Origin of the sequence: Enterococcus sp. 2201sp1_2201st1_C11_2201SCRN_220225 (assembly GCF_040925905.1) — a bacterium.
In the GTDB taxonomy this organism is placed as follows: domain Bacteria; phylum Bacillota; class Bacilli; order Lactobacillales; family Enterococcaceae; genus Enterococcus_C; species Enterococcus_C asini_A.
Genome location: NZ_JBCOJC010000011.1, coordinates 1 through 52,433, shown reverse-complemented (window position 1 = coordinate 52,433; position 52,433 = coordinate 1). Strand labels below are relative to the sequence as shown.

Here is a 52,433-nt window from a genome sequence, read left to right as displayed (position 1 = left end):
GTCCTAAAAGTTGGCGCACATCATAATGAATGTCATCCGGATTGCCAAAATAAGAAAGCACTTGGTCAATGGTGTGGCAACCGTGGCCGTATAAATAACTGGATTCCACTGAAAAATCCGTGTTCTCAGGAATCTCTGGTCGATAGTAATCAAAGTGCATTTCCAGCTCCAATAAATCCCCTAAACGACCGGATTCAATCACTTTTTGTACCGTCAAAAAGTCAGAATCAAAGCGGCGATTTTGATAAGCTTGCAAGAACAAGCCTTTTTCTTTGGCTAAAGCAAAAAGTTCTTGGGCTTCTTCTAAAGTTTCTGTAAAAGGTTTTTCCACTAAGGTATTTTTCCCAGCCAAAAGACATTGTTTGGCCAGTTCATAATGACTGGCTACCGGCGTACAAATCGCCACCAATTGAATTTCTGAATCATTTAACACTTCGTTAAGATCCTGGGTGTATTCTGCCCCTTTAACCGGCGCCCAGGTGTCTGTTTTTCTGCGAGCATAGATTTTTTTCACATTGATTTTGCCTGTTTTCAAAGCAAAAGGCACGTGGTAGCGGTTGGTGCTTTTCCCGTTACCGATATAAGCCATGTTAAGCATGAAATTCCTCCTCTAAATCAGATAACTTTATTATATGAAAAAATTCGCAACAAAACAGCCTTTTTGCTTGATAAAATAAAATTATGACCGGAGAATTTCCGCTTATTTTCTTGTCCTCATTGCCCAAAAAGACTAGAATAAAAGAAAAACAGGAGGATTTCCATGGCCATCTTTCGTAAACCTACATTAGCTGAACCCTTTGAAAACTTCGTAGCTGCTTTGATTAGCCACTTAAACCAAAAAACGGGAGAAAGCATGTCATTATGTTCTTTAAATGAACTGGCTCGCAGCCAAAGCATTTATACCTATGCTTATTTTGGTACATTGGGCTTTCAAAAAGAAAACTTAAAACCAGCTGAAGAAGTGCTAGTTGCTAAAGAACTCAGGGGTTTAAAAGAAATCACTCAAAAAGAATGGCAGGCGGAATTTAGCGCAAGTAATCCAAAAAAATCCCTTTTAGCTGCCTATCTTTCCAGCAAAGATCGTTATTTTAATTTGTATGTCACCCCTACTAATTTTCAAATTACCGCAAAACTAGCGGAAGATATTTTGCCAGAGACGAAAGTTTACCAAAAAGATGAAGCCGGCCCTTTTGTCTTAGATACTATGAAAGAACTGCTCTATTGCACCTACCGCTTGGATTTGGCTTTGCATCCTAAACTTGAGGAAAATCATCTTGCGGAAGAAAAAATCGCGCCAGAATTGACCTTGCCGCCAGTGCGGGCCTTGCTTTTGGCTATCGAAAATCAGCAAATGGGTGAGCTGGAAATTCAATATTTGTTCACTTGGCTTTTGCAGTACAGCGCCACGATTACCGCCACCAGCACCTTGTACGCCTCCTATTCTCAAGCAGATTTACCGGCTGAAGTCTTGGAAAAAACCGCACCTTTAGTCAAAAAATTAGTGACAGAAATCACCACATTTCCTCAGACGCTGGATACAAACGCCACTGATTCTTTACAGATCAGCAACCAATTATTAACACAGATCCCCGAGCTATTTGCGGAAGCCCAAGAAAAAATGGCCGCATTAAATGCCAAATTAAAAGACGGCAACCAAGAAGATTCCTAGTCACTTTTCACAAATTCATTGGAGTATTTGTCACTTCCAGGGCATTTTATTTCTCATTTTTCACAAAGAATGCTACACTGCTTATGTATATAAGGCGTGTTTTTTGAAAATTTCACGCACCTAGGAGGAAAAATGATGAACAAAGAAGAATTGATTCAAAAAGTAAAAGATTTAATCGGCGAAGGCAATGTAGAAAAGGCACAACAATTTGTAGAAGACCACAAAGACGAACTTGGGGATTACGCTGAAAAAGCCAAAGACCTAATCACCAATTTCAATCCTGATGACTTTGCAAAACAAGCCAAAGATATGGTTGATGACGCCAAAGCAGCCGCTGGCGAATCTGATGGTATCGTAGACAAAATCAAAGACTTATTCGGCAAAAACTAATTTTCGTTGCTACAACTCCCTACTGCTTACTAGCGGCAGGGAGTTTTTTGTATAGGCGATTATACAAAAAAAGGGGATGTGACATAAGTAACTAATAAACAAAAAATAGTGAACGTTTTGATTTTAAGTCAAATAAATGTACGTTTGAAAATTAATCGTGAAGAAGTCGTGTTTCAGTCCGTAGAAGAAACATTACCATACGTGTTCAGAGAAAAAGTGAATTACGGTGACTTAGCTTGATGAAATCAAGGTTAGTCACCGTTTGAAATTTTTAGAAATGAAAAGACGAGACTCTTCCTATGTTCCTTCATGAAAGAGTCTCGTCTTTTGCTTTCGTCTCACGTATAGTAATGTTCGGTTCGGAGGACTGGAATACGACTTTTGTCACAGCACCTTCAACGCTTAACTTCACACTTGCCAGGACAATTGGTAATCAGGCAATCCAACATTTGCAATAGGCTCCGGCTTTTCTTCCGTAAAGACAAAGCGCAGACGATTGGGATAAACATAGACGATCAAGTGGGTCTTTTTCAAATCGGTCACTTGGTAAATCTGCTCGGTGTTGAACTGGTCTTTGAAAAGCTCTTTTAACGCCACTTCCAAACCAGCATTGATAAAAGGATTCAACATACTATGCCCTCCTTTGCCAAAAGCAACACTTTTCTTTATTATACCCCGATTTAAAGGGAAAATGTCGGGTTTAAGCCTTGTAAATTGGAGTAAATTGTACTCATAAGCGTGAAAAATCCACCAAAGCTTTTTAAACTATCCACTGTCCTATCGATTTTTCCGTGCTTCAGCTTGTTTCCGTAATTTTTTCTGGGCTTTTTTCGATCCACGGTCGATGTCTTTTTGAAATTTTCGCTCATGGAAATCGGTAAATAAGCTTTCCAAATCGTAATCTGCAGGATATAAAACCGTGGCGGCTGTAACTAATTTTAAGCGTCGCAACGGAACTTCTCGGAACGCTTTATCCAAATAAACCCGTGCCATCTCTTGTTCTAATTCCTCATAAAACAAGGCCTTTTCCTTAGTTTCCGTTAAGAGCACCCTGTCGCCTTTTGCAAAAATCAGCGTGCTCTCGTTTTGGCTTTCCGTGCTCTTGGCAACCTTAGCTGAAGTCTTTTTGCGCATTTTTAATTGAACTTGTTGCAACTCATAGGCTTCTCCTGCTAAATACCCTTGGGCTCGTTGCAAGACAGATTCCGGCAATGCTTTTTCTTTGGCAATCCAAAAGGCATTACTAGCGCCAACTTGATCCATTAACAGTTGGTATTTCGGCTTTAAATTTACCTCATCAAAGGCCATGGCGGCGGTGCGGAAATCGGGATGGGCCAAAGCGAAGTCTTTAATTTCCCCGTAATGGGTGGTAGCAATCACCAAGGCTCCTTTTAAATACAGCTCTTCCATAATGGCAATCCCCAAAGCCGCACCTTCTTTAGGCTCCGTGCCACTACCAATTTCATCTAAGAGCACCAAGCTGGCCGGTTTTGTTTGCCTTAAAATCTGCGCCACATTGTCCATATGTGCCGAAAAAGTGGAAAGCGCATTGTCCAGATTTTGTTGATCGCCAATGTCGATAAAAATTTCCTGTAAAATCGGCACTTGGCTATTACCCCCGTGTTTTAATAAAATCCCAGAAGCCGCACACAAACAGGCTAAGGCGACGGTTTTCAAGACCAGTGTCTTCCCGCCGGCGTTAGGTCCGGTGATAATCAAGCCACGAGACTTTTCTCCTAGACTTACCGTTAGAGGTACCGCTTGTAGGCCTAATAAAGGATGGTACAAATGATCCAAATGCAGCACTTCTTGGTCATTGACGGCCACGGGTTTTCCTTCAATGCGCCGAGAATACTTACCCCGGGCAAAAATAATATCCAGCTCTCCAATAATCTCCCGGCTATAGCCGATTTCCGTTAATTTATCAGCAATCAACCCGGTCAGTCCTGCTAAAATTTGGTAGATTTCCCCAGTTTCTTCTCCTCGAGCTAAAATCAGAGCATCGTTATTTTTACTCACCCCAGTAGGTTCGATAAAAACGGTGGTACCGCGACTGGAACGTTCGATAATCGTCCCGTTAATTTTAGACTGAAACTCAGCTTTTACCGGCAAAGTTTGGCGTCCTTCTTTTTCAATCACTAAGCGATCTTGTAAGTATTTCGCCGTGGTAGGATTTTTCAAGTGCTTTTCTAAGGTTTGATTAATCCCAGACTCCAACTTGTGAATCCGGCTGCGCACTTTTCGCAACCCCCGCGAGCTCTCATCTTTGACGTGAGCGCCATTGATGGCTTGTGTAATCGCCTCACAGACTTCGGTGAAATCTCCCAGCCCGGCTGTATAGCGGTGCAAGGTGGGTGTCTGGTATTGATTTTTTTCAAATAATTGCTTAATCAAGCGAAAACTCCGAAGAAAATCACTGTACTCCGTCAATTCCCCGGCCTCTAAAACCATCCCCCGCTCAATTTTTGAGGTCAAATGTTCAATGGTCCGCATGCCCATAAAAGGTACGTGTTGCCCAGAGCTTAGGAGCACCATGGCTTCTTTTGTTTCGGTTAAACGCTTTTGGGCTGTCTGTAAATTATTCGTTGGCCTGCGGTTGTCAAAATCTTTTTTGGCAAAATCACTGATTATATTGCCTTTAATTTCTGCTATAATCTGGTCAAAACCAGTTTCTTCATAAATAGGGATCATCTTTTGCTTTCCTTTCTTCAGGCAAGCTGTAAAACCCGACTTCGTTTCAGAATGGTGGTGATTATTTTCAGAGGGTGTTTTTTTATCCGACTTGTTACGTTATTCTATCTTAGCTTTTCATCTAAGAGCATCCAGCACAAGGGTAAAAAAATGCACAAAAAAGGAGACAAAACGAGCCTGTCTCCTTACATCACTGAAATAATCAAATCGCTCAGGTATCTACAGGCATGCCAAATAAAACTGTCTATTTGGCTTCAATTGCTAAGTTAGATACCGACTACACTCACAAAACATCCTACTTTCTTCTGAAACGATTTTCAAAAATAGTGTACACTATTTAACTGTCCTTTTCAAGTCTAGTGTAAGTCCGAAAAATCATGCTCCACCACTTCTTGCAAATGAAATTGCTCTTGCTCAGAATCAAAGTCAAAGCGTAAAATACCACAATTAGTCAAACGCTTTAACGAAGGAATCTCTGTAGTATGCTCCCACAAGCGCATAAAAGCCCGAATTGCCGCTGCATGGGCCACCACCAAAATTTGCTGGCCTGCCGTTTCTTTCGCAATTTTTAGCATAGCAGCATTGAAACGCTCTTGGACTTCGGTTTCTCCTTCGCCTTCAAAGGTTTTGAAAAAATCCCCATAAGGTTGCGGTGGGTTTAAAAATTCATCTTGACCTTCATAGCGGCCAAAGTTCCATTCTTTCAAGCCTTTCAAACGCGTATAGGGTTGCGTTGTAATGATTTCTAGAGTATCACTGGCCCGCTCTGCCGTGGAGCAAAAGGCCTCATCAAAAGTAATCTCGTTATTTTTAAAATATTCCTTAGCCACTAATGCTTGCTGAGTCCCTAATTGGGTCAATGGGGAATCGCACCACCCTTGTTTTTTATGCAGACGATTAAATAATGTCTCCCCGTGGCGCATTAAATAGATGGTTGTCATTGTCCACCACTCCTTTTGTCCATTGTACCAAAATTAGCCAAAAGCGCCTCTATTTAGTCTGGAGTTAAAAGTGAAAGTGGGAATAAGGCGATTAAAGTCCTCTCTGGCACCCATTTTTCTAAAACTTCCTCTATTGGGCTCGGTTGTAAATCCAGTCCAACTCGTCCTCACTCACAGCAAAACGCGGATCTAGACGAAAACGGTTGGGGGCAATTAAATACATCTCCCGCTGATTAGCAAGCCACATTTCCCGGTCGGAACGTTCTTTAAGGCGGACTTTATCTTCCTGATTCTCTGAGGAAAAATGCAATTCCCTTTGTGCTGGCGATAGGTTTTCCATTGCCTGGGAGTTTTTTCTCCTTGCTGACTGCTCACGGACCCTCCCCGCTGACTGGCCGGAACCTTCGGGACCCGTCCCAGCGACTTGTGAAAAATTAACGGAATGATTGGTAAGAAACTGCTCGTTTTTCAGTTGAGGTTCTTCGGCGCACAACAAATCCCATTGATCCTCTCCTGTAGATAAACCTTGTTTTCCTTGAAAAGCATCCTCAGAAATCGACGCTTGCGGCTGACTTTCTGCTAATTTCTGAGAAGGGTGCCCCAAGTCAGCGCTCTGGTCTAACTCTGAATTTGCTGTTGCGATTTGCGCTGTACTTGCAGGCTGAGATTCTAGGAAATCCGGCTGAAAGGCACTTTTTTTAGGTGTATCGGCATAGCTATCGGTCTTTGACGCCAACTTGTCATCAAGCTTTTTCTTACAGACCTGCTTCTTTTCTGTTGACGTTATCAGTTCGATCCGCGGTTCATCCGTTAAATCCACCACCACATATTCTTTCACCAAGCGACGGACTTTGCGCTTTCGAGTCGCCGCCAAAAAGCGCGCTTGAATTCCTGACGACGTCAAAATCCCTTGGGTTTCTAGGAGTTCTCCATCAAAAAAGCCCACTTGTGCCGCTTTTGCTACGACTTTTTCCACCACATCTTCGGTCAAATACAACTCCATCGCCGTTAAAAAGCACAATTCCTCATCCCATTTTTCATAATAACCGTGATCTCGGTAAATCAAACTCAGCAAATACACCAAAATCCCCACTGCTTCCATCCCGCAAGCCATGCGCACCCGCCGCACTTTTACATCCCCTAAAAAATTCACATCTACAGGAAAATAATCTAAGCCTTGTTTTAATGGTCGTACCATGTCAATCCCTCCGCTCTTTTAGCTTTCACTATTAACACGAATAAAACTAGCGTTATGTCAAAGAGTAAAATAAATTCTAATTATATTTTAATCAAAACAAGTCGCTGGCCGCCTGTCGCCTTGTTTTTCACGCTTGCTTATTATTATGCCTAGTATAGATATGGCAGGCGGCGACGAGCCTTTTCTTTTCTTTTCTTTACTTTACTTTCACTTTTCTTTACTTTGGCGATTATGGACGTCCATAACCCCGCAATCCTGTTCTTAATGGGAATAACCAAGAACAAACTAGTTTTCAGCCGCAAGTAATTGCCAGCAATCCTTCATATTCTCTTCACAACTCTTCATCAAAACTCCTAGTAAATTCCTTAGGAGCTTAAAGAGTCTTTTGTAGACTAAAGTCGTGGATGAACACGGAGTTTTACTTTTACGGTATCCAGCAAGTGGCTAGATACTTTATAAAAGATGCAGGTTCGAGTCCTGCCATCCACTTAATTGGTTATACATTGAGTGACAAAATATGATTGCAACGCTTTTTAGAACGGTTTTAAGAAAACTGCGATTTGTTCATTTTTATGGGCCAAAAAATGATTTTTCTAAAAAATAAATATTGCGAGTTGAGATTTTCTAGGAGCCTGATGGGCTTCTTTTTTATTTAAAATACATCTCCTCATTAACATATAGCTCCTATCAAATGCTCACACTCGATTCGATGTCTCTTAAAAAATACGGTGGTTTGCTGATTTGATAAACTTATTACTCTCAATCCGTATTGATATGCTACACTTTAATTATCAAGATGAATTGAGGTGTAGCTATGAAAAAGTGGTTAGGATTTATAATGATTGGGGTTATGTTTCTAATTGCAGGGTGTGGCTCGGCGATTTCCACTGAGGATTTAAAGGCAAATGATTGGTTGGTTGATTCAAAAGATGATGAAACGCCTAACATGATTATCTCTTTCTCAGATCATGTTATGTCTTTCAAAGTAGATACTTCTACTATTAAATCATCAGCTGACGATGAATGGGAAGCAATGGGCGAAGAATTAGCTAAGCAAATATTTGATCAAATGAACTATAAGCTAGAATACGAATTGAACAAGGATGAAATGAAAGTTCAAGATGGCGAGGACAGCGAAGAATATATTTACTACAAAGTAACGAAGGAAGATAAAAATATAGTCTTAACTCCTAATAAAGAAAAAAAATCTGATGATGACCAGGAAATACTAGTCTTACAACCTCATGAAAAAGTTAAAGAAGATTCTACTGAACAATCCAGCATTAGCACAGAAGCCGAAAATAACCAGAATACTGCGAGTACCTCTACCGAAGAATTGAACTATTCCCAACAAACAACATTCTCTAATGGAAAATTAGAAACTCCTCAATTTACTCTTACCATTGATAAGACTCAAGTAAGTAAAGATGCTACGGCTAATGAGGACGGCCTGATCATTTGGTACACTGTCGAAAATAAATCTAATACCAATCTGATTCCAGAAGAGTTATTAGGAAATCTTTCATTTAAACAACGTGACGAAACATCCGAATATGATATTCCCACTGACTATAACGGATTCAATTCAGCAGAAGGATTATTCCCAATGTACAACGAGGACGGAACATCAATTGAAGATATCGACAAATACAATGAAGCTATTCAAAAACAAAATGAGTTCTCTGAGACATTCGAGAAAAAAGCCTATTCCGAATTATTGCCAGGCGCGACGGTTCAAGTTGTAGAGGGCGTTCTCCTCCATAATACAGAATATCCGGTCACAGTAACTCTACAAGACTTTTTATTAGGAGAAAGCGGTGTAAATACTTCTGAAGAATACACTATCAATTTGACTAATTCGGCCACAGAGAACTCAATTTCTGAAACCTCAGTAAGCGAAGCCACTATTATTGTGAATAATGAGGAAGATGCAAAAAATGCTATTATGAACAAGTATAAATTTACAGATGATAGCGTGCTAATCACACCTTGGGGCATGGTTGAAAATGACTATCTATTTAAAGGGCGGGATAAGAAAATGATGGAAGATGGTGGTAGTGGAACAATTGGTTTCTTCCGTGTCACCCCTCAAGGAGAAGTATTCGATACTGATCCACAAGGAAATAGATATTAATATAGTTGCAACAACGCCAAGAAATCTAGCATTTTGGCTTTTAGCTCCTTAATCACAGGTTAATGCTTATCTCACAGATCTATATTACCGTGAATACTATTCGATAAATAAAAAACGCAAACAACATAAAAAGGCCGGTGCTGAGAACACCGACCAAATAACCTCATTTCTGAGATCCACAAGACAATTATATCAAAGAAACGGGGAATGAAAATGAAAAAAATGGTCGCACTGTTTGTTGTCCTGTTAACTACACTATCTCTTTCTGCGTGTGGTAAGAACAAAACTGAACCAAAGGAAGAAAAGGTGTATGATGAAGAGTTTGTTCAAACTCTCTCAAAAGCACTGCACGATCGCTGGACGTATCAAGAAACTGATGAGTATTTAGAGCTTCAAGAAAAAAATGAAGCCGATGCTTTAATTTCTGCTACTGAGAATGAGTTGAAGCCTATTCAAGATGAAGATTACCCTAACAAGAAATTTACAGATTCTAAGTTAAAAGAATTAGCAATTTCATATGAAAATCTTCTAAGCGATTCAGTCAATGAACTAAAAAAAGCAAGCTCTACAACGTTCCTTGATAAATTTAACGAATTGTATACAGAAAGAACAAAGTTACTCGTAGAAATAAACGAACTCAAAAAAATTCCTTTTGAAGGTGATGATAAGGATAATTTCCAAGAATTGTTAAACAGCGGAAATGAGTTCAAAGAACAAGAAGCTTTTGATACCAAATTAGAAGTACTGTTGTCAACTATTCAGTTCAATCAAAAGCCTCAAGAATATGAAAATTCATGGAAAGAATACGAAGCAATTGTAGAAAATAATACTGGAACAGCTATAAAAAGCTTCTCTGCTAATATTTACCTCGAGGACGCAACAGGTACTCGAATTGATACACAATACATCAATGCTTCAGATTGGGCAGCCGGTCAAAAAGTGACCTTTGGCTTCACAACAGACAAAGAATTTTCAAAAGTTACAATTTCCAAAAATTATATTGAATTAGTAAACTAAAACTTTTAGAAAAACAGATATGATGTGAACACCGTCAACCCTGATTACAGAAGAAAAATTAGCACTACAAAAAATACGAGAAACAATAACAATATCCAAGATTCTTTCATGAAGAAAGTTATGCAGCGCTAACGTAATCGCGGATGGTCGTGGGATGATATTTTTACAATCGACTTTAGCTGTGATATATCAATATTTCTAGAAATCGGTTTTGTTTTTGACAAATATTTTCTCAATAGCTTTTTAAATAACAAAAAACAGGCATCCTTTTCACAAGATGTCTGTTTTGTTATGCTTATTATTTTTACAGTTTTGCCATGGCTTTCTCCAGTGGCTCCCAATCCCAAGGTTTTGGCTGGTCAATGACTTCTACAATCGCTGCCAGCTCTCCATTAGGATTTTTCTTTCCTTGTTTGTACATGGCTTTCATCAAAGTTCGCTGAGGAAAACTAAGTTCTTCTAAAACCAAGGTTCCCTGTAGCATGAGATGCTCTGTCACTACAAAATCAGCTTTACTTTGGGCTTTGGTTACTGCTTCTTGTCGCAATTTTTTTGTTTCTGCCAACTCGGGGTCCATAAGCCCTACCATCACCATCGTCATATGTTGTGCTTTGGCTAACTCTTTGGCTACTTTTTCTAAGCCAAGAATTTGTCCAGCATAGATACTTCCCACATAGATAACTTCTTGATTTGCGGTCAAGTTTGGACTTCTTTATAAGAAACTACCGGATACCCTTTTACTTCGCCGATTTTTCTAGCTACCGCCTCCGCTTTGCCGGACTTACTAGCATAAATAACAACTTTCTCCATTTTTCACCTGCTTTTCACTATTTTAAAATATGTTTTTCTTAACAGTTAAAACTCGTTTTCTGACATTGCTCTCTTACTTCTTTTCCACCTGTGCTACTTTCCAACGGGTAATTTCCCCGATTAACTCATAGGGAATTTCCTGACTGTAGGGAAATTGCACCGCGCCTTTACTGGTTTTATAGTCAGTTAATTGGTTGGCAAAATGACTGATCGCTTCCGGGGTAGGATAAAAACCTAGATGATGTTTGAAATTAGCAAAGTGCACCACGTTTTCTCCTTGCCAAAACGTGGGCATCCCATAACTAATTTTTTCGATTGCTTCAGGTGCCCCTTGACGAATCAACTGGCGCACTTTCGTCAAAATCTCTTGGCGGGCTAAAGGTTGAGCGTGAAGATAAGCGTCCACAGCTTTTGCTCCAGCTTTGAGTTCTGCGGCTGTCGGTGTTTTCTTAGTCTTTTTAACGTTTTTCTTTACTGGTAACACCCCATTTTGCTTGGGCATCTTCGGGTCTCGTTCTTGAATGGTTACTTGAATAGTATCTCCAGCTTGTTTGCCAATAGCCGCCCGAATGTCTTTACGTAAGCCGATAATATGCCCCGGAGTTTTCATCCGCACCAGACTGCCATCATAGGCAAAGCCATCAAACGTTGCCGTCACTGCTACTCGCCCTTTGCCAAATTCTTTTTTCACATCAAAGGGAAATTCGATATACGCCCCATCCAAATCCGGCACTTTTTTAATCACCGCTTCAAACTTATAAATTTTCGGATTCATCTTATGCCTCCTTACTGTTATATTACCTAACAATTTCTTCCTCTTAAGCATAACAAAATCTCCTGGAATCCCCTAGTAAAAAGAAGACACAGCTCCAACGACTAATGAACTCAGACTAGATCTTTGAATAGAAAATGCCTGTCAATCCAATAGGAATTCACAGGCATAACTTTCCTTATCGTAAAATATCAATCAAATCTTTCTTCGCTGCTTCTGATGCCGGCATCACGGAAAAGACTAGACCAATCCCGGTAGAAACGCCCACGGCTAATAAAACGGTAAATAAATCCACCGATACTGAAATATTCACAAAGCCACCGATGATATAAGCCAGCGCCATGCCTAAAAGATAGCCCACCACGCCACCGATTAAGGTCAAGGTCATCCCTTCTAGGAGAAATTGCAGTCGAATCGCCCCCCGCGTTGCTCCTAATGCTCGGCGAATTCCGATTTCTTTGGTGCGCTCGGATACGGAAATGTACATCATATTCATCACGCCCACACCGGCAATAAACAAGGAAATTCCCGCTACCGCCCCGATAAAGTAGGTAATGGTGCTTAAAACCTGGCCTACACCTTCTGTTAACAAAGCGGTATCAAAGACTTGGTACTCCCCTTGGTCTTTTTGGGAGCCATTTTCCTCTAAGGTATCGATTGCCTCCGTGGTGACATCCCCGGGGTTAACGCCGTCTTCTAGCGTCAGTTGCAAGGTGCTTTGGTCTTGAGTTTGACTTTGATAATGCGCGTAAGCTTTTCGTGGCACTAAAATATTGGACTCCGGCATAGAAAACATACTGGATTGCTCCGTGCCTTCAAAGACTCCTACGATTTGAAAGAGTTGCCCTTCTAGCTCCAAGCCTTGATTTAGCGCTTTTTCTGAAGAACCAAAAAGGGCTTCGGCGGTGATGGAGTCAATCATCGTCACTCGGTTTAAGACCTCGTTGTCGTATTTTGTCAAAGCTCGCCCGACTAGCGGTTCTTTTTTACTTTGGGAAACCACTTTGATTTCTTTATTGACCTTTTTATTTTTTATTGGCAACTCCACATAATAAGTGTCCGTCTCATATTGCAAATAGTCAGCTTTCTTGACTCCTTGGATATTTTCGACCAGTTGCAAATCTTGGTCATTGAAAAAATTCACATTGGCCTCATACATCATATTGTCACTGGGGGTGTATTGGACTTCCACTGTGACTTCTTCGGAATCGCTTTGGGTGATGCTTTTAATCGTATCCCGCTCAAAGCCACGGCCAATAGACAAAATAGCAATCACCGCCGCAATCCCAATGACAATGCCGAACATAGTCAGCAGACTGCGCTTTTTATTTTTTAGAATTGCTCGTAGTGAGGAACGCCAATTAATCATTAATTTCATAAGGCAGTCAGCTCCTTATCTTCTATAATAGCGCCATCGCGAATGCTGATGAGCCGACTGCAATAAGGAACTACCTCGGGATCATGGGTGACCAGTAAAATCGTGGTGCCGTCACTTTGATTTAAGTCGTGAAACAAGCTCATGATTTCTTCTGAGGTTTGCGTATCCAAAGCGCCGGTAGGTTCATCGGCAATCACAAATTTCGGCTGATTGACTAATGCTCGAGCAATGGCCACCCGCTGTTGTTGCCCGCCGGAAAGTTGCTTCGGATATTTGTCGGCTTTATCTGCGATGCCCACTTTTTCCAAAACCGCCATGACTTGTTTTTTCGTTTGGTGAAAGCCGTAGCCCCCATAAAGTAGCGGCAGTTCCACATTTTCGTACACTGTGTTGTTTTCAATCAAACTAAAATTTTGAAAGACAAAACCTACTACTTGATTGCGAATTTGGGACAGGCGATTGTCAGCAGAAGTCACCAAGTTCTCCCCTTCAAAAAGGTATTCTCCGCTAAACTTCGTATCAATAAAGCCCAAAACATTGATCAACGTGGATTTACCGGAACCAGAAGGCCCCATAATTGCCACCATTTCTCCTGCATCCACATGGACATTAATATCCTTTAATACGTGGAGGCTTTCATCGGCGGAACGATAGTATTTATTGATCTTGCGTAAATCAATCATCAGCCCACCGCCACTTCTTGTCCATCTTTCAGGTCTTTGTCAGGATTTGTCACAATTTGATCTTTTTCATTTAAGCCTTCTGTCACAATCAAGAGGCCATTTTTTTCAAGGACGGTGACAGCTTGTTTGTGGGCTTTGCCTGATTTAACCACATAAACAAATCGTTTTTCCCCGTCTTTTACCAGACTTTTTGAAGGAATCCGCAGTTCATCTAGGGGCAATGTGATTTGCACCGTATAACCATATTGCAAGTCTTTTGCGGGCTTCACTGAAAAACGATAGCTGGCACTGGTGGTACTTGTGCCACTATCTGCTCCTTGGGCAGTTGTAGTCTCAGGTAATTTATCCACTTGAAGGATGGTACCGTCGATTTTTTCGTCTCCATTAGTAGGCTGGATGGTGACTTTTTGTTCGGCTTGCAAGCGCTCATAGTCGTATTCCGATACACTAGCTTCAATCACCGTCGTCGGGCTGACAATGGTCACCACTGGCACCGTGGGATCACTTTTGCCTTTTTCATTGATATAAGCCATGCCTTTCATGCCGGCTGTAATAGTATGGGTAACTTTGCCCCGGATTTTTTCCGTCATTTCATTGGCAGAAGTCAAATCCAGATTAGCTGATTCCAGTGCTTGTTGGGCTTGCAGGACCATTTCTTTTTGGCTTTTGACTCCTTCATTTAGCGAATCAACTTGAGCCAAAAGTTCTTGTTTTTTCAGCTTGCCTTCTTCGGTGGTCTCTTCTTGGGCATTGGCTTTGTCCACCGCCTCATTATAGGCTTTAATTGCTTCATTTTGTTTTTCGTAAGCTAAGTCTAAGGATTCTTGGGCGTTTTGAACTGCCAGATTGGCCCGAGCCAAGCTTTGGTCTTGCTCGTCGGCTTGTTCTTGCACCGTACTGTTTTCATAGCTCAATAATACGGTTTCGTTGCTGACTTCTTGGGCATTGCTCACCCCAATATTCGTAATCGTCCCCAGGCTTTGATCGTAGTAAAATTCTTGGGTTTTCTCCGCCTTGACACTGCCTTTAAACAACAACGGCGCAGCTTTTTCCACTTTCGTCGTTTCATAGGTAGCTTCGGTTTCTGTCTTTTCTTTAGGACGATTGGCAAAAACGGTCACCCCGATTAAAAGAGCTAAAACCAAAATTCCCCCAATAATACTCAAACGAATCTGCTGTTTTTTTGATAATTTTTTCATAACGTCTCCCTCAGTTGTTGGTTTCCGTATCCCCTTTAAACAAATTAATCAAGGTAAACAATGGCGGAATGGCGGTAATCAACACACTGACTACCCCAGAAATCGCCGTAATTGCTCCTAGCTGTAAGCCTTCAATCAATTCCACTTGTGGTGTGACAAACTGTCCGAATAAGAAGTTTAACACCATCATGGCAATGGCTACATAATAAGGATATTTCGGTGCACTTTCACCAGCGGCTAAGAGTTGATTGGCCTTGAAATAACGAAAAATCAAAAAGACCAACACCCCAAAATTGAAAATTAAAAAGCCTCGGTACGCAATTCCCGTATTGTAATCAAACATTTTCTGGGCATACTTTTCATACACACTGTAATCTTCCAGAGTATCCGTAAAGGATTTGACAATCGATCCAATCCCCAACAACGCGGAAAGGCAACTGGTAATCAAGATGAAAAAATTCCACTTCTTCGCTTTCCCTAAATAATTTTTTGGCTCTTTCATTTTCTCCACACTCCCATTTCAAAAACTTTTTTTCCCACCATTGTGATGGTTATCACTAATTGTAGCGCAAATAAAAATCTCGTCCACCCATGTTAAATTTTCGTGATAAAAAACAGATCATTTTAAGAAAAATGCTTATGAGATGTACTTTTTGCTTTAATTAAAAGAACTAGACATTTTCTTCGGGTACTCTTTTTTCCAAGACAAAAACCCCCGTCGCGACGAAACGACGGGGGGTAAGAGGAAATACAATTATTAAATATGAATTGGCAAACCTAACGCCAATTCTGCGGTATCCATGGTGATTTCACCTAGTGATGGATGAGGGTGAATCGTCAAAGCGATATCTTCGGCGTTCATGCCAGATTCAATGGCTAGAGCTAATTCTGAAACCATATCAGAAGCGCCGACACCGGCGATTTGGGCACCGATGATCACATTGTCATCGACAGTGGTCACCAAACGCATGAAGCCTTCTGTTTTGTCCAAAGAAATGGCCCGACCGTTACCGGCAAATGGGAATTTGAAGGCTTTGGCATCGTAGCCTTGTTCCTTGGCTTCTTTAATGGTTAACCCAACGGAAGCTAACTCAGGATCGGTAAAGGCCACGGCAGGCATAGCAGTGTAATCCACGGCCACTTTTTTACCAGAGATTGCTTCTGCGGCAATTTTTGCTTCATAGCTGGCTTTGTGAGCAAGAGCTGCACCAGGAACGATGTCGCCAATGGCAAAGATGTTCTTCACATTGGTGCGACCTTGTGCATCTACGGTAATCAAGCCTCGTTCGCCTACTTCAACACCGGCTTGTTCTAGACCTAAATCGTCAGTGTTTGCCCGACGACCCACGGTAACCATGACATAGTCTGCTACGACAGATTGTTCTTTGCCGTCCGCTTCGTATTTCACAGTAACGCTATCGCCGTTGTCAATGGCTTCTTTGGCCATGGCACTGGTAATCACTGTGACACCTTTTTTCTTAAAGTCGGCTTCCACTACTTTTACCATATCTTTTTCATAGGTTGGCAAGATTTGTGGGGAACCTTCTAAAATGGTCACTTCAGCACCAAGGTTGGCATAAGCGCTACCTAGTTCGGCACCGATGACGCCGCCGCCAATAATGACGAATTTCTTCGGTACTTCTTTTAAGTTCAAACCACCAGTGGAATCCAAAATGCGGCCGCCAAACTTGAAGCCTTTGATTTCAATAGGACGAGAACCAGTAGCGATAATCGCATTATTGAAGGAATAGGTTTGGGCAGAATCAGGATGAATTACCCGCAATGTGTGGTCATCTACAAAGAACGCTTCTCCCCAGATGATTTCCACCTTGTGTTTTTTCAATAACATTTCCACGCCACCGGTTAATTTAGGTACCACTTGGGTATCTTTCCAGTTTTGGGTTTTGGTAAAGTCTAATTTCACGTTTTCGGCGGTTACACCAAAAGTTGATGAATCTTTGGCTTCTTGATAATGGTGACCGGCAGCAATCAAGGCTTTGGAAGGGATACAGCCCACATTCAGACAAACCCCACCGATAAATTCCCGTTCAATAATGGCAACTTTTTGGCCCATTTCAGCGGCGCGAATGGCAGCTACATAGCCGCCAGGTCCCGCACCGATTACTACTGTATCTAATTCAATGGCAAAATCTCCAACTACCATACTTTTCTCATCCTTCCATCAACATCAACTCAGGCTCAGCCAAGAGTCGTTTGATGTTGTTCATTGCTTTTTGTGCAGTGGCGCCGTCCACGATTCGGTGATCGAAGCTTAGAGAAAGTTTCATCACGCGACCTACGACGATTTCTCCTTCAGCGTTGACGATTGGTTGTTGGGCAATTGTACCCACACCTAAAATCGCCACTTCAGGATAGTTGATAACCGGGGTAAAGAAGCCGCCACCAACAGAACCGATATTACTAATGGTAATGGTACCATTGCGCATATCTTCGGCAGATAACTTGCCATCATGAGCCAAGGCTGCTTTTTCATTGATTTCATCTGCAATGGCAAAGAGTCCTTTTGTATCGGCATTTTTCACGTTTGGTACATACAAGCCGTGATCTGTATCGGTAGCAATCCCGATATTATAGTAGTGTTTGTAGACGATTTCTTGGTTGGCATCATCTAATGAAGCATTTAGTACTGGGAATTTCTTCACAGTAGCAGTCAAAGCTTTCACCACATATGGCAAGAAAGTTAACTTCGTATTTTGAGCTGCGGCCACTTCTTTGAACCGTTTGCGGTTGTCCCACAATTTCGAAACTTCCACTTCATCATGTAAAGTAACATGAGGGGCGGTGTGTTTGCTGTTGACCATCGCTTTGGCAATGGCTTTCCGGGTTGGTGTCATGGCTACTCGTTCTTCCATGTCCCCAAGATTTGAAGTGAAAGCTTTTGGTTTAGCTGCTGGCGCGGTGCTTTCAGCAGGAGTTGCTTTTTCTGCTGGCTCTTGGCTAGCAGGTGCTGCTGTATTGGCTACAGGTGCGCCACCACCAGAGATAAAGGCTTCGACATCGGCTTTGGTTACGCGACCGCCTTTGCCACTTGGGGTAACTTCACTGATATCCACGTCTTTTTCCCGAGCAAATTGACGGACAGATGGCATAGCCAAGACTTTTTTGCCGCTGTCTTTAGCCGCTTTGCCTGTTGCTTCACTAGGAGCGATTGCTGCCGCAGTTGCCGCTGGTGTTTCGGCTTGAGCGGTTTTAGCTTCTGGTTGGGCAGGTGCCGCTGGGGCATCGTTATGTCCGGGAGCATCGATTTCCACTAAGACATCCCCTACGTTTGCCACAGTGCCTTCTGGAACGATGACGTTTTTAACCGTACCAGTCACTGGAGACGGAATTTCTTCTACTGATTTATCATTTTGAACTTCTAATAAGGTGTCGTCTTCATTGATGGTATCGCCAGCTTTGACGAACCATTTGACGATTTCGCCTTCTGCAATGCCTTCGCCGATATCCGGTAATTTAAATTGGTAAACACCGCCGGCACTGGCAGGAGCAGCTGATGCTGGAGCTTCAGAAGCTGGAGTGGCACTTTCTTCAGCACTTGGCGCATCGTTGCCTTCCGCACCGGGAGCGTCGATTTCCACTAAGACATCTCCCACGTTGGCTACTGTACCTTCTGAAACTAAAATATTTTTTACCGTCCCCGTTACAGGAGATGGAATTTCTTCTACTGATTTATCATTTTGGACTTCTAATAAAGTATCGTCTTCATTGATAGTATCGCCGGGTTTTACAAACCATTTGACGATTTCTCCTTCTGCGATCCCTTCACCGATATCCGGTAATTTAAATTGATAGGCCATTGTTCTACTTCCCTTCCATTATCCCTTAAAAGTTCATAGTTTCTTTGACTTTGGCTTCGATATCCGCCGCATTTGGCAACCAGATGTTTTCTGCTTGTCCAAATGGGAAAATCGTATCTGGTGCAGAAACTCGACCGATTGGTGCTTGCAAGGACAAGATGGCTCGTTCTGAAATTTCAGAAACCACTTGACCGCCGACACCGGCTTGTTTTTGGGCTTCTTGAACTACAACTACCCGACCAGTTTTTTCCACAGAGTCAATAATCGTCTTCATATCCAATGGTGCCACAGTGCGAAGATCAATGATTTCCACATCGATGTTTTCTTTGGCCAAGTTGTCCGCCGCTTTTTTCGCTTCACGAACCATGGCGCCATAGGTAATGATGGAAATGTCTTTTCCTTCCCGGGTAACCGCTGCTTTATCCAATGGTACTTCATAGGATTCATCCGGCACTTCTTCACGGAAAGAACGATAAAGTTTCATGTGTTCCAAGAAAACCACTGGGTCATTGCTACGAATAGAAGCAATTAATAACCCTTTGGCATCGTAAGGATTGGAAGGAATGACCACCCGCAAACCAGGGGATTGAGCCATTAAACCTTCTAAGTTATCAGAGTGAAGTTCTGGTGTATGCACACCGCCACCAAATGGGGAACGAATGGTGATTGGTAAATTACGAGTGCCGCCCATACGGTAACGAGTCCGCGCCATTTGCCCCACAATTTCATCCATGGTTTCAAAGACAAAGCCGAAGAATTGAATTTCAGGCACTGGACGGAATCCTTCTAAAGCTAACCCAAAGGCCAAACCGCCGATTCCAGATTCTGCTAGAGGAGTATCAAAGACCCGGTCTTCACCGAACTTGTCTTGTAAGCCTTCCGTTGCCCGGAAAACCCCGCCGTTTTTCCCTACGTCTTCCCCAAAAACCAGAACATCTTGATCTTTTTCCATTTCCAAAGCCAATGCATCTGTAATGGCTTGAATCATTGTTTTTTGCGCCATGATTATTTCGACTCCTTCGCTTCGTAAATTGCAATTTGTTCACGAATAGATTGTGGTGCGACTTCGTACATATTTTTCAAGAAGTCGGAAACTTTTTGTTTTGGCACCCGATCAGCTTCGGCAATTGCTTGTTTGATTTCTTCTTTCGTAGCTTCAATGACTTCTTCTTCCTTGGCTTCAGACCAAAGACCTTTTTCCGTCAAATAATTCCGCATCCGAATCAATGGATCTTTCTTTTGCCATTCCCCATCCAATTCTTTAGAACGGTAACGGGTTGGATCATCACCAGACAAAGTATGAGGACCATAACGATAGGTCAACGTTTCAATTAAAACCGGGCCATTGCCATTTGCGGCCCATTCACGAGCAGCTTTTGACACACTGTAAACTGCCAAAGCATCCATCCCGTCTACTTGAATCCCTGGAATACCAGCAGCAGCTGCTTTTTGAGCCAAGGTTTCTGCGGCCGATTGTTTTGCCCGCGGTGTAGAAATCGCAAAACCGTTATTTTGGATAAAGAAAACACCATTTGCATGGTAAGAACCAGTAAAGTTAATTGCTTCATAGAAATCCCCCTGGGAGGAACCGCCGTCACCGGTATAAGCAAAGGCAACGTTTTTCTTGCCGTGTTTCTTAAAGCCCAATGCTACTCCGGCTGCTTGAACGTATTGTGCACCGATAATGATTTGTGGAGGCATCGCTTTCAAATCTTCTGGATAGAGGTTTCCTGCCACATGCCCTCTTGACCACAAGAATGCTTCTTTTAGTGGCAAGCCGTGTTGGACTAATTGAGGGACATCACGATAACCTGGGAATAAATAATCTTCTTTTTCAAAAGCAAAATGGCTGGCCAATTGGCTGGCTTCTTGTCCAGCAGTTGGCGCATAAAAACCTAAACGTCCTTGTCGGTTCAAAGCTGTTGACCGTTGATCCAATACCCGAGACCAAACCATCCGACGCATTAATTCTACTAATTCATCATCTGTTAAATCCGGAATCAACTCCTTGTTTGTAACCTTCCCTACTTCATCAATTGCTTGATAAGTGGGAAAGTCTGCATTGACTTCTGCTAACAGCTTGTTAAAATCGATAACTTCTTTCGCCATGTCTTACACTTTCCTCTCTGATTTTCTGCTGGTGTAACAGCTCTCTACGCTGTATCATTACCAGAAAATGATTACTCTTTTAATTTAGCACCAGTTCACAGATTTGACAAGTATTACGCTCTTCTTTCCTCCCAAGACTTTCTTTAGTAAAGAATCGGTATTTTCCTGACTTTGCGCTTTTTTTCACAGAATGTATCCCCTTTCCTATACTGAACACGTTTCTGTGGGGCTGCGAAAAAACAGCAACCTGTGAAAACTGCCAAAAACTGTAACAGTGCGTTATCACTGTTACACAACTAATCAGATAGAGACGTATTTGTCAAATACTACGCTTAATAGTAAGCGTTTTCTAATTATTGCAAGTTTTTCACAAACTCCTAGCTCTCCATAAAAAAGAAAGTAACGGGTGCCTTATCCTGATGTTACGAGGGAATTCTGGTTTAAGGTGAGAAGTCCCCTACGATAAGAGCAGATGAGACCAAAACTACAGAAAGAACCTGCAACATAAATTATTTTCAAGTGATAACAGCGAATGTCCTAACACTCTCCTCGAGGAAGCAGATGACAAAAAAATATTTGCAACAATCGGTGCGTCTTAGTCCGTAGAACGAACATCACCATACGTTTAAAGAGAAAAAGTGAATTACAATGACTAAGCTTGATAAAATCAAGCTTAGTCATTGTTTGAAATTTTTAACGATGAAAAGACAAGCAACTTCCCATGATTTTAATGGAAGTTGCTTGTCTTTTGCTCGTGGCTCACGTTTGGTATTGTTCGATTCGAAGGACGGTGACACAACTATTGTTATATCCCTTTTCAGCAAATTTATTTTTTAATACAAATCATCATAAAAACCTTCTTCTAACATCTCTAAGGTTTCCAACCCTGCCATAATGCCGTCGCTGATTTCTTCTCGCAAGTCCTTTAATTGGCGGTTGGTGATTTCTTCTGCTGCTTCCATAAAGCCAAAAAACTTTCGCAGACTGGTACCGGTACGTTTTACACTACGGGCATTGGCCCACAGCGCTTTAGACACAAACCAATCACTTAAAAAATCATAGGGACTCGCCTCAGGAGATAAGACGGTATTAATTTGATAATAAAGTAAGAAATCGTCTACATACACACTGACATTAAAACGATGATCCTCGGCAGCCCGACTACTGAGACCATCGGCTATCAAGTAGTCTTTAAAAGCGAGTAACATTTTTTCGTTGTTTTCGCGAATTTCATCGGCAATTTTTTCATACTGATTATAGGAGCCATCGCGCCCTTCATAAGCTTGCCATTTCTGATAATCCGTCCAAGTCTTTTCAATTACCACTTTTTCAGGAAGGGTGACCTCGTTGATTGCGAAAGGATGTTCAAACATTTTGCGGGTCAACTCTTCTGCGTTTCGATACTCCTGTTTTGCAAAAGGAATGTGGCTGGCTTTTAAACTCAGCTCTTTTTGCACGCCCCAAGACAGGTTTGCGGTGGTGATTTTTTGGCTGACCACTTGTTCTGCCACCGATAAATAGCCTAAAACACTTCTCTGAAAACCGGCACTTACTTCCAAGTCTTTGGCTAGTTCAAAATAAGTTTCAATTTTAGCTTTAGGGATTTTGATTGCTTTTAGCACTTTACGGATCCCTTTTAAGATTTCTTCCGCCAACTGTTCTTTATTTTTGGCATTCACATCACTGATTACCACCGTTAAATAAGTAGCATCGTTCATCAATAATAGAATCTTTTTGCGATTTATATTGAAATACGTCCCATGCCAAGAAAACAAGGGATTGGCCAATGAAAAAGCCTTGGCCGCTTCTTTATCGGCAACTTTATTTATTTCAGAAAACAAGGGCAGACTCTTTTTTGTCGGATTAATAATCATCAGCAGTGCTCCTTTGTTATTTGTCTAAAAATAGCATAGCACGCCACCAACTCCTTGACAACTTACAACCAGCTGCCCGTCCGAGAAATATAGAATCTTTTGACTGCTTCCATTGTTATTAAATACCCTATAACAATCATACCAAACCATAGAAAATACAGCTTAGGTAAACTCACAAAGTCAAATACTTGGCGCAACGGGGTTAACACCAGGAAAAAACCAACCACTAAAGCGCTAAGGCTGGCCAAAAGTACTGGCCAAGCGGCGTGACTTTTGACAAATGACAGCTTGCGGGTACGAATGACATGCACCACTAAGGTTTGAGTAGTCAAACCGACTAAAAACCAACCTGTTTGAAACAAGCCTGCCGATTGTAAATTATTGGCACCAAAGACAAACCACATCACCAAGTAGGTGAAAATATCAAAGAGCGAACTCACCGGCCCAATTGCTAAGGTGAAGCGGAAAATATCCTTAATCTGCCAGTTAGCCGGTTGCTGCAATTCCTCTGAATCCACGTGATCCCAAGGAATCGTCAGTTGCGCAAAGTCATAAATCAGATTTTGTACCAAGAGTTGTAAGGAAATCATCGGCAAAAAGGGCAAAAAGGCGCTGGCTACTAAGATGGAAAAAACATTGCCAAAATTAGAAGACAAAGTAATCTTGATGTATTTCATCATATTGTAAAAGACTTTTCGGCCTTCCAAAACACCGGTTTCCAAAACTTGTAGTGATTTTTCTAAGAGAATAATCGAGCTGGCATCTTTGGTGATATCCGCTGCGGTGTCCACGGAGATACCCACGTCAGCTTTTCTAAGGGCGGGAGCATCGTTAATCCCATCACCCATAAAACCGACAGTATGCCCTTTTGTTTGCATGATGCCAATTAAGCGAGCTTTTTGCATGGGATTTAATTTGGCGTATAAATTGGTAGCTTCGACTTTTTCTGCTAATTCTAGGTCACTTAAGGTTTCGATTTGACTGCCTAGTAACACTTCGCCTACTTCAATGCCCACATCCTTGCAGACTTTTTTGGCCACTAAGGCATTGTCTCCGGTTAAGACTTTTACACTGACACCATGTTCTTTTAACGCTGCCAAGGCGCTGGCCGCAGAAGCTTTGGCCGGATCCAAAAAGCCCATGTACCCAATTAATGTCAATTCTTTTTCGTCTTCTACTGTATAAGTGGCATCTTTGTGGGCATCTTTTTTGACTGCCACAGCTAACACCCGCATCCCTGCTTCATTTAATTGACGGTTTAACTGGCTCATTTTTTGGCGTAACTTCGCCGTTAATGGTTGGACTTGACCGGCAATTTCCACGTATTGACAGACATCTGCCATCTCTTCAACGGCACCTTTTGTAATCATCAGCTGGTGATCCTCCGCTTTTACCACCACCGACAACCGCCGCCGAGAAAAGTCAAAGGGCAATTCATCAATCTTTAAAATTTGCTCATAAGGAAGTTGGCGTTTTTGCTCTTGATAATACTCAATCACCGCCACATCCATCACATTTTTCCAACCCGTTTGGTAATAAGCGTTCAAAAAAGCCATATCTAAAACTTGGTGATCCACTTCACCTAAAGGATTCAAGTGTTCCACTAAGACCACTTTATCTTCTGTAATCGTACCGGTTTTATCGGTACAGAGAATATCCATCGCCCCTAGATTTTGAATCGCCGGCAGTTCTTTTACAATCACTTTATGACGAGACAAGTTCATAGCACCCTTTGCCAAGTTACTTGTGACAATCATGGGCAACATTTCCGGGGTCAACCCTACCGCCACGGCAATGGCAAAGAAAAAGGCCGAACCCCAGTCTCCTTTGGTCACACCATTTAATAAAAAGACGACTGGAAACAAAATGAACACCATGGATAAAAGCAGTTTGCTGACTTTTTTCAAGCCGATATCAAAGGCGGTATCCCCGCGTTTTTGGGTAGCATTATGGGCAATGTCACCAAAAAAGGTGTTTTGACCTGTCTTCAAAATAATCGCCTGACCTTGACCACTTAAAACATCAGTACCCATAAAGACCAAATCAGGAAAATCCACCGCGGACAACTCTTTGGTAGCGCCAGTTTGTCCGACGCCTTTTTCCACTGGCAGTGATTCACCGGTTAAAGACGACTGATTGACAAATAAATCCTTGGTCCACAACAGTAAAGCATCCGCTGGAATCATATCCCCAGTAGCCAATGTAATCAAATCCCCCGGCACTACTTCATCCATGGGAATTTCCCGACTTTTGCCATTGCGAACTACGGTGGCAGTATTTTCAATCATTTCTTTTAAGGCAAAGCTGGCTTTTTCCGAACGATATTCTTGAATGAAAGTAATCGTAATCGAAGCCAAAATCATGCCACCCATGACAACGACTGCTTCCAAATCCCCAGTGATTCCCGAAACAATCATCAATAAAGCTAAAACTAGTACAAAGGGATCTTTTAGCGCATCAAAAATAATTTGCCAAATGGACCGGGGCTTTTTGGCATTGACTTGATTTAAGCCATACTCAGCCAACCGTTTTTTAGCATCAGCTTCTGATAAACCGCCTTTTGAAGTGCGCAAGTGCATCAAAAGCTCTCGCTCAGATAGTTGGGCCAATTTTTTCAATTCTACATCTTTTGTTAGTGTTTTTTTATTCATGTTATTTCCTCCTTAACCTTTAGGAGGAAATTCCCCCTAAAGCATATCTTATCTCTGGCCTAAAACTGGGGGCATCCATTTCCCTCATCCTCTCTTTAGAAAAATTATAAAAACGCTTTTTTATGAAGCGCATTTTATGCTACAATTCAATGACACAAGTCCCATTAAAATTTTTGGAACAACGAAAAAACGCGCGCTCCACAATGAGCGCGCGCAAAAAAGGCTACGTTATGTCATCGTAGAGCTTTAGCACTATAGGGCGTAGACTAGCGTACTAGTCAGCTGCATTGGGAATAACCTTCACGATTAGTCCTGTCCTACCATCTAAGAGTCTCTCGATTCTTTCGCGGCAGCAGCCTGTGTCCATATAGGAGCCTCACCTAACAATTATTTACTTATTATTACTTGTTCATCATAGCCTGTTTTTTTATTCAGGTCAATGATTTCCCATTAATTTTCAGAAAAGGAGAAAATGATGGAGTTACGACACCTACTCAGCCGAGACCAACAAAGGCAACTCGCCCTTTTAAGTTTTTTTTATGAACGAGACGATTTGGCAACTGAAGGGCAACTATTGGAGATAAGCCAAGTTTCCCTCAGTATTTTACAAAAAGACTTGGAGCAAATTGCCATACATCACCCGGAACTGTCTGTTACAAAAGACGATCAAGGCTACCATTTGATTCAAAAAACGCCATTGAGCTTTAACTTAATTAAATCGCGAATTTTGAATCAATGCCCCCAGATTTCCCTTTTGCGCCTGTTACTTTTTGAAGAGTGCCAAAGCCAAGCACAAGCAGCCGAAAAGCTTTACCTCAGCACTTCCAGCACCCATCGTTATTTGGAAAACTTACAAGACACATTGGCGCTTTGGCCGATTACCATCAAACTTCGCCCATTGCGCTTAGAAGGTTCTGAGGTCCATATCCGCCGTCTTTACACCGCCTTATACCGAGAAGTCCAGCTCTGGTCGGAATCTTTTTTTGCCACACCTAAACAAGATCAAGCAGCTCGAAAATACTTAGCGGACTATTTGCAAAGCCAGCACTTGCCTCCGTCTAATTATGTGATGAATAAGCTTTTTGCCAGTTTTTATGTAGCCAGCATTCGCCACCATTGCGGTCATTTTTTACGCCGGAAACAAGAGCACGCCTTTTTAGAAGATCCCACAACTTATTTGACCACTCCTCTGGAAACTGCCTTAACAAAAGCCCCGGTAAATCAACTGGAACAACAAGATCTTTTATGGCTGTTATTTGAAGACTACGTTTTATTCAAAGAAGAACATTATCACCATGCTCTGAAAACCAATCCCAGACTGAAGCTAGTGCACAAGTTTAATCAGTCCTTTCTAGCTTTTTTAATGGCTCACTATCAGCTAAAGCTTACGGCAGAAAAGCAAAAAGACATCTTATTTCAATTTGCAAGAGACAATGAAGTCTTTGGCCCACCAAAGGATATGCTGCAAATCTTGCGCCACCCTCGGCATTTTTTCTTGAAGAAAACCCAACTTTTTTACCCTCAAGAAGTGGCGGATTTAAAAATAAGCATCCAAACTTTCTGTAAACAACGCCAGGAGAGCACCACCAAAGAATTTTTAGAGCATCTCTTATATTTGGTGCTCCAAGAACTTCCAGAAACCGTTCTTGACCGAAAACCATTGCGCATTTTGGTGATGAGTGATCTTTCAGCCAGCCACAACGCCCATTTGGTGGCTATTTTAGAAAAACATTTAGGCGCCAATCTGGAATTTCACATTTTGGATCAAGTCTTTTACAGCGATGAAGACTTACTCGATCATTTTCAGCAATATGATCTGCTGTTGACTACCCTCTTGCCTTCACAAAACATGCAGGACTTGCCGGTTTTGGTGATTCCCAGTTTTATGGATTTTAAAGAACTGGATCGGATTCACCGAAAGATTCAGGAGATTCGCAATGGGGCTTGTTCGTAAGTTATGCCCCGTGCGCCCCTCTCACCAGAAAAGAATAACAAATTCTCTCTCAACTAAAATAAAACCGCCTAACTTTTCGCTAGGCGGTTTTATTTTAGTTAAACGCCTCTTTCAGTCGTTTCTCGATTTTGTGAATTTCTTCCACAAATAACTCATAACTCTCAGCAGTTTGGGGAATGTAAAAGCGATAGGTGAATAGCTCTCCTCCTAAACCACTGAGCGTACCTATTTTTTCATACCCTTGCGCTTTGCTATGCCAATCATCTGTGGGTTGCAAAAAGCCACCCCGTCTCTTTTCTGCGGGTATTTCACTTAAAATATGAAGATAGGTAGTCAACTGATTGTAATCATTACGGGTATCGATTTTTCGTTTGTATTTTGTGTCAATCGGTATCCCCTTATCAACAAAATCCGGATAGCGAGGGGAAGACTTTGGTTGTTTGAATAAATGCATGGTGGCTAAATCTCTTTTCCTGCCATAATGCTTCCACCCCGTAACCTTGTCAATGTATTCCTCCCACAGCCAAGCTACATCAATCACAATTCCATGAACCTGCTGATCATCATTACCAAAACCGGCTTTTTCTTCCGATAAAATTTGAATGCAAATCCGTTGCAATGAAGAGTAAGCTTCAAAATAACTATGTCTAACTGGATTTAACAGATTCTCTTGAAGTACATCTAGTCGTTTCAAGGGGGAATAACTCGCTGTTTCCTGTCGAAGCAAGCGAACATTTTCTCTGCTTTTCTTATTTTCTTGCAACAAGAAAGGATACTCCTTTTGGATCTTCTCAATAGTGTGGCGAACTAACTGAGTCAAAGGATTATCATAGCGAAACTCTCGGGTACGATAGGCTACTTTTCCTACGAAAGGAATATTACTGCGGATTTGTTGAGAAATGTCGATGGCACCTTTTACATTGGTGTCATTGTATTGTTGCTTGACATACTCTTTGTACAAGCCTTTTCCCACCGCTTTGTTCAAGTAGTAAGGAAAAAGAAACACCAACAAATCGTAGTAGGACTGTTGAGATGAACTAGCTAGCTTGTTTTCTGTCACATTGTAATGCAAAACTCGTTGCAACATATAACGTAAAAAGAAATCATCTTTCGTGAGCTGATTAGTGAAGCGGGAATGAATAGCCAACTCATCTTCCCCATCACTTAGCACCCCCACAATGTTTCCTGTCCAAGTTTTGCCATTTCTCGACTGAAAGATCAGCTTATCCGAATCAAGGTCAGCTGACTGGGATACTTGTTGGGGAAAAATGATAAAGTTTTCTTTGTCCAAACTAGCCAAGTCCCGATTTAGTAAACTGGTCACAATTGAGTGTTGAGCGATTGTTTCAGGGACTATTTGGTTATCATACAATGTTTCCAGTCTCATCTGAATCCTCCAACATAAAGTAGGCTTTACTCAAGTTCGCCAATTTTTCCGTAGCTTTATATTCTCCACGGAAATAATCTTTTAACAAAGGTGCCAATTTAGACTGCCACAGTACTTCTGTGGTTTCAGTTCCTTGATCCACTCCAATAAAATAACTAGCACCGATTTGATAATCTTCAGAAAGTCCGCCACCATTTTTACTCACAATTGCTTTGTTTAGTCGTTCCATCAATTGCTTCGTTGCTGCTTGTTTCAGCATCTTTTCTGCCGATGCTTCGGCAGTAACTTCTAAGAAAGTAAAGCGCCGTCGCATCGCAAAATCAAAAGTGTCCACAGAACGATCAATATCATTCATGGTACCGATTAGATAGACATTTTTCGGAATATAGAATTTTTCTTCAGGATTCTTATGGAGGTTCGCGTATTGCGTGTAAACTCCAGCTTTGTTGCCTCGATATCCAGGATCAAGAGAGAAAAATAGCTCTCCAAAAATTTTAGAAATTTCTCCTCGATTGATTTCATCAATAATAAAGACATAGTTTTGCAGATTTTCAGTGTTTTTTGTGGCTGGAATATATTCCTTCAGGCCAAAGTTTTGCTTTAAATGTTCCACGATTGCCTTACGATAGGCATCAAATCCTTTTTTAGGAGTTCCGGGCAATCCTCGATAGACGTTATAAACTTGGTCATGGTTTAAATATGTGGTCGTTTCAGCGGGATAAACACCTTGCATTTCATTGCGTTCATAAGCTAAAAGGTTGCGCACTGGCTTACCTGTCAATGTTGTCAGCTGATTATAACCTGTTCCTGTCCCACTGGCTTCTGTAACTGCTTCAAAAAATTTTTCCCAGGCTTCTTCAAAATTATCTTGCCCGTCCATGACTGGAACGTCCAGTGCTTGTTCCACAAAAGCTTTAAAACTTCCTGCTTTTAAAGTAAAATTCACCACGCCATCCTCGGAAGTAGTCGGCCGTAATCCTTCTACAAAATCGGTATAATCATAACTGGGGTGAAATTGGACAAAGCCAATGCGATTTTGTTCTTCTTGGCTCAGTTTATCGATAGCCGTTGTTCGTCCATTTGATACAATATCTGCCGCAACTTCTTGTGCTAAATAGGTTTTCCCTGTTCCCGGTGCCCCACGGAAAATCAGATTTTTAGCCGCAATCAGTTGGTTTGAATATGGATTTTGATAGCTTGTCATTTTTTCTTTTTCCACTCCTGTCCCATCAGTCAACACGGCATTGCGATAACTCCAAAAAATTCGACTGAGCAATTGACCATCTAATTCTTCGTGCTTTGCCAATATTCCAGTAGTAATCTTAACATTTTGCTTATAAATGCCCCCAGGATTTTCCAAGGGGGATAGCTTGCTCCAAACTTCTTGTTGATCCGGTCTTTTTTTCATATTCACTCCAGAAAACAAACGTCCTTTGGTATAAACACACAATAGCTTGGTAGTGATTGCTGCCTGATTGTAAAAAATATTGTTAGCACTAAAAGCTTCACCCGCAAAATCTTGTGAAATACCGGCATGAATAATTGCTAGTAAATCACTTTTCAATTCAGCAAACTTTTCTGGCAGCTGGCTTTCAGTAATTACTTGATTTTTTTGATCACAGTATGCTTGTTTCTTTTTGTTCCAATAAATCCCAAATTTTCCAGCACCTCTGATTCCCAAATACATCTCTGCGTACTTTCCGTTTTCCAATTCATAACAAAGCGATTTGTTCTGTCCACCTTTACCGGTAACATACTCATCAATTGTCATAGTCTGTAGCCTTTCTAAAGGCCACTCAGCCAAAAATTCTTCCGTCAACTTTCGATTCCGGATTTTCCACTCATTGGCCACTTTTAATTCTTCCTCTTTGTTTGCCAGATACCACTTTGAAAAATACTCCAAATTCACAACCATTCGTATTCCATCACCTTTTTCGTCTATTCAGTCACCTATGGATTATTTTACCACAGCTAACTTTCCTATTAATAAAAATGTAGTTATGAGCCAAAAGTTCCCCACTCCACCTTCCCAGACAAAAAAAGCCTGTCATAGCGTTTTTAAAAGCGCATGACAGGCTAGTTATTTCAAATCGTATCCCCATTAAAAATGGAATTTTTCACAATCACATAGTCCACTTTGCGAATGGCTTCTAAATCTTTGCCACCTGCATAAGAAATCGAGGACTGCAAGTCTTGCTGCATTTCGACTAAAGTGTCTTTTAAAGAACCTTTGTAAGGAATCCAAATTTTCTTGCCTTCCACATTCCGTTTTTCTCCTTTTTGAAACTCAGAAGCAGAGCCAAAGTATTCCTTGTAAACCACGCCGTCTTCTACTTTAGTGTCCCCTGGAGATTCTTCATGACCCGCAAATAAGGAACCAATCATCACCATGGTTGCTCCAAAGCGGACAGATTTAGCAATATCCCCGTGAGTCCGAATGCCGCCGTCTGCAATAATCGGTTTACGGGCAGCTTTGGCACACCAGCGTAAGGCCGCCAACTGCCAGCCACCAGTCCCAAAACCGGTTTTAATCTTGGTGATACAAACTTTCCCCGGTCCAATGCCGACTTTCGTTGCATCTGCTCCGGCGTTTTCTAATTCCCGTACGGCTTCTGGTGTCCCCACGTTTCCGGCAATGACAAAAGTATCGGGTAAGTGTTTTTTAATGTGTTGAATCATATTGATGACGCTATTTGAGTGACCGTGGGCAATGTCAATGGTGATGTAATCTGGCACCAAATTTTGTGCTGCCAGTTCTTCCACAAAGGCATATTCCCCTTCTTTTACCCCCACGCTGATGGAAGCAATCAGGTTTTGTGCCTGCATTTTACGAATAAAGGGAATCCGGCCCGCTTCATCAAAACGGTGCATGATATAAAAATAGTTATTTTCTGCCAAAAAAGTAGCAATTTTTTCATCCACAATCGTCTGCATATTTGCCGGTACTACTGGCATGCGGAAACTATGCTTGCCTAATGTCACCGTCGTATCACATTCAGAACGACTGTTCACGATACATTTATTGGGAATCAATTGGATATCTTCGTAATCAAAAACTTTCATATCAAACATGCAAACCATCCTCCGTGTTTATCACATTTAGTAAGGCATTCCATTTCAATGCCCATAGTACTGTAGCGCAGAATTTTAGAGAAAGCAATAGAATTTCCTTGCAAAATGAGTTTATTAAAGCATAATGTTCGGGTTTTACTCTTTTCATTCCCAAACTTACTGATGATTTGATGAAAAAACCGAAAATCTTGTTTTACTAAAAGAAAAGCCAAAAGAGCTTATTTCCTCCAATCTACTACTTCAACCCACAAAAAAGACCGCTCCTGAAAAAGGAATCGGTCTCATTTCAAATGTTCTTTGTAAAATTTTTAAGGCAAATCATTCCCCGCTGCTAAATAAATCCCGTACCAGTCTTCTCGGCTTAAGACGACCTCACTAGCTTTGGCGATTTCTTCAATCCGGCCTAAATTCATGGTGCCAGCAATCACTTGCATATTGGCTGGATGACGCAAAATCCACGCAGAAGCAATTCCTGTTTTCGTGGTGTGGTATTTGTCTGCCATCTCTTCTAAGACTTTATTTAATTCCGGGAACTTGTCATTGTCCACAAAGACCCCTTCAAAGAACCCGTACTGATAAGGTGACCAAGCTTGAATGGTCATGTCATTCATGCGGGAAAATTCCAAAACCCCATCATCATGATCGACACTTCTTGGATCTGTCATATTCACATGGAGACCAAAATCCACCATGCCTGTGTGCATCACGCCAAATTGCAACTGGTTAATAATCAGCGGTTGACGTACATATTTTTGCAATAATTCAATTTGACGGGAGTATTGATTGCTGACACCAAAGTATTTGACTTTGCCTGCTGCCGCCAATTGATCAAAAGCCGCCGCTACTTCTTCTGGTTCCATTAAAGTATCAGGACGGTGCAATAATAAACTATCCAAATAATCGACTTTCAAGCGTTTCAAGCTATCTTCTACAGATTGGATGATATGCTCTTTGGAAAAATCATACATCACACCAGGGACAATGCCGCATTTTGACTGTAAGAAAATATCTTCTCGTTTGTACTGGGTTTGGGCAAAGGCCTCGGCAAAAATCGTTTCACATTTTCCCCCGCCATAAATATCCGCATGGTCAAAGAAATTAATCCCGTTTGCCATGGCGGTTTCAATGACTGCCACTGGATCTTTCGCCTCCGTAATTCGCATGCAGCCTAAGATTACAGCGGGAACTCCAATCTCATTAGGGCCTAAATTGACTTGTTTCATGTTTTTTCCTCCTTCGATTGATTTCTCCTTTAGTGTAGCATAATTAAGCAAAAAGGCGTTCAAATCTCGCTGATTATCTACCGATAGAAAATCGCTATTTTCTGAATCTATCAAAAAAAACGATAATTAAGAGCATAATCTCAGTGTTATACTTCATTTATTGGTATAGTCATCACAGCAATAAAATTTTTTCAAAAAAGGACGGATTAAATATGGAAAATAACGTTAAAAATTCCCCAAAAGAGTTTTGGGCACTACTCATCATCCCCATGGAAATGATCTTAGGAAATCTATTAGGAAAAATCCCAGCTATTAAAGCAAGCCCTAATTTTTCATTAGCTCTGGTCATTTTTTTAGCAATTGTAGCTTTTTTAATTACCATCATCAGCTTTCGTAAATTTCTGGCTAGCCAATGGCGTTTGTATTGGACGAAATGGGGATGGCTGAAATTTTTAATTAATATCGGGTTAGTCTTTTTGGCCGCCCTGGTTTTAAAATGGACTCGATTTGGAATGGAAAGTTTGACTATCAGTACAAAACAACTGTTGATTTCCAGTGGTATCAATATTTTGATCACCGCAATTCCACCGTTTTTAGCCGCTTTTGCTGAAGAAATCACTTTCCGTTATTTGCTTTTTGGCAAAATCAACCAACGCACTTTGAAAGTGATTATGTTCTTTGTCTCTTCTGCTTTATTTGGTTTGGCTCACTTGGCTAACTTTAACTTTGATGTGGTTCAAACCATTCCTTATATGATTCTAGGCGGTTACTTTGCCTTGATTTACTTCTTTTACGATAATATTTGGGGTTCAATATTCACCCACTGGATGTTTAATTCCATGAATATCGTCTGGCCCGCCTTGGTCATGATTTTCCAAGGGATTACCATGAAATAACCCACTGCAATCGATGGAACACTGCTTACACCCGTACTAAACAGCAAACAAAAAGACCAGCCACTTCAGCGGAAAAATGGAAGTGGCTGGTCTTTTCAATTGTTAAGCCTATTTCAGCGCTTTTGCCCCAATGTCTTTGCGATAAAACATCTTAGGCAAGTCTGCTACAGCTAAAGTGTGATAAACTTTTTGGCGAGCTTCTGACAAAGTTTCTCCCTGTGCTTCCACTAAGAAAATCCGTCCTCCATTGGCCACCAGCTGATTTTTCTCTTCTGCTACTCCGGCATAATAAACCGCTACCTCGGAATTGGCGATTTTAGGTAGGACCATTCCTTTTTCATAAGTTCCAGGATAGCCTTCTGCCGCTACTACTACACCAAAAGTTGCCTCCTCGCTCCAAGTCAAAACCGGTTCTTCGTCTTGTAACAATGCTGTGATGATGTCTGCTAGACTGCTGGTTAAACGAGGCAGGACCACTTGGGTTTCTGGATCCCCAAAGCGAGCGTTAAATTCAATGACTTTGGCTCCTTCTTTAGTGGCGATTAAGCCGGCATACAAAATCCCGGTAAAAGGTGTGCCGTTTTTAATCATGCCTAAAGCTGCTGGTTCCAGTATTTCTGTTACCGCCTGTGCTACCATTTCCACTGGAATTTGCGGTACTGGTGAATAAGCTCCCATCCCCCCGGTATTGGGGCCTAAATCACCGTCGTAAGCTCGTTTGTGGTCTTGGGAAATCACCATGGGATAGACTTTTTCATTGCGCACAAAGGCCAACAAAGAAAATTCTTCTCCGGCTAAAAATTCTTCCACCACTACCCGAGCACCGCTGTCACCAAATTTATTGTCTTCTAACATCTCTGACAATGCCGCAATGGCTTGATCTGTCGTTTCGGCCACTACGACGCCTTTTCCGGCTGCTAGTCCATCGGCTTTGATCACAATTGGCGCACCTTGGGCGATTACATAGGCTTTGGCTGCTTCAAATTCCGTAAATGTCTGATGTTTCGCTGTAGGAATTTGATTTTTCAGCATAATTTGTTTGGCAAAGTCCTTGGAACCTTCGATTTTGGCAGCGGCTTTTTTCGGCCCAAAGGCTTTTAGTCCTGCTGCTTCAAAATCATCCACAATGCCGGCGGCTAGTGGAGCTTCTGGTCCCACAAAAGTCCAATCAATGGCTTCTTTTTGACAGAAAGTAATCAACCCTTGGTGGTCGCTTTCTTGTATCGCCACCCGTTCAATGCCATCAGTCTGCATCCCGGGATTGCCGGGAGCACAAAAGACCATACTGACTTTAGGATCATTTTTTAATTTTTTGGCGATGGCATGCTCCCGACCGCCGCTTCCTACCACGAGTAATTTCAACAATTCCCGCTCCTTTCAAAACACCCTACACTAGTTTAATGTCTAAAATGGCGCACCTTGGTGAAGACCATGGCGATCCCGGCTTCATCTGCTGCCTCAATGGAAAGCTGATCTTTGATACTGCCTCCAGGTTGCACAATGGCTTTAATCCCATGAGCCGCTGCATATTCTACGCTGTCAGCCATAGGGAAGAATGCGTCTGAGGCTAAGACTGCGCCTTCTAGTAAGCCAGCTTCTTCGGCTTGCTGAATGGCAATTTTCACTGAGCCTACCCGGTTCATTTGACCGGCACCAATGCCGGCTGTTTGATGTTCATTGGCCACCACAATGGCATTGGATTTCACGTGTTTCACGGCTTTCCAAGCAAATTCCAGGGCTTTACGCTCTTCTTTAGTAGGTTGGCGTTTGGTAACCACTTCCCAATCCTCTGCCTTTTCAGCTAGCACATCTTGGTCTTGGACTAAAAGTCCCCCTAAAACTGAAACTTTTTCACTGGCCGTACTATGATCTTTTTGACTAAAGTCTAATGTCATCAAGCGTAGGTTTTTCTTAGCACTAAGGACATCAAAAGCCGCTTCATCAAAGGAAGGGGCAATGATGATTTCCAAGAAGAGTTTGTGCATTTTTTCCGCCGTAGCCAGATCAATGGGGCGATTGGCCACTAAAATCCCGCCAAAAATGGACACTGGATCGGCAGCATAGGCGTAGTCATAAGCCGCTTCAATGGTCTCACCGGTACCGATGCCACAAGGGTTCATGTGTTTTAATGCCACCACTGTGGGTTCACTGAATTCTCTAGCAATTCGTAAAGCAGCATCCGCATCTTTAATATTGTTGTAAGACAATTCCTTGCCGTGAAGTTGTTTGGCTTGGGCAATGGAATAAGAAACCGGTAGTGCGTCTTGATAAAAAGTAGCGTTTTGATGGCTGTTTTCCCCATAGCGTAAAGATTGCTTCAAATCATAGGTCAAGGTCAATTTTTCTGGCTCTTTTTCCCCTACTAAGTCGGTTAAGTAGCCGGCAATCAACGCATCGTAAGCCGCAGTATGGCGGAAGACTTTGGCTGCTAAATATTTGCGAGTGGCTAATGTCGTGCCCCCGTTTTGTAATTCTTCTAAGACTAAGGCGTAATCAAGAGGATCCACCACTACCGCCACAGAAGCAAAGTTTTTTGCCCCCGAACGCAACATAGAAGGACCACCGATATCAATGTTTTCAATGGCATCGGCTTCCGTTACCTCTGGCTTTTCAATGGTCTCTTTAAAAGGATACAGGTTCACTACCACCACATCAATTTCGGTAATGTCATGTTTTTTCATAGCTTCCATGTGGCTAGCTAAATCCCGGCGACCTAAAAGCCCGCCGTGAATTTTTGGATGCAAAGTTTTGACCCGGCCATCCATCATTTCCGGAAAACCGGTGACTTCTTCAATGGCTAAGGTAGCGACACCAGCTTCGTCTAAGGCTTTTTTAGTTCCTCCCGTAGAAATGATTTCCAGTCCCGCTGCAACCAGACCTTTGGTAAAGTCTACTACGCCAGTTTTATCAGAAACACTAATCAGTGCACGTTTTTTCATGAATTACTCTCCTTTTTTAAACATTCGGCGATCACTTTCGGATAGAGCTGATGCTCCACTTGATGAATTTTGGCTTCTAAACTTGCTAAAGTATCGGCTTTTTCCACCAGAACTGCTTCTTGGGCTACAATCGGCCCAGTATCTAGGCCACAGTCCACATAATGCACGGTAACACCGGTGATTTTCACTCCATAGTCAAAAGCTTCTTGAATCCCGTGAAGGCCGGGAAAACTTGGCAGTAAAGAAGGATGAATATTTAAAATCCGCTTCGGAAAAGCTTCGATAATGTCTTTACTTAAAATCCGCAAGTAACCGGCTAAAATCACAAAATCAATTGCTTGTTCTTGCAATAACTCCAGTAAGGCGGCTTCATAGGCTTCCTTGCTCCCTTGTTCTTTCACCGTAAAACTAAAAGACGGGATCTGATGCTTGTTAGCTCGCTGTAAAACAAAGGCTTCGTGGTGATTGGCAAACACCATGGCTAATTCTCCGGGGATTTCCCCCGCTTCCCAAGCCTTGACAATGGCTTCAAAATTGCTTCCATTACCAGAAGCTAACACCGCAAATCTCATAGTGACCCCTTAAAGGTGATAGCCGCCGGATTTTTAGTCACTTGACCAATCTCGTAGCACACTTCCCCTAGTTTTGTCAAGTTTTCTTTTACCGCGGCAACCTTTTCTGGAGTCACAGCTAAGACCATACCGATGCCCATATTAAAGATTTCATACATTTCCATCTCTGGAATTTCGCCGTATTTTGCCAAAGCATCGAAAACTGGCAAGACTGGCCATGTGCCTAAGGTAATCTCTGCACTAAGGCCTTCTGGCAACATCCGGGGAATATTTTCCACAAAGCCGCCGCCGGTAATATGAGAAATCCCATTGACTAACTCGGCTTTGACTAATGGCAACAACGTCTCCACATAAATCCGGGTTGGGGTCAATAAAACTTCTCCCAAGGTTTGCCCCTCAAATTCTGGCAACTGACTCGTGAGGGTAAAATCATTTTGCTCAAAGAAAACTTTTCGGACTAAGGAAAAACCATTGGAATGAACCCCAGAGCTGGTAAGTCCTAATAAAACATCCCCGGCTTTGATTTTATCCCCTGTGACCAACTGGCTTTTTTCAGCAATCCCCACCGCAAAGCCTGCCAAATCATAGTCTGCTTCGTCATACATGCCCGGCATTTCTGCCGTTTCACCGCCGATTAAGGCAGCCCCAGCTTCCACACAACCACTAGCAACTCCCGCCACTACTTGTTCCAAGCGAGCCGGCACGTTTTTGCCAGTGGCAATATAATCTAGAAAATACAGCGGTTCTGCACCTTGGGCCACAATGTCATTGACACACATGGCCACACAGTCAATGCCAATGGTGTCGTGTTTGTCGGCTTGGATGGCTAGCATTAATTTCGTGCCCACCCCATCGGTACCTGAAATCAAAACCGGTTCTTTGACTGCAAATTGGCTTAAATCAAAGCAACCACCAAAGCCGCCAATGGCTCCCATGACACCGAGGCGTTCAGTTTTTTTCACATGTTTTTTGATTCGCTCCACTACTTCATAGCCGGCTTCTACATCCACTCCGGCTCTTTGATATGCGTTTGCCATGATTTTCCTCTTTTCTTAGTTAAAAAATGAGACTTTTTCTTTTAAGGAAGCCTGATATTGTTCTTCGTAATCGTACAGCGGCGTTGGATAGTCTCCGTTGAAATAAGCCATACACAAACCAGAGTAAGGTGCATCAAAATCCAACCCAATGGCTTCAATCAAGCCTTCTTCACTTAAAAAGCTTAAAGAAGCCGCCCCGATACACTCCCGAATTTCATCTACTGTGTGATTGGCGGCAATCAGTTCTTTTCTAGTCTGAATATCAATGCCGTAAAAACAAGGATATTTCAATGGTGGCGACGCAATCCGCACGTGAACTTCCAAGGCCCCGGCTTCTTTTAACAGCTGAACAATCCGTCGACTGGTCGTGCCCCGGACAATGGAATCATCCACCATAATCACTTTTTTACCGGCGACCACTCCCCGCACGGCTGAAAGCTTCATGCGCACCCCTTGTTCTCGCAATTCCTGAGTGGGCTGAATAAACGTCCGGGCGATGTATTGATTTTTTACCAAACCTTGCTCGTAAGGAATCCCTGAAGCTTCAGCATAACCACTGGCAGCAGACAGTGAAGAATTAGGTACGCCGATGACCATATCCGCATCAACTGGCGCTTCTTGAGCCAAAATCCGGCCCATGTTTTTCCGGGCGGTGTGGACATTGACACCAGCAATATTAGAATCCGGGCGGGCAAAGTAAATGTATTCCATGGAACAAATGGCGTGTTGGGTATCGGTGGTAAAGTGATCCACCGTAAAACCTTCGTCATTAATAATAATGATTTCTCCCGGCTGCACATCTCGCACAAAGTCCGCGCCGATTACTTCTAAAGCACAGGTCTCAGAAGCAATTACATAGGCGCCGTTTTTCATCTGACCAATTGCTAGCGGTCGAAAGCCATTGGCATCAAGGGCCGCTACCATGCAGTCTTCCCGCATGAGGATGTAAGCAAAGCCCCCTTGAACGGTATTTAGGGCTTCTTTTAGTTTATCTAACCAAGTCGTAGCCCGAGAACGACGAATCAAGTGCATTAAAATTTCCGTATCCGAGTTGGAATGAAAAATTGCACCATCGGCTTCTAATTCTCGTCGTAAACTTTTGGCATTGGTCAAATTGCCATTGTGGGCCAAGCCACAGGAACAATCGTAAAATTTAAAGAGAAAAGGCTGGATATTGTCCACACTGCCATTACCCGCTGTGGCATAACGCACGTGGCCAATCGCCGCATTGCCCTTTAATTTTTGCAAGTCCCGATCATCTTTAAAAACTTCTGATAATAAGCCTAAATCACGATAACCATGCAGTACTCCGGCATCATTTGAAACGATGCCGGCTCCTTCTTGCCCCCGGTGTTGCAAAGAATGCAGACCGAAATAAGTCACGCTAGACGCTTCCGGATGTCCCCACACACCGAAAATCCCACACTCTTCATTTAAACTTTTTACTTCATAAGACATGGAATGGCTTCCTCCCATAATTCCTTGGCAGTGCTAGTATTTAGACTGATTGCCCCATTATTTCCATTGATGGTAATCACACCATTGTCCACGACTTCTCCTGCCAGTACCGCTTGTGGTACCAACGCTTCAAAGGCTGCTTGATCGGCCGGTCTAACTGAAAGTACGAAGCGTGACTGGGTTTCTGAGAAGAAATTTTCTTTTGGCATGTCCAGTGTCGCTTTAAGACCAAGATTGTTTTTAAAACAACTTTCTGCTAAAGCCACGGCCAAGCCCCCTTCTGAACAGTCATGGGCACTGGCTACGACCCCTGCTTGAATGGCTTGTAACACCAAATCTTGATGGGCTTTTTCTTGGGCTAAGTCAAAGTCCATTAAACGACCTTCAATGCGCCCCAGTTGCATTTTTTGCAATTCAGAACCGTTAAAGTCTCCTCGGGTTTCCCCTAAGACATAAACCAAATCCCCACTTTCTTTAAAGTCTTGGGTGGTCACATGTGCCAATTCTTTAACCAGACCCACCATGCCGATCATCGGTGTTGGGTAAATCGCTTTGCCGTCTGTTTCATTGTACATGGATACATTCCCGGAAATTACCGGCGTGTTCAATGTGCGACAAGCTTCCGCTAACCCGTCTGCCGAAGTCCACAATTCCCAGAAGCCTTCAGGTTTGTCTGGAGAACCGTAGTTTAAACAGTCAGTAATGGCTAAGGGTTGTCCGCCACTAGCCACGATATTACGAGCCGCTTCCGCTACTGCAATTTGACCGCCGATTTCAGGATTCAAATAAAGATAGCGAGCATTGCAGTCGGTGGTCATGGCTAAAGCTTTATTGGTTCCCCGTACCCGCAAAACTGCTGCATCAGAGCCGGGTAAAACTACCGTATTGGTGCGCACTTGAGCGTCATAGGTTTCGTAAATTGATTTTTTCGAAGCAATGGTTGGTTGTTGCAATAACGCGATAAAAGTCGCCGTAGCATCATTTACCACCGGCTTGAAATCTTTCATCGCCGCAAATTCTTTAATCCGTGCCGGCTCTGTGTATTCTTTGTAATAAGTTGGCGCATCTTCTGCCAAAGCATCCACAGGCAAGTTTGCCACTTCCACACCTTTGTGATACAAACGGTATTGCCCGTCATCCGTTACCTCCCCAATGGTTACCGCGTCTAAATCGTATTTATGGAAGAGTTCCACCACTTGGTCTTCGGCACCTTTTTTAACACAGATCAACATCCGTTCTTGGGATTCTGAGAGCATCATTTCGTAAGGTGTCATGCCGGTTTCCCGTTGAGGCACATCGTCTAAGTACAATTTCAAACCGGAACCAGCTTTTGAAGCCATTTCGGAACTAGAAGAAACCAATCCCGCAGCCCCCATGTCTTGAATCCCCACTAAGATGTCGCTGTGGTCTAAAATCAATTCCAAACAAGCTTCCAACAAGAGTTTTTCCATAAAAGGATCCCCTACTTGGACTGCTGAACGCTGTTGTTCTTCCCCTTCTGAAAATTCTTCTGAAGCAAACGTCGCCCCGTGAATTCCGTCCCGGCCGGTTTTCGCCCCCACGTACATAATGGCGTTGCCCACACCTTTTGCTTGGCCTTTTTGAATGTCTTTGTGGTCAATCAAGCCGACACACATGGCATTAACTAATGGATTGCCGGCATAGCAAGGATCAAAAGCGACTTCTCCGCCTACTGTGGGAATGCCGATACAGTTGCCGTAACCAGAAATTCCGGCAACCACTTCTTCTACTAAGTATTTGGTACGATCATTATCTAATTCCCCAAAACGCAGAGAGTCTAGTACCGCAATGGGACGCGCCCCCATGGAAAAGATATCCCGGATAATGCCGCCGACACCGGTTGCTGCCCCTTCATAAGGTTCCACAGCAGAAGGGTGGTTGTGGCTTTCTGCTTTAAAGACCACCGCTTGTCCGTCGCCGATATCGACAATTCCGGCACCTTCACCAGGTCCTTGTAAGACTTGGGGACCTTCAGTAGGAAACTTGCGTAAAACCGGTTTGGAATTTTTATAAGAACAATGCTCACTCCACATTACCGAAAACAAACCAGTTTCCGTGTAGTTTGGCAAACGATTTAAAATATCTTCTGAAATCATGCGATATTCTTCATCGGTTAAGCCCCATTGTGCATAAATTCGTTGATCTTTGATTTCTTGAGGTGTTGGTTCTAAGTTCGTCATTTGGTCACAGACACCTTTCCAAAGTTTTTCAAAATTGAAGCAAAGAAACGCTTGCCGTCAGCAGAGCCTAATAACTCTTCCATCGCTCGTTCCGGATGGGGCATCATCCCCAAAACATTGCCTTGTTTATTGACGATACCTGCAATATTTTCCATACTGCCGTTAATGTCTTCTTCATAAGTAAAGACGATTTGATTGTTGGCTTTTAATTCTGCTAACGTTTCTTCGTCACAAATATAATTTCCTTCTCCGTGAGCTACCGGAATTTGAATCACTTCATTTTCGGCGTATTCGCTGGTAAAGTTCGTTTGATTGTTCACCACTTTTAAGGGTGTGGTTTTGCAAATAAAATGTAAGGACTTGTTTCGAATCAAAGCCCCCGGTAACAGTCCTGCTTCTGTTAAAACTTGGAACCCATTACAGGTGCCAAAGACTGGTTTGCCTTCTTTGGCAAAGCGGATAACTTCGGCCATAATCGGTGAAAAACGGGCAATGGCGCCACAACGAAGATAATCCCCGTAAGAAAAGCCCCCAGGCAACAAGACCCCATCAAAACCTTCCAGACTTGTGGCATCGTGACGGACATATTCCGCCTCGGCTCCCATAATCTCTTGAATTGCCCATAACATATCCATGTCACAGTTGGATCCAGGAAAGACAATCACTGCAAATTTCATTTTAGGCTTCCTCCATCTCCAGGATTTCAAAACGATAGGTTTCCATATTGACGTTGGCTAATAATTTATCACAGACCGCTTCAATCATTTCTTCTACCGGACGATCTGATTTTGCCACTTTGATTTCAAAGTATTTGCCAATGCGGATTTCCTCAATTTCCTCATAGCCCATCCGATGCACAGCACCTTTAACGGCTTCTCCTTGAGGGTCCAAAACTGATTCTTTGTACGTTACATAGACTTTTACGAAATACATGATGAAATTCCTTTCTCTAATGGGTTATTTGCTTAAGCGAGCCAATACTTCTTGATACACGGGAACCAAATCCCCTAAATCACGACGGTAGATGTCTTTGTCTAAATGACTGTTTGTCTTCATATCCCACAGACGGCAAGTATCCGGTGAGATTTCATCCGCTAATAAAATCGTGCCAGCCGGTGTGCGTCCCACTTCAATTTTAAAGTCGATTAATTTGATGTCTGCTTTGGCAAAGAGTTTGATCAATGCTTGATTGACTTTACGCGCCAAGTTTTTGATGACTTTAATCTCTTCTTTTTCTGCAATTTCTAGGGCCAATACATGATCGTCATTAATGAAAGGATCATCGAGACGATCTTCTTTGTAATAAAACTCCACAACGGGAAACGGTAAGCTGGTGCCTTCAGGAATATCCAAGCGTTTGGAAAAACTTCCCGCCGCCGTGTTCCGAACCACCACCTCTAAGGGAATGATGGACACTGAATTGACCAATTGTTCGGTTTTTGAAATCTTTTCGATAAAATGAGAAGGAATTTCTTCGGCTTTTAGGGCTTCAAAAATTAAAGAAGTGATTTGATTGTTTAGTTCTCCTTTGCCCACAACCACATCCTTTTTTACACCGTTTAGGGCAGTGGCTTGATCCAGATACTCCACCCACAAGACTCCTGGTTGGTCAGTCTTAAATAGTTTTTTTGCTTTCCCTTCATAGAGCAATTCCTGTTTTTCCATGACGCACCTCTTTTAGAATTAACGAACCTTACATAAACCCGCTTAATCGTTCGTCTTTTTATCACATTTATTGTAACAAGCCCAAATTTAGCGGTCAATAAAATTCTTGATATTGTTCTCACAAACCGCAGTTATCGTTCGTGTTTTAAACGGACACAAAAAAGCCGAGAATAAATTCTCGGCTACTTTCTATCGCTTATTTTCGACAAGCATTTCTCCTGATTAAAAAGGTAAGGCACGCACATGCCACTTTGGTACAAGATTTTTCTTAGCGATTCAAACTTGCTCCGCCACCTGCTTGCATCACATTACGGATTTCACTTTCAGAGACCAAATTCAAATCCCCTTGAATGGTTAATTTCAGCACACTTGCTGCAATGGCAAAGTTAATCATTTCTTGGTCGTCAAATTCATGCAACACACCATGAACCAATCCCGCACCAAAGGCATCCCCAGCTGCTACCCCTTCCATCACGTGCATTTGATAGACGGGGCTTTCACTAAATTCACCATTTTGCAATAACAAGCCCATCCAACGGCTGTCTTCTACTGAATGAATGTCTCGCAAGACACTGGCTACGGTTTGGCAACGAGGATAGCGTCGTGTCACTTCTAGCATTCCTTTTTTAAAGCTTTCTTTTTGGCTGATGCCAGTTGCCATATTACCATCGAAGGCTTTAATTCCTAGAGCCGCTTCAAAGTCTTCGTCGTTGGCGATACAAATGGATACATAGTGCATTAAGCGATCCATAACTTTTTGAGCCGTCTTCGCAGACCACATTTTCCCACGATAGTTCAAATCACAGACTACAGGAATCTCATGGGCCACACAATATTCACAAGCATCCACTACCGCTTGTTCCGTTTCTGGGGAAATTGCCGGCGTAATCCCGGAAAAATAAAACATCCCCACGTCTTTTAACAAGTTTTCCCAGTTAAATTCACTGGCCTTAACTTTCGCCAAGGCACTATCTTTTCGGTCATAGACCACGTTAGTCGAACGAACGCTGGCACCTTTTTCAAAGAAATAAATTCCTAGGCGGCCTGCTCCTCGTAAAACTTTACTTGCATCTACACCGTAACGTCGCAAAGTGCCTACCGCCGCATCCCCTAGTAAATTATCAGGGAACTTACTCAAGTATTGGCTGTCATTGCCTAATAAAGCCAAAGACACCGCCACATTCGCCTCAGCACCACCATAGGCTGCCTCAAAAGAATTCGCTTGTAAAATCCGCTCATTGGCTTCTGGTTTCAAGCGCAACATCATTTCACCGAAAGTTAAAACTTTCATTCAAAACATCTCCTTAAATCTCTTCACTACCTTTAGTAGTATAGCACAAAGGAAATAACTGGACTAAAATTTCTTGATCCTTTCATGAAGCGTTTACAAACGACTTTTTTTCTGCTATATTACCATTGTAAAGGTGAAAGCTTAGGAGGATTTTCGTATGCTAGAAAAATCAGTAACCATTGAAAGTTTTTTAAGTGCCCTTTCCCCAGAAGACAAACGGCAGTTGCTTAATGATCTTTTAGCAGTGGCAGAAGTCTATCGCCAAAATAAGAACCGCTCTTTTTATACTTTGCACAAGCTTAAAATGCACCGGCATCCCGTGGAATGTCGCAAGCGAACCTTGCAATACCGCAACCAACACAATGATGAGTTGGTAATCACCCAAACTCACGAGCAACATCTCTTTAAAAATCGTTACCATTTTAAAGTGTACTTTAATTTTGAAGAACGGGACTTTTCCTTTGTGGAAGCCCTCTTATACGCCTTGCGTCAAGAGCTGGCTCCTTCTTATCATCAAGTCCTCTATGCTTAATAAATCAAAAACATGCTGTGACAATAGTTGGGTCACCGTCCTACGAACCGAACAATACCAAACGTGAGACGCAAGCAAAAGAAGGGTATCTTCCATTAAAAATCATTGGAAGATACCCTTCTTTTCATTGCTAAAAATCTTAAACGCTGCCTAACCTTGATTTCATCAAGCTAAGGCAACGTAATTCGCTTTTTCTCTTTTCACGTATGGTAATGTTCTCTCTTCGGACTAAGCCACAAAAAATGTCACAATTTTTTATCATCCGAATCTTTTTATCAATAAAAATTAAATGTTCGTTGTATATCATTTAGGGAATACTTATGTCACGGTCCCTTTTTTAATTTTCTTGATACACTACAGAAAAAACTTCAAAAACCACCAACATCTCTTCACTAAAGACAAAGCCTTCTTCTGCGCCGCTGAATTGAAAAGCTCGACGGTGATTTTCTTGCCAAGAAGCTAAATTTTCATCTTCTCCTTCTAGGGAGCACAATTCAAAGGTCATTTCATTAAAAGGTAGAATTTCCACTCTAGTCGTTTCAATCACACCTTTGGGTACCCCATCCCAGGTGGTCACAATGGACAAATCACCTGCTTTTGGTAGTTCTTCATTGGCGTATTCATATGCCAAATAGCTAGAAGTAGTCCCAGTTTTTTGACGGGAAAGCACCAGCTCCAATAAAGAAGCGGCCAGTTCTTCGTTGTAGCCAAAGAAAAAACACTCTTTATACTCTTGCGTCTGTGCTTTATCTACAGTGCTGAGATATCTTTGCCAAAAAGCTTTTACATCATTCATTCCAAACTCCTCTTAAAAGAAAAGCCAGACCATTGTGGGCCTGGCTGATTTCTGATTTCTTATTTTTTATTCACCTAAGCCAATTCGAGCAAAAATCTCATCCACATTGCGTAAATGATAGTTGTAATCAAAGGCTTCGTCAATGTCTTCATTACTTAAAACAGCAGTAATCTGTTCGTCTTCTTCCAGTAACGGTCTAAATGCTGTTTGATGATCCCACGCAAAAGCTGTTTTAGGCTGAACCAAATCATAAGCGGCTTCTCTGGTCATGCCTTTGTCGATTAATTTCAACATCACTCGTTGGCTGTAAATCAAACCAAACGTCGCATTCATATTCCGTTTCATATTTTCAGGGAAGACCGTCAAGTTTTTGACGATATTACCAAAGCGATTCAACATATAGTTTAACAAAATCGTAGTGTCTGGTACGATGATTCGCTCTGCTGAAGAATGGGAAATATCCCGTTCATGCCACAATGGCACATCTTCATAAGCCGTTAACATATGGCCTCTAACCACGCGAGCCAAGCCACACATGTTTTCGGAACCGATTGGGTTGCGTTTATGAGGCATCGCCGAAGAACCCTTTTGTCCTTTGGCAAAGTATTCTTCCACTTCCCGAGTTTCAGATTTTTGCAACCCACGGATTTCAGTAGCAAAACGTTCAATAGACGTGGCAATCAATGCCAAAGCGGCAAAATATTCCGCGTGTAAATCCCGGGGCAAAACTTGAGTAGAAATTTCTTGGGCCCGAATGCCAAGTTTGTCACAGACATATTCTTCAATAAATGGCGGGATATTGGCAAAGGTTCCCACTGCACCAGAGATTTTGCCGGATTCCACACCACGAGCCGCATGTTCAAAGCGTTCGATATTGCGTTTCATTTCGGAATACCAAGTAGCTAATTTCAAACCAAATGTAGTCGGTTCAGCGTGAACCCCATGAGTTCGTCCCATGCAGACAGTGTATTTGTGTTCTTTGGCTTTATTGGCGATGATTTCTAAAAAGTTTTGCAAATCTTTTCGTAAAACATCGTTGGCTTGTTTTAATAAATAACCGTAAGCTGTGTCCACCACATCGGTACTGGTCAAACCATAATGCACCCATTTTCGTTCTTCGCCTAAAGACTCGGAAACTGCCCGGGTAAAGGCTACTACATCGTGGCGGGTGGATTCTTCAATTTCTAAAATTCGGTCAATGGAAAATGTCGCTTTTTCCCGAATTTTCGCCACATCTGCTTTGGGGATTTCTCCTAGTTCCGCCCAGGCTTCATCGGCTAAAATTTCCACTTCTAACCACGCTTGGTAACGATTTTGATCAGTCCAAATACTGCTCATTTCAGGTCGTGAATAACGTTCTAACATGCCAGTTCTCCTTTTAATCCCAGATTCCGGTCTGGTAGATTTCTTCTAACGTTTCATACATATCATTCGTCAAAATGGTGATATGTCCCATTTTACGTCCGGTTTTTGCTTCTTTTTTGCCGTAATAATGGAATTGCCAGTTTGGCTTCAACTCAATCAAATCATAGGTTTCTTCCAAGTGTTCCCCTAAGATATTGACCATCACCGCTTCATTTAGCAATTTCACTTTTGGCAACGGCCAGCCACAAATCCCTCGAATGTGGGCGTCGAATTGGCTCAGATTACAAGCTTCAATGGTGTAATGACCAGAATTATGAGGCCGAGGGGCTAGTTCATTGACGTAAATGCCACCGGCTTTCGTCAAAAACATCTCAATGGCCAAACAGCCCCGTAGATCTAGTGCTTGGGCGATTTGTTTGGCAATTCGTGCCGCTTCTTCCGCCACTTCTGGGGCCACTCGAGCGGGCGCAATGGTCTCATGTAAAATATTGTTTCGGTGGATATTTTCCACTACTGGAAAAGTGGTATACGTTTCTCCATTCCCCGCTACCATCACCGACAGTTCCTTTTCAAAAGGAATCCAGGCTTCCAATTCACAAGTGCCTTCTCGCAGTAAATTCATAGAAGGCGCTAAGTCAGCTGTACTGTATAAAACGTATTGTCCTTTGCCGTCATAGCCTCCTCGAGTGGTTTTCAAAACACAAGGAAAACCAATACGATCAATGGCATCTTGAATATCTGTCGGATTGATTACCACTTCATAAGGCGCAATCACTACATTATTGTCTTCTAAAAAGCTCTTTTCCAATAAACGGTCTTGGGTAATTGCCAACAAATCCGTTCCTTGAGGCACATTGGCAAAAGGCAAAATATTATTTAATGCTTCCACACTAACATTTTCAAATTCATAGGTGATGACTTCACAGCGTTTGGCCAATTCTCCTAAAGCCAAAATATCTTCATAGGCCGCCACAATATGCCAGTCCGCCACTTGAGCTGCCGGGCAATCTTCTGTGGGATCCAAAACTCCTACTCGAAAACCCATTTCTTTGGCGCTAATGGCCATCATTCGTCCTAATTGTCCCCCGCCTACGATGCCAATGACAGCACCAGGTTTTAATGCCTTAACCAAGTTGATCACTACTTTCCATTACGGTTTGGCGCATTTCTTCCCGCTTTCTGGTAAGACGCTGCGCAATATCTAAATCATACATGGAAAGCATCTGCGCCGCAAGTAGCCCGGCGTTGGTTGCGCCAGCTTTTCCAATGGCAGTGGTGGCCACCGGTACTCCCCCAGGCATTTGCACGATGGACAACAATGAATCCAAGCCGTTTAATGTTCGGGATTGCACCGGCACACCGATTACCGGCAATGTGGTTTTCGCCGCTACCATTCCCGGTAAATGAGCTGCTCCTCCAGCACCTGCGATAATGACTTTCAAGCCATTGTCTCGGGCAGTTTCCGCAAATTCAAACATTAAATCCGGAGTTCGGTGGGCAGACACCACCTTTTTTACATAAGAAATTCCTAATTCATCCAAACTTTCACAGGCATATTGCATCGTCTCCCAATCAGAAGTGCTACCCATGATGACTGCCACTTGTGCTTCCATTCCTTTACTCCTTTGCGCTCAGGCTGTTAGCCTTTAAGCTCATTGATTTGCTTTTATTTTAGCAATGGAAAAGAAAAGTGTCAAAGGAATGTCGAATGATAAAATCAATATTACATTTAATATTCGTCTTTTATCCGAATACATTTTCTTTGTCAAGAACTGTTTAGAAAGACAATCACAGTCTACAAAAAAACTGCCAGTTTCCTGACAGTTTTTTATCTAGATTGCTTCTGTTTGCCGATCTTCTAAAACGACTTCTTCCTTCACTCCATTAAAAATCAAATTCAAAACAATCGCCGCAAGAGAACTCATCACAATGCCATTTCCCGTAAACATTTGCAAAGTTTCAGGCATTTTGCCGAAAAGTTGAGGCATGACGTTAAAGCCCAGTCCGAAACCTAAAGATACCGCAATGATCAATAAGTTCTTATCATTGGTAAAGTCAGTTTTAGATAGCATGCGCATTCCTTGCACCGCCACACTACCAAACATAATCAACATCCCTCCACCTAAAACAGGTTCCGGAATGATTTGGGCCAAAGCCCCGATCTTAGGAAATAGCCCCAGAATGATTAAGAAGGCCGCCGAAAAATAAATTGGTTTTTTCGTTTTAATACCAGAAAGTTGTACCAAACCAACGTTTTGAGAAAAACCAGTATAAGGAAAGGTATTGAAAATTCCGCCGAGAACTACTGCCAAACCTTCTGCTCGATAGCCCCGTTTCAGATCATCTTCTTTAATCGGTTTGCCCACGATGTCGCCTAATGCGAAGTACACCCCAGTGGATTCCACCATGCTGACAATGGAAATGATAATCATCAATAAAATCGACCAAATATCAAAGGTCGGTTTCCCAAAGTAAAAAGGTTGTGGCACGTGAAATACCGGTGCATGACCAATGGCCGCAAAGTCCACCATACCCATAAAATAAGCCAACAAACTACCGCCGACTAAACCAATCAGCACTGAAATCGAACGGATAAATCCTTTGGCAAAGACTTGCACGCCGATGATTAAAGCGATGGTTACAAAGGCCAAAATCAAATTATTCGGATCCCCAAAGCTTGTTGCAGTCGCATCCCCACCGCCCATTTTTGTAATGGCAACGGGAATTAAGGTCAATCCGATGACTGTAATTACTGTGCCGGTCACTAGTGGTGGGAATAATTTTTTAATTTTGGAAAAGACGCCTGCGATTAATACTACGAAAACCCCTGCCGCAATAATCGAGCCGTACATAGCGCCGACCCCTTTGTCACTACCAATTAAAATCAAAGGAGCTACCGCTTGAATGGCACAGCCTAAGACAACGGGTAAGCCGATACCGAAAAATTTATTCACCGTCAATTGCAACAGTGTAGCAATGCCACACATAAAAATATCAATGGAAATCAAATAGGTCATTTGAGTTTCGTTAAAGCCTAAGCCTGTGCCAATTAATAAAGGTACCGCCACAGCTCCGGCGTACATAGCCAATAAATGTTGCAAACCTAGTACGGCTGCTTTTCCTGTCTGATTTTCCTTCACTTACGCATCCTCCTCCAAAAACTCCACGTTCCCCGCTGACAATGATTTAATTCGAGCTAATGAGACCACTTTTAAGCCCATTTGTTCTAACAATTCCCGACCATCTTGGAAGGATTTTTCGATTACAATGCCGATTCCTTCCACGTGAGCGCCGGCTTGGCGACACAATTCGATTAATCCTTTGGCCGCTTGACCGTTGGCTAAGAAATCATCCACAATTAGCACATTGTCTTCTTCGGATAAGAACTTCCGCGAGATGGAAATCGTGCTCGTAACTTGTTTAGTAAAGGAATAAACGTCTGCAGTTAGTAATTCTTCATTCATGGTTAAACTTTTAGATTTTCTAGCAAAAACCATGGGGACTTGCAAATATTGGGCCGCATATAATGCAGGAGCAATTCCTGATGCTTCAATAGTCACTACTTTGGTGATTTTCGCTTCCGCAAAGACTTTGGCAAAAGCCCGGCCGATTTGTTCCATTAAAACTGGGTCTACTTGGTGGGTCACAAAACTATCCACTTTCAAGACACCTTCGCCTAAAACGCGGCCATCCGCTTTAATGCGTTCTGTTAATTCCTTCATTTTTGACACTCCTTCATTATTTATAAAAAAACACAGATTCACTTTTTACGGGTCGCAAAAAAGTGTCTGTGCACGTTTTTGCTTATAGTCCGATATTTACGGTATCGGGTAGAGACTGTCGACCAATTACGACGATATATAAGCAGTATCCAATATTTCCCGCAAATTAGGCAGGTATTTATGATGGAAAGTATAACACCCTCCCTGAAAAGTCGCAACAGATTTTCATCATTTTTTCAGGATTTTACTTCCTTAATTGAAACTTTACAACACGAACGTTTGTTTGTATAATGAAGATAACAAAAGTCTGTTTTCTGGATTTATAAGGAGGTTGGCCCCATGACAACAAAACAAGGTCAAATCAAAAAAATCAAACTGATTGCCACAGATCCTCCCTTAGTCTATTTTCAATTAGAAGAAGAGCATTGCTTAATTGCGCGTCACGTCTTAAACTTCTTTTCAGAAGCAAAGCCGGGCATGAAAGCCATAATCTGGGGTCACGTCAATGCTCGGGGACAGTTTATAGTCAGGGGTTATCGACTTTTTGGCAAAACTCAACTGATGGTAGACTTTGAGTTAAGTCCTTATCCTAGTCGCAATGGAGGGAGTCATTGATGAAAGCTAGCGAACTTTTAACCGCTTTAACCTTACCGCAAAAAAAGCAAAACTTACAAGGCATTGCCCAATACCACAAACAGCGTATGCTGCCGATCACCCGGATTCAGCAACAAGAAATCGGGTTGATTTTTATCTCCGAAATCCGCACAGCCCCATTGTCAATGAAAGACTTATTGACCATTTTAATGACCCATCGCAGACTGTCCCTTTATTTACAAACGCCCCATAACGAAGTGAAGCCAATTTACGGCTTTAAAGAACAAGACCAACAGATTATCCTTTAATCGTGAACTTAAAAGGGACCGTGACATAAGTATTCCCTAAATGATAAACAACGAACATTTAATTTTTATTGATAAAAAAGATTCGGA

The 52,433-nt window shown here is 42.2% G+C and carries 46 protein-coding genes, 1 pseudogene and 2 riboswitches; of the genes and pseudogenes, 9 read left to right on the top strand and 38 right to left on the bottom strand.

Going from position 1 to position 52,433, the window contains the following annotated elements:
• On the bottom strand, positions 1 to 598 hold a 598-nt coding region (locus AB5754_RS04760; RefSeq protein WP_368259488.1), incomplete at its 3' end, for a Gfo/Idh/MocA family oxidoreductase.
• A gap of 162 nt (positions 599 to 760) precedes the next feature.
• On the opposite strand from AB5754_RS04760, the gene AB5754_RS04755 reads away from it, so the two are divergent.
• On the top strand, positions 761 to 1,669 hold the full coding sequence (locus AB5754_RS04755; protein WP_368259487.1) for a hypothetical protein: 909 nt from the start codon (positions 761 to 763) through the stop codon (positions 1,667 to 1,669).
• 135 nt (positions 1,670 to 1,804) lie between these two features.
• Positions 1,805 to 2,059 (top strand): hypothetical protein, encoded by a 255-nt coding sequence (locus tag AB5754_RS04750; protein WP_311834591.1) that lies wholly within the window; start codon positions 1,805 to 1,807, stop codon positions 2,057 to 2,059.
• A 408-nt stretch (positions 2,060 to 2,467) separates the two neighbouring features.
• On the opposite strand, the gene AB5754_RS04745 is transcribed toward AB5754_RS04750, so the two are convergent.
• From AB5754_RS04745 to AB5754_RS04730, 4 genes are all read right to left on the bottom strand, one after another.
• Positions 2,468 to 2,689, bottom strand: coding sequence for a hypothetical protein (locus tag AB5754_RS04745; RefSeq protein ID WP_368251729.1), 222 nt, complete (start codon positions 2,687 to 2,689; stop codon positions 2,468 to 2,470).
• A gap of 147 nt (positions 2,690 to 2,836) precedes the next feature.
• Positions 2,837 to 4,750 (bottom strand): endonuclease MutS2, encoded by a 1,914-nt coding sequence (locus AB5754_RS04740; RefSeq protein WP_368259486.1) that lies wholly within the window; start codon positions 4,748 to 4,750, stop codon positions 2,837 to 2,839.
• Positions 4,751 to 5,106: 356 nt separating this feature from the next.
• Positions 5,107 to 5,691: a histidine phosphatase family protein gene (locus AB5754_RS04735; protein WP_368251727.1), complete on the bottom strand. Its 585-nt coding sequence runs from the start codon at positions 5,689 to 5,691 to the stop codon at positions 5,107 to 5,109.
• 130 nt (positions 5,692 to 5,821) lie between these two features.
• Positions 5,822 to 6,889 (bottom strand): DUF4373 domain-containing protein, encoded by a 1,068-nt coding sequence (locus AB5754_RS04730; protein WP_368251726.1) that lies wholly within the window; start codon positions 6,887 to 6,889, stop codon positions 5,822 to 5,824.
• A gap of 814 nt (positions 6,890 to 7,703) precedes the next feature.
• Between AB5754_RS04730 and AB5754_RS04725 the strand changes: the two genes are divergently transcribed.
• Together AB5754_RS04725 and AB5754_RS04720 are read left to right on the top strand one after the other, a co-directional pair.
• Positions 7,704 to 9,023, top strand: a complete 1,320-nt coding sequence (locus AB5754_RS04725; protein ID WP_368251725.1) for a hypothetical protein — start codon at positions 7,704 to 7,706, stop codon at positions 9,021 to 9,023.
• Between the two features lie 213 nt (positions 9,024 to 9,236).
• Positions 9,237 to 10,040, top strand: a complete 804-nt coding sequence (locus AB5754_RS04720) for an FxLYD domain-containing protein (RefSeq protein WP_368251724.1) — start codon at positions 9,237 to 9,239, stop codon at positions 10,038 to 10,040.
• A 304-nt stretch (positions 10,041 to 10,344) separates the two neighbouring features.
• On the opposite strand, the gene AB5754_RS04715 is transcribed toward AB5754_RS04720, so the two are convergent.
• The 13 genes and pseudogenes from AB5754_RS04715 to mgtA all read right to left on the bottom strand — a co-directional run bounded on the left by AB5754_RS04715 (position 10,345) and on the right by mgtA (position 25,334).
• Positions 10,345 to 10,740, bottom strand: coding sequence for a hypothetical protein (locus tag AB5754_RS04715; RefSeq protein ID WP_368251723.1), 396 nt, complete (start codon positions 10,738 to 10,740; stop codon positions 10,345 to 10,347).
• Between the two features lie 183 nt (positions 10,741 to 10,923).
• Positions 10,924 to 11,256, bottom strand: a complete 333-nt coding sequence (locus AB5754_RS04710) for an iron chaperone (RefSeq protein ID WP_368251730.1) — start codon at positions 11,254 to 11,256, stop codon at positions 10,924 to 10,926.
• A 105-nt stretch (positions 11,257 to 11,361) separates the two neighbouring features.
• Positions 11,362 to 11,625 (bottom strand): annotated as a pseudogene (locus tag AB5754_RS04705) (DUF1905 domain-containing protein); the annotation flags it as partial.
• 175 nt (positions 11,626 to 11,800) lie between these two features.
• A complete protein-coding gene (locus AB5754_RS04700; protein ID WP_368251721.1) occupies positions 11,801 to 13,000 on the bottom strand; it encodes an ABC transporter permease in 1,200 nt (399 codons plus the stop codon).
• The gene (locus AB5754_RS04695) at positions 12,997 to 13,683 is read right to left on the bottom strand and encodes an ABC transporter ATP-binding protein (RefSeq protein ID WP_368251719.1); all 687 of its coding nucleotides are present in this window, start codon (positions 13,681 to 13,683) and stop codon (positions 12,997 to 12,999) included. The genes AB5754_RS04700 and AB5754_RS04695 overlap by 4 nt, the downstream gene beginning before the upstream one ends.
• Complete coding sequence (locus tag AB5754_RS04690; RefSeq protein WP_368251718.1) at positions 13,683 to 14,882, bottom strand: efflux RND transporter periplasmic adaptor subunit; 1,200 nt, start codon at positions 14,880 to 14,882, stop codon at positions 13,683 to 13,685. The genes AB5754_RS04695 and AB5754_RS04690 overlap by 1 nt, the downstream gene beginning before the upstream one ends.
• A gap of 10 nt (positions 14,883 to 14,892) precedes the next feature.
• Positions 14,893 to 15,384 (bottom strand): hypothetical protein, encoded by a 492-nt coding sequence (locus AB5754_RS04685; protein WP_368259485.1) that lies wholly within the window; start codon positions 15,382 to 15,384, stop codon positions 14,893 to 14,895.
• A 255-nt stretch (positions 15,385 to 15,639) separates the two neighbouring features.
• Complete coding sequence (gene lpdA / locus AB5754_RS04680) at positions 15,640 to 17,046, bottom strand: dihydrolipoyl dehydrogenase (protein WP_368251716.1); 1,407 nt, start codon at positions 17,044 to 17,046, stop codon at positions 15,640 to 15,642.
• Positions 17,047 to 17,053: 7 nt separating this feature from the next.
• A complete protein-coding gene (locus AB5754_RS04675; protein WP_368251715.1) occupies positions 17,054 to 18,700 on the bottom strand; it encodes a dihydrolipoyllysine-residue acetyltransferase in 1,647 nt (548 codons plus the stop codon).
• A 25-nt stretch (positions 18,701 to 18,725) separates the two neighbouring features.
• The gene (locus tag AB5754_RS04670; RefSeq protein ID WP_311833374.1) at positions 18,726 to 19,703 is read right to left on the bottom strand and encodes an alpha-ketoacid dehydrogenase subunit beta; all 978 of its coding nucleotides are present in this window, start codon (positions 19,701 to 19,703) and stop codon (positions 18,726 to 18,728) included.
• 2 nt (positions 19,704 to 19,705) lie between these two features.
• The gene (pdhA, locus tag AB5754_RS04665; RefSeq protein ID WP_311833373.1) at positions 19,706 to 20,809 is read right to left on the bottom strand and encodes a pyruvate dehydrogenase (acetyl-transferring) E1 component subunit alpha; all 1,104 of its coding nucleotides are present in this window, start codon (positions 20,807 to 20,809) and stop codon (positions 19,706 to 19,708) included.
• Between the two features lie 833 nt (positions 20,810 to 21,642).
• Positions 21,643 to 22,683: a hypothetical protein gene (locus tag AB5754_RS04660; RefSeq protein ID WP_368251712.1), complete on the bottom strand. Its 1,041-nt coding sequence runs from the start codon at positions 22,681 to 22,683 to the stop codon at positions 21,643 to 21,645.
• 62 nt (positions 22,684 to 22,745) lie between these two features.
• Entirely contained in the window at positions 22,746 to 25,334 is a 2,589-nt protein-coding gene (gene mgtA / locus AB5754_RS04655) for a magnesium-translocating P-type ATPase (protein ID WP_368259484.1), read from the bottom strand.
• A gap of 224 nt (positions 25,335 to 25,558) precedes the next feature.
• Positions 25,559 to 25,729, bottom strand: a riboswitch (M-box (ykoK) riboswitch).
• Between the two features lie 80 nt (positions 25,730 to 25,809).
• Between mgtA and AB5754_RS04650 the strand changes: the two genes are divergently transcribed.
• The gene (locus AB5754_RS04650) at positions 25,810 to 27,288 is read left to right on the top strand and encodes a helix-turn-helix domain-containing protein (protein ID WP_368251708.1); all 1,479 of its coding nucleotides are present in this window, start codon (positions 25,810 to 25,812) and stop codon (positions 27,286 to 27,288) included.
• 94 nt (positions 27,289 to 27,382) lie between these two features.
• Here AB5754_RS04650 and AB5754_RS04645 read toward each other — a convergent pair whose 3' ends face one another.
• The 4 genes from AB5754_RS04645 to AB5754_RS04630 form a co-directional block, all read right to left on the bottom strand.
• Entirely contained in the window at positions 27,383 to 28,675 is a 1,293-nt protein-coding gene (locus AB5754_RS04645) for a guanosine 5'-monophosphate oxidoreductase (protein WP_368251707.1), read from the bottom strand.
• Positions 28,653 to 30,527, bottom strand: coding sequence for an AAA family ATPase (locus AB5754_RS04640; RefSeq protein WP_311833368.1), 1,875 nt, complete (start codon positions 30,525 to 30,527; stop codon positions 28,653 to 28,655). The genes AB5754_RS04645 and AB5754_RS04640 overlap by 23 nt, the downstream gene beginning before the upstream one ends.
• A 233-nt stretch (positions 30,528 to 30,760) precedes the next feature.
• Positions 30,761 to 31,738, bottom strand: coding sequence for a GMP reductase (gene guaC / locus AB5754_RS04635; RefSeq protein WP_311833398.1), 978 nt, complete (start codon positions 31,736 to 31,738; stop codon positions 30,761 to 30,763).
• Between the two features lie 317 nt (positions 31,739 to 32,055).
• On the bottom strand, positions 32,056 to 32,970 hold the full coding sequence (locus AB5754_RS04630) for an aldo/keto reductase family oxidoreductase (protein ID WP_368251706.1): 915 nt from the start codon (positions 32,968 to 32,970) through the stop codon (positions 32,056 to 32,058).
• A gap of 212 nt (positions 32,971 to 33,182) precedes the next feature.
• On the opposite strand from AB5754_RS04630, the gene AB5754_RS04625 reads away from it, so the two are divergent.
• A complete protein-coding gene (locus AB5754_RS04625; RefSeq protein WP_368259483.1) occupies positions 33,183 to 33,866 on the top strand; it encodes a lysostaphin resistance A-like protein in 684 nt (227 codons plus the stop codon).
• Between the two features lie 108 nt (positions 33,867 to 33,974).
• Here the strand turns inward: AB5754_RS04625 and purD are convergent, their stop codons facing one another.
• From purD to AB5754_RS04575, 10 genes are all read right to left on the bottom strand, one after another.
• The gene (gene purD / locus AB5754_RS04620) at positions 33,975 to 35,228 is read right to left on the bottom strand and encodes a phosphoribosylamine--glycine ligase (protein WP_368251704.1); all 1,254 of its coding nucleotides are present in this window, start codon (positions 35,226 to 35,228) and stop codon (positions 33,975 to 33,977) included.
• Between the two features lie 35 nt (positions 35,229 to 35,263).
• Positions 35,264 to 36,805 (bottom strand): bifunctional phosphoribosylaminoimidazolecarboxamide formyltransferase/IMP cyclohydrolase, encoded by a 1,542-nt coding sequence (gene purH / locus AB5754_RS04615; protein WP_368251703.1) that lies wholly within the window; start codon positions 36,803 to 36,805, stop codon positions 35,264 to 35,266.
• On the bottom strand, positions 36,802 to 37,377 hold the full coding sequence (gene purN / locus AB5754_RS04610; protein ID WP_368251702.1) for a phosphoribosylglycinamide formyltransferase: 576 nt from the start codon (positions 37,375 to 37,377) through the stop codon (positions 36,802 to 36,804). The genes purH and purN overlap by 4 nt, the downstream gene beginning before the upstream one ends.
• Positions 37,374 to 38,414, bottom strand: a complete 1,041-nt coding sequence (purM, locus tag AB5754_RS04605) for a phosphoribosylformylglycinamidine cyclo-ligase (RefSeq protein WP_368251701.1) — start codon at positions 38,412 to 38,414, stop codon at positions 37,374 to 37,376. The genes purN and purM overlap by 4 nt, the downstream gene beginning before the upstream one ends.
• Positions 38,415 to 38,429: 15 nt before the next feature.
• Positions 38,430 to 39,872, bottom strand: a complete 1,443-nt coding sequence (gene purF, locus AB5754_RS04600; RefSeq protein WP_368251700.1) for an amidophosphoribosyltransferase — start codon at positions 39,870 to 39,872, stop codon at positions 38,430 to 38,432.
• The gene (purL, locus tag AB5754_RS04595; protein WP_368251699.1) at positions 39,857 to 42,073 is read right to left on the bottom strand and encodes a phosphoribosylformylglycinamidine synthase subunit PurL; all 2,217 of its coding nucleotides are present in this window, start codon (positions 42,071 to 42,073) and stop codon (positions 39,857 to 39,859) included. Before purL ends, purF begins: the two co-directional genes overlap by 16 nt.
• Positions 42,070 to 42,750, bottom strand: a complete 681-nt coding sequence (gene purQ / locus AB5754_RS04590) for a phosphoribosylformylglycinamidine synthase subunit PurQ (protein WP_368251698.1) — start codon at positions 42,748 to 42,750, stop codon at positions 42,070 to 42,072. The genes purL and purQ overlap by 4 nt, the downstream gene beginning before the upstream one ends.
• Position 42,751: 1 nt before the next feature.
• Positions 42,752 to 43,006, bottom strand: a complete 255-nt coding sequence (gene purS / locus AB5754_RS04585; RefSeq protein ID WP_010753564.1) for a phosphoribosylformylglycinamidine synthase subunit PurS — start codon at positions 43,004 to 43,006, stop codon at positions 42,752 to 42,754.
• Positions 43,007 to 43,030: 24 nt separating this feature from the next.
• The gene (gene purC, locus AB5754_RS04580; RefSeq protein ID WP_368251697.1) at positions 43,031 to 43,738 is read right to left on the bottom strand and encodes a phosphoribosylaminoimidazolesuccinocarboxamide synthase; all 708 of its coding nucleotides are present in this window, start codon (positions 43,736 to 43,738) and stop codon (positions 43,031 to 43,033) included.
• Positions 43,739 to 44,006: 268 nt separating this feature from the next.
• Complete coding sequence (locus AB5754_RS04575; RefSeq protein WP_368251696.1) at positions 44,007 to 45,029, bottom strand: sugar kinase; 1,023 nt, start codon at positions 45,027 to 45,029, stop codon at positions 44,007 to 44,009.
• 157 nt (positions 45,030 to 45,186) lie between these two features.
• Here AB5754_RS04575 and AB5754_RS04570 point away from each other — a divergent pair, with 157 nt between their 5' ends.
• Positions 45,187 to 45,561 carry a hypothetical protein gene (locus AB5754_RS04570; protein ID WP_368251695.1) on the top strand — a complete coding sequence of 125 codons (375 nt, stop codon included), beginning with the start codon at positions 45,187 to 45,189 and terminating at the stop codon, positions 45,559 to 45,561.
• A gap of 337 nt (positions 45,562 to 45,898) precedes the next feature.
• Here AB5754_RS04570 and AB5754_RS04565 read toward each other — a convergent pair whose 3' ends face one another.
• From AB5754_RS04565 to AB5754_RS04540, 6 genes are all read right to left on the bottom strand, one after another.
• Entirely contained in the window at positions 45,899 to 46,357 is a 459-nt protein-coding gene (locus tag AB5754_RS04565; RefSeq protein ID WP_368251694.1) for an ASCH domain-containing protein, read from the bottom strand.
• A gap of 66 nt (positions 46,358 to 46,423) precedes the next feature.
• Positions 46,424 to 47,722: an adenylosuccinate lyase gene (purB, locus tag AB5754_RS04560; RefSeq protein ID WP_368251693.1), complete on the bottom strand. Its 1,299-nt coding sequence runs from the start codon at positions 47,720 to 47,722 to the stop codon at positions 46,424 to 46,426.
• A 13-nt stretch (positions 47,723 to 47,735) separates the two neighbouring features.
• Positions 47,736 to 48,863: a 5-(carboxyamino)imidazole ribonucleotide synthase gene (purK, locus tag AB5754_RS04555; RefSeq protein ID WP_311833353.1), complete on the bottom strand. Its 1,128-nt coding sequence runs from the start codon at positions 48,861 to 48,863 to the stop codon at positions 47,736 to 47,738.
• Entirely contained in the window at positions 48,847 to 49,335 is a 489-nt protein-coding gene (gene purE, locus AB5754_RS04550; protein ID WP_368251692.1) for a 5-(carboxyamino)imidazole ribonucleotide mutase, read from the bottom strand. Before purE ends, purK begins: the two co-directional genes overlap by 17 nt.
• Positions 49,336 to 49,554: 219 nt before the next feature.
• Complete coding sequence (locus AB5754_RS04545) at positions 49,555 to 50,862, bottom strand: nucleobase:cation symporter-2 family protein (RefSeq protein ID WP_368251691.1); 1,308 nt, start codon at positions 50,860 to 50,862, stop codon at positions 49,555 to 49,557.
• Complete coding sequence (locus AB5754_RS04540; RefSeq protein ID WP_311833350.1) at positions 50,863 to 51,444, bottom strand: xanthine phosphoribosyltransferase; 582 nt, start codon at positions 51,442 to 51,444, stop codon at positions 50,863 to 50,865.
• 65 nt (positions 51,445 to 51,509) lie between these two features.
• Positions 51,510 to 51,606, bottom strand: a riboswitch (purine riboswitch).
• A gap of 177 nt (positions 51,607 to 51,783) precedes the next feature.
• Between AB5754_RS04540 and AB5754_RS04535 the strand changes: the two genes are divergently transcribed.
• Together AB5754_RS04535 and AB5754_RS04530 are read left to right on the top strand one after the other, a co-directional pair.
• Positions 51,784 to 52,059: a hypothetical protein gene (locus AB5754_RS04535; protein WP_368251690.1), complete on the top strand. Its 276-nt coding sequence runs from the start codon at positions 51,784 to 51,786 to the stop codon at positions 52,057 to 52,059.
• The gene (locus tag AB5754_RS04530) at positions 52,059 to 52,346 is read left to right on the top strand and encodes a hypothetical protein (protein WP_368251689.1); all 288 of its coding nucleotides are present in this window, start codon (positions 52,059 to 52,061) and stop codon (positions 52,344 to 52,346) included. The genes AB5754_RS04535 and AB5754_RS04530 overlap by 1 nt, the downstream gene beginning before the upstream one ends.
• The last annotated feature ends 87 nt before the right edge of the window (positions 52,347 to 52,433 follow it).

Excerpts from the sequence above, each read along its gene's own strand:
- AB5754_RS04685 (WP_368259485.1), bottom strand. The coding sequence starts at position 15,384 with ATGAAAGAGCCAAAAAATTATTTAGGGAAAGCGAAGAAGTGGAATTTT.
- AB5754_RS04735 (WP_368251727.1), bottom strand. The coding sequence starts at position 5,691 with ATGACAACCATCTATTTAATGCGCCACGGGGAGACATTATTTAATCGT.
- guaC (WP_311833398.1), bottom strand. The coding sequence starts at position 31,738 with ATGAAAGTTTTTGATTACGAAGATATCCAATTGATTCCCAATAAATGT.
- AB5754_RS04755 (WP_368259487.1), top strand. The coding sequence starts at position 761 with ATGGCCATCTTTCGTAAACCTACATTAGCTGAACCCTTTGAAAACTTC.
- purB (WP_368251693.1), bottom strand. The coding sequence starts at position 47,722 with ATGTTAGAACGTTATTCACGACCTGAAATGAGCAGTATTTGGACTGAT.
- purS (WP_010753564.1), bottom strand. The coding sequence starts at position 43,006 with ATGTATTTCGTAAAAGTCTATGTAACGTACAAAGAATCAGTTTTGGAC.
- pdhA (WP_311833373.1), bottom strand. The coding sequence starts at position 20,809 with ATGGCGAAAGAAGTTATCGATTTTAACAAGCTGTTAGCAGAAGTCAAT.
- AB5754_RS04570 (WP_368251695.1), top strand. The coding sequence starts at position 45,187 with ATGCTAGAAAAATCAGTAACCATTGAAAGTTTTTTAAGTGCCCTTTCC.
- AB5754_RS04670 (WP_311833374.1), bottom strand. The coding sequence starts at position 19,703 with ATGGCGCAAAAAACAATGATTCAAGCCATTACAGATGCATTGGCTTTG.
- purQ (WP_368251698.1), bottom strand. The coding sequence starts at position 42,750 with ATGAAATTTGCAGTGATTGTCTTTCCTGGATCCAACTGTGACATGGAT.
- purM (WP_368251701.1), bottom strand. The coding sequence starts at position 38,414 with ATGGCAAACGCATATCAAAGAGCCGGAGTGGATGTAGAAGCCGGCTAT.
- mgtA (WP_368259484.1), bottom strand. The coding sequence starts at position 25,334 with ATGAATAAAAAAACACTAACAAAAGATGTAGAATTGAAAAAATTGGCC.
- purF (WP_368251700.1), bottom strand. The coding sequence starts at position 39,872 with ATGTCTTATGAAGTAAAAAGTTTAAATGAAGAGTGTGGGATTTTCGGT.
- purE (WP_368251692.1), bottom strand. The coding sequence starts at position 49,335 with ATGGAAGCACAAGTGGCAGTCATCATGGGTAGCACTTCTGATTGGGAG.
- AB5754_RS04730 (WP_368251726.1), bottom strand. The coding sequence starts at position 6,889 with ATGGTACGACCATTAAAACAAGGCTTAGATTATTTTCCTGTAGATGTG.
- AB5754_RS04535 (WP_368251690.1), top strand. The coding sequence starts at position 51,784 with ATGACAACAAAACAAGGTCAAATCAAAAAAATCAAACTGATTGCCACA.
- AB5754_RS04690 (WP_368251718.1), bottom strand. The coding sequence starts at position 14,882 with ATGAAAAAATTATCAAAAAAACAGCAGATTCGTTTGAGTATTATTGGG.
- AB5754_RS04660 (WP_368251712.1), bottom strand. The coding sequence starts at position 22,683 with ATGATTATTAATCCGACAAAAAAGAGTCTGCCCTTGTTTTCTGAAATA.
- AB5754_RS04720 (WP_368251724.1), top strand. The coding sequence starts at position 9,237 with ATGAAAAAAATGGTCGCACTGTTTGTTGTCCTGTTAACTACACTATCT.
- AB5754_RS04725 (WP_368251725.1), top strand. The coding sequence starts at position 7,704 with ATGAAAAAGTGGTTAGGATTTATAATGATTGGGGTTATGTTTCTAATT.
- AB5754_RS04650 (WP_368251708.1), top strand. The coding sequence starts at position 25,810 with ATGGAGTTACGACACCTACTCAGCCGAGACCAACAAAGGCAACTCGCC.
- AB5754_RS04530 (WP_368251689.1), top strand. The coding sequence starts at position 52,059 with ATGAAAGCTAGCGAACTTTTAACCGCTTTAACCTTACCGCAAAAAAAG.
- AB5754_RS04645 (WP_368251707.1), bottom strand. The coding sequence starts at position 28,675 with ATGAGACTGGAAACATTGTATGATAACCAAATAGTCCCTGAAACAATC.
- lpdA (WP_368251716.1), bottom strand. The coding sequence starts at position 17,046 with ATGGTAGTTGGAGATTTTGCCATTGAATTAGATACAGTAGTAATCGGT.
- AB5754_RS04575 (WP_368251696.1), bottom strand. The coding sequence starts at position 45,029 with ATGAAAGTTTTAACTTTCGGTGAAATGATGTTGCGCTTGAAACCAGAA.
- AB5754_RS04540 (WP_311833350.1), bottom strand. The coding sequence starts at position 51,444 with ATGAAGGAATTAACAGAACGCATTAAAGCGGATGGCCGCGTTTTAGGC.
- AB5754_RS04750 (WP_311834591.1), top strand. The coding sequence starts at position 1,805 with ATGAACAAAGAAGAATTGATTCAAAAAGTAAAAGATTTAATCGGCGAA.
- AB5754_RS04565 (WP_368251694.1), bottom strand. The coding sequence starts at position 46,357 with ATGAATGATGTAAAAGCTTTTTGGCAAAGATATCTCAGCACTGTAGAT.
- AB5754_RS04630 (WP_368251706.1), bottom strand. The coding sequence starts at position 32,970 with ATGAAACAAGTCAATTTAGGCCCTAATGAGATTGGAGTTCCCGCTGTA.
- AB5754_RS04745 (WP_368251729.1), bottom strand. The coding sequence starts at position 2,689 with ATGTTGAATCCTTTTATCAATGCTGGTTTGGAAGTGGCGTTAAAAGAG.
- AB5754_RS04700 (WP_368251721.1), bottom strand. The coding sequence starts at position 13,000 with ATGAAATTAATGATTAATTGGCGTTCCTCACTACGAGCAATTCTAAAA.
- AB5754_RS04675 (WP_368251715.1), bottom strand. The coding sequence starts at position 18,700 with ATGGCCTATCAATTTAAATTACCGGATATCGGTGAAGGGATCGCAGAA.
- AB5754_RS04695 (WP_368251719.1), bottom strand. The coding sequence starts at position 13,683 with ATGATTGATTTACGCAAGATCAATAAATACTATCGTTCCGCCGATGAA.
- purC (WP_368251697.1), bottom strand. The coding sequence starts at position 43,738 with ATGGAAAAACAGGAATTGCTCTATGAAGGGAAAGCAAAAAAACTATTT.
- purN (WP_368251702.1), bottom strand. The coding sequence starts at position 37,377 with ATGAGATTTGCGGTGTTAGCTTCTGGTAATGGAAGCAATTTTGAAGCC.
- purL (WP_368251699.1), bottom strand. The coding sequence starts at position 42,073 with ATGACGAACTTAGAACCAACACCTCAAGAAATCAAAGATCAACGAATT.
- AB5754_RS04740 (WP_368259486.1), bottom strand. The coding sequence starts at position 4,750 with ATGATCCCTATTTATGAAGAAACTGGTTTTGACCAGATTATAGCAGAA.
- purH (WP_368251703.1), bottom strand. The coding sequence starts at position 36,805 with ATGAAAAAACGTGCACTGATTAGTGTTTCTGATAAAACTGGCGTAGTA.
- AB5754_RS04625 (WP_368259483.1), top strand. The coding sequence starts at position 33,183 with ATGGAAAATAACGTTAAAAATTCCCCAAAAGAGTTTTGGGCACTACTC.